General features: G+C 65.1%; 57 protein-coding genes (2 of these 57 cut by a window edge). 33 read left to right on the top strand and 24 right to left on the bottom strand.

Annotated features, from left to right (window positions below):
* From GW587_RS21485 to GW587_RS21460, 6 genes are all read right to left on the bottom strand, one after another.
* Positions 1-427, bottom strand: the start of a protein-coding gene (locus GW587_RS21485) for a S9 family peptidase (protein WP_166106648.1). The gene continues 1,571 nt to the left of window position 1, outside the view; 427 of the gene's 1,998 nt are visible here — the first part of the coding sequence; the start codon lies at positions 425-427; its stop codon lies off the left edge, out of view.
* Positions 424-2,433 carry an alpha/beta hydrolase family protein gene (locus GW587_RS21480; RefSeq protein ID WP_166106647.1) on the bottom strand — a complete coding sequence of 670 codons (2,010 nt, stop codon included), beginning with the start codon at positions 2,431-2,433 and terminating at the stop codon, positions 424-426. The genes GW587_RS21485 and GW587_RS21480 overlap by 4 nt, the downstream gene beginning before the upstream one ends.
* Before the next feature lie 73 nt (positions 2,434-2,506).
* A complete protein-coding gene (locus GW587_RS21475) occupies positions 2,507-4,564 on the bottom strand; it encodes a sodium:solute symporter family protein (RefSeq protein WP_166106646.1) in 2,058 nt (685 codons plus the stop codon).
* A complete protein-coding gene (locus tag GW587_RS21470) occupies positions 4,561-4,824 on the bottom strand; it encodes a DUF4212 domain-containing protein (protein ID WP_166106645.1) in 264 nt (87 codons plus the stop codon). The genes GW587_RS21475 and GW587_RS21470 overlap by 4 nt, the downstream gene beginning before the upstream one ends.
* Positions 4,817-6,370, bottom strand: a complete 1,554-nt coding sequence (locus tag GW587_RS21465) for a sensor histidine kinase (RefSeq protein ID WP_166106644.1) — start codon at positions 6,368-6,370, stop codon at positions 4,817-4,819. Before GW587_RS21465 ends, GW587_RS21470 begins: the two co-directional genes overlap by 8 nt.
* Positions 6,367-7,107 (bottom strand): response regulator, encoded by a 741-nt coding sequence (locus GW587_RS21460; RefSeq protein WP_166106643.1) that lies wholly within the window; start codon positions 7,105-7,107, stop codon positions 6,367-6,369. Before GW587_RS21460 ends, GW587_RS21465 begins: the two co-directional genes overlap by 4 nt.
* Positions 7,108-7,279: 172 nt before the next feature.
* Between GW587_RS21460 and recA the strand changes: the two genes are divergently transcribed.
* The 7 genes from recA (at position 7,280) to GW587_RS21425 (ending at position 13,133) form a co-directional block, all read left to right on the top strand.
* Complete coding sequence (gene recA, locus GW587_RS21455; RefSeq protein ID WP_166106642.1) at positions 7,280-8,389, top strand: recombinase RecA; 1,110 nt, start codon at positions 7,280-7,282, stop codon at positions 8,387-8,389.
* A 76-nt stretch (positions 8,390-8,465) separates the two neighbouring features.
* Entirely contained in the window at positions 8,466-8,918 is a 453-nt protein-coding gene (gene recX, locus GW587_RS21450) for a recombination regulator RecX (protein WP_166106641.1), read from the top strand.
* 195 nt (positions 8,919-9,113) lie between these two features.
* A complete protein-coding gene (locus GW587_RS21445) occupies positions 9,114-9,698 on the top strand; it encodes a DUF2889 domain-containing protein (protein ID WP_166106640.1) in 585 nt (194 codons plus the stop codon).
* Positions 9,699-9,788: 90 nt separating this feature from the next.
* On the top strand, positions 9,789-10,958 hold the full coding sequence (gene sucC, locus GW587_RS21440; protein ID WP_166106639.1) for an ADP-forming succinate--CoA ligase subunit beta: 1,170 nt from the start codon (positions 9,789-9,791) through the stop codon (positions 10,956-10,958).
* Positions 10,959-10,971: 13 nt separating this feature from the next.
* On the top strand, positions 10,972-11,853 hold the full coding sequence (sucD, locus tag GW587_RS21435; RefSeq protein ID WP_166106638.1) for a succinate--CoA ligase subunit alpha: 882 nt from the start codon (positions 10,972-10,974) through the stop codon (positions 11,851-11,853).
* 68 nt (positions 11,854-11,921) lie between these two features.
* On the top strand, positions 11,922-12,497 hold the full coding sequence (locus tag GW587_RS21430) for an FHA domain-containing protein (protein WP_166106637.1): 576 nt from the start codon (positions 11,922-11,924) through the stop codon (positions 12,495-12,497).
* A 168-nt stretch (positions 12,498-12,665) separates the two neighbouring features.
* Entirely contained in the window at positions 12,666-13,133 is a 468-nt protein-coding gene (locus GW587_RS21425) for a pilin (protein WP_166106636.1), read from the top strand.
* A gap of 60 nt (positions 13,134-13,193) precedes the next feature.
* Here the strand turns inward: GW587_RS21425 and GW587_RS21420 are convergent, their stop codons facing one another.
* The 4 genes from GW587_RS21420 to moaC form a co-directional block, all read right to left on the bottom strand.
* Positions 13,194-13,901 carry a flagellar brake protein gene (locus GW587_RS21420; protein ID WP_166106635.1) on the bottom strand — a complete coding sequence of 236 codons (708 nt, stop codon included), beginning with the start codon at positions 13,899-13,901 and terminating at the stop codon, positions 13,194-13,196.
* A 115-nt stretch (positions 13,902-14,016) separates the two neighbouring features.
* Entirely contained in the window at positions 14,017-14,472 is a 456-nt protein-coding gene (locus tag GW587_RS21415; RefSeq protein WP_166106634.1) for a PIN domain-containing protein, read from the bottom strand.
* A complete protein-coding gene (locus tag GW587_RS21410) occupies positions 14,463-14,660 on the bottom strand; it encodes a CopG family transcriptional regulator (RefSeq protein ID WP_166106633.1) in 198 nt (65 codons plus the stop codon). The genes GW587_RS21415 and GW587_RS21410 overlap by 10 nt, the downstream gene beginning before the upstream one ends.
* Before the next feature lie 79 nt (positions 14,661-14,739).
* Entirely contained in the window at positions 14,740-15,246 is a 507-nt protein-coding gene (gene moaC / locus GW587_RS21405) for a cyclic pyranopterin monophosphate synthase MoaC (RefSeq protein WP_166106632.1), read from the bottom strand.
* A gap of 130 nt (positions 15,247-15,376) precedes the next feature.
* Between moaC and GW587_RS21400 the strand changes: the two genes are divergently transcribed.
* Positions 15,377-17,068 carry a M48 family metalloprotease gene (locus tag GW587_RS21400; RefSeq protein ID WP_166106631.1) on the top strand — a complete coding sequence of 564 codons (1,692 nt, stop codon included), beginning with the start codon at positions 15,377-15,379 and terminating at the stop codon, positions 17,066-17,068.
* Here GW587_RS21400 and GW587_RS21395 read toward each other — a convergent pair.
* From GW587_RS21395 to GW587_RS21380, 4 genes are all read right to left on the bottom strand, one after another.
* Complete coding sequence (locus tag GW587_RS21395; RefSeq protein ID WP_166106630.1) at positions 17,037-17,645, bottom strand: DUF2946 family protein; 609 nt, start codon at positions 17,643-17,645, stop codon at positions 17,037-17,039. The genes GW587_RS21400 and GW587_RS21395 overlap by 32 nt on opposite strands.
* Positions 17,638-18,603 carry a YheT family hydrolase gene (locus GW587_RS21390; RefSeq protein ID WP_166106629.1) on the bottom strand — a complete coding sequence of 322 codons (966 nt, stop codon included), beginning with the start codon at positions 18,601-18,603 and terminating at the stop codon, positions 17,638-17,640. The genes GW587_RS21395 and GW587_RS21390 overlap by 8 nt, the downstream gene beginning before the upstream one ends.
* Before the next feature lie 103 nt (positions 18,604-18,706).
* Positions 18,707-19,135: a YybH family protein gene (locus GW587_RS21385; protein ID WP_166106628.1), complete on the bottom strand. Its 429-nt coding sequence runs from the start codon at positions 19,133-19,135 to the stop codon at positions 18,707-18,709.
* A gap of 13 nt (positions 19,136-19,148) precedes the next feature.
* Positions 19,149-19,355, bottom strand: a complete 207-nt coding sequence (locus tag GW587_RS21380; RefSeq protein ID WP_166106627.1) for a zinc-finger domain-containing protein — start codon at positions 19,353-19,355, stop codon at positions 19,149-19,151.
* 149 nt (positions 19,356-19,504) lie between these two features.
* On the opposite strand from GW587_RS21380, the gene GW587_RS21375 reads away from it, so the two are divergent.
* The 12 genes from GW587_RS21375 (at position 19,505) to GW587_RS21320 (ending at position 32,367) form a co-directional block, all read left to right on the top strand.
* Positions 19,505-20,260: an AzlC family ABC transporter permease gene (locus tag GW587_RS21375; RefSeq protein WP_166106626.1), complete on the top strand. Its 756-nt coding sequence runs from the start codon at positions 19,505-19,507 to the stop codon at positions 20,258-20,260.
* Positions 20,253-20,588, top strand: coding sequence for an AzlD domain-containing protein (locus GW587_RS21370; protein ID WP_166106625.1), 336 nt, complete (start codon positions 20,253-20,255; stop codon positions 20,586-20,588). The genes GW587_RS21375 and GW587_RS21370 overlap by 8 nt, the downstream gene beginning before the upstream one ends.
* Before the next feature lie 64 nt (positions 20,589-20,652).
* The gene (locus tag GW587_RS21365; protein WP_308495397.1) at positions 20,653-21,867 is read left to right on the top strand and encodes a phosphoglycerate kinase; all 1,215 of its coding nucleotides are present in this window, start codon (positions 20,653-20,655) and stop codon (positions 21,865-21,867) included.
* Between the two features lie 187 nt (positions 21,868-22,054).
* Complete coding sequence (pyk, locus tag GW587_RS21360; protein ID WP_166106624.1) at positions 22,055-23,506, top strand: pyruvate kinase; 1,452 nt, start codon at positions 22,055-22,057, stop codon at positions 23,504-23,506.
* Between the two features lie 75 nt (positions 23,507-23,581).
* Positions 23,582-24,646, top strand: a complete 1,065-nt coding sequence (fba, locus tag GW587_RS21355; RefSeq protein ID WP_166106623.1) for a class II fructose-bisphosphate aldolase — start codon at positions 23,582-23,584, stop codon at positions 24,644-24,646.
* 108 nt (positions 24,647-24,754) lie between these two features.
* Complete coding sequence (locus GW587_RS21350; protein ID WP_166106622.1) at positions 24,755-25,648, top strand: phosphoribosylaminoimidazolesuccinocarboxamide synthase; 894 nt, start codon at positions 24,755-24,757, stop codon at positions 25,646-25,648.
* 1 nt (position 25,649) lies between these two features.
* Positions 25,650-26,162, top strand: coding sequence for a 5-(carboxyamino)imidazole ribonucleotide mutase (purE, locus tag GW587_RS21345; RefSeq protein WP_371875634.1), 513 nt, complete (start codon positions 25,650-25,652; stop codon positions 26,160-26,162).
* The gene (locus GW587_RS21340) at positions 26,163-27,356 is read left to right on the top strand and encodes a 5-(carboxyamino)imidazole ribonucleotide synthase (RefSeq protein WP_166106621.1); all 1,194 of its coding nucleotides are present in this window, start codon (positions 26,163-26,165) and stop codon (positions 27,354-27,356) included.
* Complete coding sequence (locus GW587_RS21335) at positions 27,353-28,417, top strand: L-threonylcarbamoyladenylate synthase (protein ID WP_166106620.1); 1,065 nt, start codon at positions 27,353-27,355, stop codon at positions 28,415-28,417. The genes GW587_RS21340 and GW587_RS21335 overlap by 4 nt, the downstream gene beginning before the upstream one ends.
* A 74-nt stretch (positions 28,418-28,491) precedes the next feature.
* Positions 28,492-30,036, top strand: coding sequence for an alpha/beta hydrolase family protein (locus GW587_RS21330; protein ID WP_166106619.1), 1,545 nt, complete (start codon positions 28,492-28,494; stop codon positions 30,034-30,036).
* Positions 30,037-30,210: 174 nt separating this feature from the next.
* Entirely contained in the window at positions 30,211-31,611 is a 1,401-nt protein-coding gene (locus GW587_RS21325) for an SGNH/GDSL hydrolase family protein (RefSeq protein WP_166106618.1), read from the top strand.
* Between the two features lie 75 nt (positions 31,612-31,686).
* Positions 31,687-32,367 (top strand): OmpW/AlkL family protein, encoded by a 681-nt coding sequence (locus GW587_RS21320; protein WP_166106617.1) that lies wholly within the window; start codon positions 31,687-31,689, stop codon positions 32,365-32,367.
* 41 nt (positions 32,368-32,408) lie between these two features.
* Here GW587_RS21320 and GW587_RS21315 read toward each other — a convergent pair whose 3' ends face one another.
* Both GW587_RS21315 and GW587_RS21310 read right to left on the bottom strand, forming a co-directional pair.
* Positions 32,409-33,593: an acyl-CoA dehydrogenase gene (locus tag GW587_RS21315; protein WP_166106616.1), complete on the bottom strand. Its 1,185-nt coding sequence runs from the start codon at positions 33,591-33,593 to the stop codon at positions 32,409-32,411.
* An 88-nt stretch (positions 33,594-33,681) separates the two neighbouring features.
* A complete protein-coding gene (locus tag GW587_RS21310; RefSeq protein WP_166106615.1) occupies positions 33,682-34,185 on the bottom strand; it encodes a flavin reductase family protein in 504 nt (167 codons plus the stop codon).
* 109 nt (positions 34,186-34,294) lie between these two features.
* Between GW587_RS21310 and msrA the strand changes: the two genes are divergently transcribed.
* Positions 34,295-34,822 carry a peptide-methionine (S)-S-oxide reductase MsrA gene (msrA, locus tag GW587_RS21305; RefSeq protein ID WP_166106614.1) on the top strand — a complete coding sequence of 176 codons (528 nt, stop codon included), beginning with the start codon at positions 34,295-34,297 and terminating at the stop codon, positions 34,820-34,822.
* On the opposite strand, the gene GW587_RS21300 is transcribed toward msrA, so the two are convergent.
* Positions 34,791-36,023, bottom strand: a complete 1,233-nt coding sequence (locus GW587_RS21300; protein ID WP_166106613.1) for a class I SAM-dependent methyltransferase — start codon at positions 36,021-36,023, stop codon at positions 34,791-34,793. The genes msrA and GW587_RS21300 overlap by 32 nt on opposite strands.
* 71 nt (positions 36,024-36,094) lie before the next feature.
* On the bottom strand, positions 36,095-37,330 hold the full coding sequence (gene pdxH, locus GW587_RS21295; protein ID WP_166106612.1) for a pyridoxamine 5'-phosphate oxidase: 1,236 nt from the start codon (positions 37,328-37,330) through the stop codon (positions 36,095-36,097).
* Between the two features lie 31 nt (positions 37,331-37,361).
* On the opposite strand from pdxH, the gene tcdA reads away from it, so the two are divergent.
* The 3 genes from tcdA to cysK all read left to right on the top strand — a co-directional run bounded on the left by tcdA (position 37,362) and on the right by cysK (position 39,770).
* A complete protein-coding gene (gene tcdA, locus GW587_RS21290; RefSeq protein WP_166106611.1) occupies positions 37,362-38,207 on the top strand; it encodes a tRNA cyclic N6-threonylcarbamoyladenosine(37) synthase TcdA in 846 nt (281 codons plus the stop codon).
* A 118-nt stretch (positions 38,208-38,325) separates the two neighbouring features.
* Positions 38,326-38,799, top strand: coding sequence for an FKBP-type peptidyl-prolyl cis-trans isomerase (locus GW587_RS21285; RefSeq protein ID WP_166106825.1), 474 nt, complete (start codon positions 38,326-38,328; stop codon positions 38,797-38,799).
* A 38-nt stretch (positions 38,800-38,837) separates the two neighbouring features.
* Positions 38,838-39,770, top strand: a complete 933-nt coding sequence (cysK, locus tag GW587_RS21280; protein WP_166106610.1) for a cysteine synthase A — start codon at positions 38,838-38,840, stop codon at positions 39,768-39,770.
* On the opposite strand, the gene GW587_RS21275 is transcribed toward cysK, so the two are convergent.
* From GW587_RS21275 to GW587_RS21255, 5 genes are all read right to left on the bottom strand, one after another.
* Complete coding sequence (locus tag GW587_RS21275) at positions 39,767-40,783, bottom strand: cation diffusion facilitator family transporter (protein WP_166106609.1); 1,017 nt, start codon at positions 40,781-40,783, stop codon at positions 39,767-39,769. The genes cysK and GW587_RS21275 overlap by 4 nt on opposite strands.
* Positions 40,780-41,106, bottom strand: a complete 327-nt coding sequence (locus GW587_RS21270) for an ArsR/SmtB family transcription factor (protein ID WP_166106608.1) — start codon at positions 41,104-41,106, stop codon at positions 40,780-40,782. Before GW587_RS21270 ends, GW587_RS21275 begins: the two co-directional genes overlap by 4 nt.
* 131 nt (positions 41,107-41,237) lie before the next feature.
* Positions 41,238-41,765 carry a hypothetical protein gene (locus GW587_RS21265; protein WP_166106607.1) on the bottom strand — a complete coding sequence of 176 codons (528 nt, stop codon included), beginning with the start codon at positions 41,763-41,765 and terminating at the stop codon, positions 41,238-41,240.
* A 6-nt stretch (positions 41,766-41,771) separates the two neighbouring features.
* A complete protein-coding gene (locus tag GW587_RS21260) occupies positions 41,772-42,512 on the bottom strand; it encodes a P-loop NTPase family protein (protein ID WP_166106606.1) in 741 nt (246 codons plus the stop codon).
* A gap of 63 nt (positions 42,513-42,575) precedes the next feature.
* Positions 42,576-43,070, bottom strand: coding sequence for a CinA family protein (locus GW587_RS21255; RefSeq protein ID WP_166106605.1), 495 nt, complete (start codon positions 43,068-43,070; stop codon positions 42,576-42,578).
* A 234-nt stretch (positions 43,071-43,304) separates the two neighbouring features.
* On the opposite strand from GW587_RS21255, the gene GW587_RS21250 reads away from it, so the two are divergent.
* Entirely contained in the window at positions 43,305-45,923 is a 2,619-nt protein-coding gene (locus tag GW587_RS21250; protein WP_166106604.1) for an EAL domain-containing protein, read from the top strand.
* Here the strand turns inward: GW587_RS21250 and thiL are convergent.
* Positions 45,908-46,882 carry a thiamine-phosphate kinase gene (gene thiL / locus GW587_RS21245; RefSeq protein WP_166106603.1) on the bottom strand — a complete coding sequence of 325 codons (975 nt, stop codon included), beginning with the start codon at positions 46,880-46,882 and terminating at the stop codon, positions 45,908-45,910. The genes GW587_RS21250 and thiL overlap by 16 nt on opposite strands.
* Positions 46,883-47,170: 288 nt before the next feature.
* Between thiL and GW587_RS21240 the strand changes: the two genes are divergently transcribed.
* The 8 genes from GW587_RS21240 to GW587_RS21205 form a co-directional block, all read left to right on the top strand.
* Positions 47,171-49,489 (top strand): NADP-dependent malic enzyme, encoded by a 2,319-nt coding sequence (locus GW587_RS21240; protein WP_166106602.1) that lies wholly within the window; start codon positions 47,171-47,173, stop codon positions 49,487-49,489.
* Positions 49,490-49,693: 204 nt separating this feature from the next.
* The gene (gmd, locus tag GW587_RS21235; protein ID WP_166106601.1) at positions 49,694-50,728 is read left to right on the top strand and encodes a GDP-mannose 4,6-dehydratase; all 1,035 of its coding nucleotides are present in this window, start codon (positions 49,694-49,696) and stop codon (positions 50,726-50,728) included.
* A gap of 9 nt (positions 50,729-50,737) precedes the next feature.
* Positions 50,738-51,652, top strand: a complete 915-nt coding sequence (locus GW587_RS21230; protein ID WP_166106600.1) for a GDP-mannose 4,6-dehydratase — start codon at positions 50,738-50,740, stop codon at positions 51,650-51,652.
* On the top strand, positions 51,649-52,815 hold the full coding sequence (locus tag GW587_RS21225) for a glycosyltransferase family 4 protein (protein ID WP_166106599.1): 1,167 nt from the start codon (positions 51,649-51,651) through the stop codon (positions 52,813-52,815). The genes GW587_RS21230 and GW587_RS21225 overlap by 4 nt, the downstream gene beginning before the upstream one ends.
* Positions 52,816-52,824: 9 nt before the next feature.
* Positions 52,825-53,979, top strand: coding sequence for a glycosyltransferase family 4 protein (locus tag GW587_RS21220; RefSeq protein ID WP_166106598.1), 1,155 nt, complete (start codon positions 52,825-52,827; stop codon positions 53,977-53,979).
* Between the two features lie 182 nt (positions 53,980-54,161).
* Positions 54,162-54,881: a winged helix-turn-helix domain-containing protein gene (locus tag GW587_RS21215; RefSeq protein WP_207393601.1), complete on the top strand. Its 720-nt coding sequence runs from the start codon at positions 54,162-54,164 to the stop codon at positions 54,879-54,881.
* Complete coding sequence (locus GW587_RS21210; RefSeq protein WP_229259583.1) at positions 54,874-56,253, top strand: sensor histidine kinase; 1,380 nt, start codon at positions 54,874-54,876, stop codon at positions 56,251-56,253. The genes GW587_RS21215 and GW587_RS21210 overlap by 8 nt, the downstream gene beginning before the upstream one ends.
* A gap of 93 nt (positions 56,254-56,346) precedes the next feature.
* Positions 56,347-56,761: the 5' end (the start) of an aminotransferase class I/II-fold pyridoxal phosphate-dependent enzyme gene (locus tag GW587_RS21205; protein ID WP_166106597.1), read on the top strand. The gene runs 761 nt beyond the window's last position; 415 of the gene's 1,176 nt are visible here — the first part of the coding sequence; it begins with the start codon at positions 56,347-56,349; its stop codon lies beyond the right edge, outside the window.

Below are 56,761 nucleotides of genomic sequence, written 5' to 3'. Positions count from 1 at the left end.
TGCCGCCGGTGCCGACCGTGATGAAGGGCTGGCCGCTGCGGCTGACCAGCTGGCGGAATTTGCCGCCGTCGCGGTTGATCGCGTACAGGCCGGGCGCGTAGCGCGCGTCGCCCTGGCCGACGCTGCGGTCGGTGGCGGTGAACACCAGCCGCTCGTCGTTAACCCACTCGAACTGGCCGATGTCGGCGTCGCTGAAATTGCCGACCACCTGCACCTTGCCGTCGTCCAGCGTGACCACGGCCAGACGGTCCCGCTTGTCCCGCGCGCCGACCCGCACCGCCAGGTATTTGCCGCTGGGCGACAGCTCGGCGCCGCTGAACTCCGGGTTGCCGAAGAAGTCGGCGATCGGCGGCGCGGCGGCGGCCGCCAACGCGGGCGGGCTGAACAGGAAGGCGCACGCGAGCACGGCGATGGTTCTGACCATCATGGCGCGGTGCCGATATTTTTACCCAGGAATTTTTCGACCCGCCCCCAGAAGTCGATGCGATTTTTCGGCAGATACCAGCCGTGGCCTTCCTCTTCGTACTCGATCCACTCGACGTTCGGGTTGCCCTCCTTGACCGCCTTGTAGAACTTGGTGCCGTGCGGCAGCGGCACGCGCCGGTCGGCGCCGCCGTAGGCCAGCAGCAGCGGTTGCTTGATCTCGGCCGCCCTCAGCAGCGGCGAGGTCTGCTTCAACTGTTCGGCATCCTTGACCTGGTCGCCGACCAGGGCCGGCATGCCGTACTGTTTCCATTCTTCCGGCAGGTCGGAGGTGAAGTTCCAATGGCCGTCGTACAGCAGGTTGATGTCGGTGACGCCGGCCCAGTCGATGCCGCATTTGTACAGGTCGGGGTCGTTGATCAGGCCCATCAGCGCGGCGTAGCCGCCATAGTCGCCGCCGGCGATGCAGACCCGCTTGGCGTCGGCCGTGCCTTCGGCGATCGCCCAGCGCGTGCCGTCGGCGATATCGTCCTGCATCTTCAAGCCCCATTGCTTCCAGCCGGCGCGGAACAGCTTGTAGCCGAAGCCGGTGCTGCCGCGAAACTCCGGCTCCAGCACGGCGTAGCCGCGCGAGGCGAGAAACTGCGACTCGGCGTTCCAGCCCCAGCTTTTGCCACGGATGTAGGGGCCGCCGTGCACCAGCACCACCATCGGCAGGTTCTTGCCGGCGCCGCGCGGCAGCGTCAGCCAGGCCGGGATCGTCAGGCCGTCGCGCGCCTTGTAATGCACCAGCGTCTGCGTCGCCATCTGGGTCGCATCGATTTTCGGACGCGTCGCGCCGAGCAGGGTCAGCACCTTGGTCTCGCTGTTGTACAGCATGGCGCGCGAAGGGAACAGGTCGGAATACGCCGTCACCAGCACCCATGGCGCTTCGGGCCGGGTCGGCAGCGTCAGCAGATTGACGGTGTTGGGCAGCATTTCGTCGATCTTGGCCTGCATGGCTTTCATGCCGTCGTCGAGCCAGGTCGTGCCCTGCGAATCGGTCAGGTGGCGCACGCCGAGCAGTTTTTGATTGCTCATGATCAGGCGGCCGTTGAAGTCGTAGCCTTCCAGCTCGATCAGCGGCTTTTCCGACACCGTGTTGGTGGCGAAATCGAAGGTGTGCACCGTCGACTTGTCCTTGCCGGAGCGGTTGATCACGTACAGCGTGCCGTCCGGCCCGAACGCCAGCGGCCAGAACCCGCCCTTGCTGCCGGTATAGGTGTTGAAGTCGACCAGCTTGCGCCACTTCTGGGTCGCCGGGTCGAGGTACTGGATGGTGCTGACGCCTTTTTCCACCGTGGTGGTCAGGCGCGGCGCGCCGGTGTTGTCCAGCATCCAGCGGCGGCTGTCGCCCGGGCGTTCGACCGACGTGACGTGGCCGGTCAGCGTGTTCAGGCGCTGCAGGTCGACATAGTCGACCTGTCCGGGCGCCGGCCGGCGGGGATTGGTGACGTACACGTAATCCGAATCCTGGGCGTTCTTCTGGCCCAGCAGATAGGTATTCCAGGGCAGCAGATCGGCGCTGCGGATGCCGGTGCTGTTGTAGGTGATGAAGGGCCGGCCGCTGCGGCTGACCAGCTGGCGGAACTTGCCGCCGTCGCGGTTGACGGCGTACAGGCCGGGCGCGTAGCGCGCGTCGCCCAGGCCGACGCTGCGGTCGGTGGCGGTGAACACCACGCGCTCGTCGTTGACCCATTCGAAGGAGCCGATGTCGGCGTCGCTGAAATTGCCGATCACCTTGACCTGGCTGTCGGCCAGCGTGATCACCGCCAGCCGGTCGCGCTGGTCCTTGGCGCCGACCCGCACCGCCACGTATTTTCCGCTCGGCGACAGCAGGGCGCCGCTGAAATCCGGGTTCTCGAAGAAGTCCGCGATCGGCGGCGCGGCGGTGGGGGCGGCGGACGCGGCAAGCGCGGAAAGGCCGAAAAGCGCGGCAAGGGCGAGTCGGGCGGCGGTCTGGAAGCGCATGGCGGAATTGTGAAATGAATAATCCAATCACAATAGCATCAAGTTATCAAATCCGCCACAAGCTAGATGTATCCTATTGTTCCGGCGCGCGGATGTAGTCGACCAGCGCCAGCGTCTGCCGGTCCGGCGGCCGCGTCAGCAAACTGACGCCGACGAGCGCCAGCAGCCCGGCCGGCACGCCGAAGATCCCGGCCGAGATCGGCGCGATGTGGAACCACTGCCCGGCCGCCGACCCGCCGAGCACCGGATTGGTGTGCAGCATGTAATAGACGCACACCACGAAGCCGACCACCATGCCGGCGATCGCGCCCTGGTGGTTGGCGCGCTTCCAGAACACGCCCAGCACCAGCGCCGGGAACAGCGTCGAGCCGGCCAGCGAGAAGGCGGCGCCGACCAGCGACAGGATGTCGCCCGGCTTGGTCGAGGCGGCGTAGGCGGCGATGAAGGCCACCGCCAGCAGCAGCAGCTTGGAGATGGTCACCCGCTTCTGCGTCGAGGCGCCGCGGTCGACCAGCTTGTAGTAGACGTCGTGCGACAGCGCGTTGGAGATCGCCAGCAGCAGGCCGTCGGCGGTCGACAGCGCGGCGGCCAGCCCGCCGGCCGCCACCAGCCCGGAGATCACGTACGGCAGGCCGGCGATTTCCGGCGTCGCCAGCACCAGCACGTCGGCGTCGATGGTGATCTCGGCCAGCTGCACGATGCCGTCGCGGTTGACGTCGCTGATGCTGAACAGCGGATTCAGCTTGTCGACGTTGGTCCAGTACGACACCCAGTTGGGCAGGTGCGCGTAGTCGATGCCGACCAGCGCGTTGTAGATGTCGTATTTGACCAGCACCGCCAGCGCCGGAATGGTCAGATAGATCAGCAGGATGAAGAACAGCGTCCAGAACACCGACACCCGGGTCTCGTGCACCGACGGCGTGGTGTAGGAACGCATCAGGATGTGCGGCAGCGCGGCCGTGCCCAGCATCAGGCAGAACACCAGCGCCAGGAAGTTGTTGCGCTTGATGTCGGAGGTGGCCGGGTCGCCGGGGTAGGGCGTGGCGTGCGGCGTGATCGGCTCGGCGCGCGCCAGGTTCTGGTCGCGCGCGTCGGACCACAGGTGCAGCGCCTCGTCGGCCGACTTCGGATAAGCGATCAGCGCCCGCTCGACGCTGCGGATCTCCAGCAGCGAGGCGTTGCGCAGCTTGACGCTGTCGAGCTTGCGCTGGGCGTCGATGCGGCCCGCCTCCCACGACGCCGGCAGCGTGTTGATGCGCTGCTGGTAGTCGGCGGCGCGCTGGCGGAAGATGGCGCGCACTTCGGCTTCCTTGGGATCGTTCTGCAGCACGTTCTCGCGCGCGCTCAGCTTGGGCAGCAGCTTGCCGTAGGCCACCTGCGGGATCGGGTTGTCGCTGTGCTTGGCCGACAGCCACACCGCCGGAATCAGGAACGCGACCAGGATGATGATGTACTGCGCCACCTGGGTCCAGGTGATGGCGCGCATGCCGCCGAGGAAGGAGCACACCAGGATGCTGGCCAGGCCGAGGAAGATGCCGACCGAGAAATCGACGCCGGTGAAGCGCGAGGCGATCAGCCCGACCGCGTAGATCTGCGCCACCACATAGGTGAAGGAAACGATGATGGTGGCGATCACCGCCAGCACCCGCACCGCGCGGCCGCCGTGGCCGTCCGGGTTGGCGGCGCCGCCGTAGCGTTCGGCCAGGAAGTCGGGGATGGTGTACTGGCTGAACTTGCGCAGATACGGCGCGATCAGCAGCGCCACCAGGCAGTAGCCGCCGGTCCAGCCCATGATGTAGGCCAGGCCGTCGAAGCCGTGCAGGTACAGCCCGCCGGCCAGGCTGATGAAGCTGGCGGCCGAGATCCAGTCGGCGGCGGTGGCCATGCCGTTGAACATGGCCGGCACGCGCCGCCCCGCCACGTAATATTCCAGCACGTTGGAGGTGCGGCTCAGCACGCCGATCGAGGCGTACAGCACGATGGTGGCGAACATGAACAGGTAGCCGATCCACACGCGCGGCATGCCTTCCTGCTCCAGCGCGGCCAGCGAGATCAGGAAGCAGGCGAAGCCGCCGGTGAACAGCAGGTAGTAGCTGCGCAGGCGCTGGAAAAAGGTGCGGGTGGTTTTCAAGCGCGCGGCTCCCTGGCGGCGGCCTGGTCGAGCCGGCGCATGCGCCAGGCGTAGACCGCGAGGATGGCCAGGCAGACCAGCGACGCGCCCTGCGCCGCCAGGTAGAACGACAGCGGCCAGCCAAACACGCTGAGCCCGGTCAGCTCGCGGGCGAAGAAGGCGGCGCAGAAGGTGGTCAGCAGCCACAGCACCAGCAGCAGCGCGGTCATGCGGCGGGTCTGGTGCCAGTGTTGCAGGCGGCTGAGGGGCGGCTTAGCCATAGTGCGGCGGCTCGTGGTCGTCTTCCTGCGGCGCCGGCGGCAGCGGGAAGGTCAGGCGGAACAGCGCGCCCGGCAGCTTGGGCTGGGTCGCGCGCGGATTGTTGAAGAGATCGACCTCGGCGCCGTGCTGCTGGGCGATCTCGCGCACGATCGCCAGGCCGAGGCCGCTGCCCTCGGCGCTGTTGCCGAGGATGCGGTAGAAGCGTTCGAACACCCGCTCGCGTTCCGGCGGCGCGATGCCGGGGCCGGTGTCCTCGACCTCCAGGCAGCCGCGCTCGCCGCCGCGCACGCGCACCGTGACGCTGCCGCCGGCCGGCGTGTAGCGCAGCGCGTTGTCGATCAGGTTGGACAGCAGCTCGCGCAGCATGGTCGGGTTGCCGACGATCTGCACCGGTTCCGGCGGCGCTTCGAAGCCGAGGTCGATGCGGTGCGCGAACGAGGCCTGCACCCAGTCCTGCACCACGCTGCGCGCCAGCTCGGACAGTTCCAGCGGCAGCAGCGCGGCGCCGGACTGCGGCTGGTTCTCGGCGCGCGCCAGGGCCAGCAGCTGGTTCACCAGCCGCGTCGCCGCCTCGGAACTCTTGGCCAGCTGTTCCAGCGAACGGTGGATTTCGCCGCTGTCGGTCTGGCGCAGCGCCAGCTCGGACTGCATGCGCATGCCGGCCAGCGGGGTGCGCATCTGGTGCGCGGCGTCGGCGATGAAGCGTTTCTGCATCTCGATCGACAGCGACAGCCGCGACAGCATCTCGTTGAGCGAGCGCACCAGCGGCGAGATTTCCTCCGGCACCTGGTTGGAGCCGATCGGACTGAGGTCGTCCGAGCCGCGGGCGCGGATGCGTTCCTGCAATTGCGCCAGCGGCGACAGCCCGCGCGCCAGCGCGAACCAGACCAGGGCCAGCACGATCGGCAGGATGATGAACTGCGGCAGGATCACGCCCTTGATGATGGCGTTGGCCAGCTGGGCGCGCTTCTCCAGCGTCTCGGCCACCTGCACCAGCGCCAGCTGCGGCTCGTCGCCGGGATTGCGCTCCAGCCGCACGTGGGAATAGGCGATGCGCACCGGCGTGCCGTGCATATTGTCGTTGCGGAAGCGTACGCTGCCGGCGCGCGACTTGTCGTCCTCGTCCGGCAGCGGCAGCGGCATGTCGCGGTCGCCGTCGATGTGTTCGCCGCGCGGGCCCTGGATCTGGAAGTAGACGTTGTCGATGTCGTCGGCGCGCAGGATGTCGCGCGCCGAGCCGGACAGGCTCTTGATGACCTTGCCGTCGACCGAGCGCACCTGCTGCGCCAGCACGGTGACGCTGTCCTCCAGCGCGTGGTCGAACGGCTGGTTGGCGATGGCCTTGGCGACCAGGTAGGTGATGGCGATGCTCATCGGCCACAGCAGCAGCAGCGGCGCCAGCATCCAGTCGAGGATCTCGCCGAACAGCGAGTGCTGCACGCCTTCGTCGGCCTCGGCCGCCGGCGGCTGGTATTCCAGCGGAGGCTCGAGCGCGGTCTCGGCTGGAGACCCGGTCTCGGTGGCGGCCGCCGGCTGCGGACTCACTTGCTGGCGTCCCCGGCCTCGGCGCCGGTGCCGGCGCCGGTGTTGGCGCCGACACTGGCGCGCGCGGCTTCCGAATATTTCTCCAGGCAGTAGCCGAGGCCGCGCACGGTGGCGATGCGGATGCCGCCGATCTCGATCTTCTTGCGCAGACGGTGCACATAGACTTCGATGGCGTTGTTGCTGACTTCCTCGCCCCATTCGCACAGGTGGTCGACCAGCTGCTCCTTGGAGACCAGGCGGCCGGTGCGCGCCAGCAGGATTTCCAGCAGGCCCAGCTCGCGCGCCGACAGGTCCAGCATCTGGTCGGCGATGTAGGCGCTGCGGCCGACCTGGTCGTAGGAGAGCGGACCGTGCTTGATGACGGTGGCGCCGCCGCCGGCGCCGCGCCGGGTCAGGGCGCGCACCCGCGCCTCCAGCTCGGACAGCGCGAACGGCTTGGCCATGTAATCGTCGGCGCCCAGGTCGAGGCCGTTGACGCGCTGTTCGATCGAATCGGCGGCGGTCAGGATCAGCACCGGCAGCAGCGACGAACGGGCGCGCAGCCGGCGCAGCACTTCCAGCCCGGACAGCTTGGGCAGGCCCAGGTCCAGGATCAGCAGGTCGAATTCCTGCGTCGATAGAGCGGTGTCGGCCTCCTGGCCGTTGCGCACGCAATCGATGGCGTAGCCCGATTGGCGCAGCGAGCGGGTCAGGCCGTCGGCCAGGACGCTGTCGTCCTCGGCAAGTAAGATACGCATTATTTAGACACTCCAACACTCCGTCTGCACAAGTTTGTATTGTGTTTCATTTTCCGCAAGGTGGCGAGTTTTTGTGAGATTTCAAAATCGTGCTTGCATTAATCACTGTTTTTTTATACAGTGCTACCTGTACGAAGAAATTCGCAACCCACCACCTGGTTGAAAGAACATTATGGACGATAAAAAAGCGGTTGTACCTGCATCTGAAAAAGCCAAGGCGCTGGCCGCCGCGCTGGCGCAGATCGAAAAACAATTCGGCAAAGGCTCCGTAATGCGCATGGACGCCAACGCCCCGATCGAAGACGTCCAGGTCGTCTCGACCGGTTCGCTCGGTCTGGATATCGCGCTGGGCGTCGGCGGCTTGCCGCGCGGCCGCGTGGTGGAGATCTACGGTCCTGAATCGTCCGGTAAAACCACGCTGACGCTGCAAACCATCGCCGAAATGCAAAAGCTGGGCGGCACCTGCGCCTTCATCGACGCCGAGCACGCGCTGGACGTCGGCTACGCGCAGAAACTGGGCGTCAATCTGCACGAACTGCTGATCTCGCAGCCGGACACCGGCGAACAAGCGCTGGAAATCTGCGACGCGCTGGTGCGTTCCGGCTCGGTCGACCTGGTCGTGATCGACTCGGTCGCCGCGCTGACGCCGCGCGCCGAGATCGAAGGCGACATGGGCGACTCGCTGCCGGGCCTGCAAGCGCGCCTGATGTCGCAAGCGCTGCGCAAGCTGACCGGTTCGATCAACCGCACCAACACCCTGGTCATCTTCATCAACCAGATCCGCATGAAGATCGGCGTCATGTTCGGTTCGCCGGAAACCACCACCGGCGGCAATGCGCTGAAGTTCTACGCCTCGGTGCGCCTGGACATCCGCCGCACCGGCTCGATCAAGTCGGGCGACGAGGTGATCGGCAACGAAACCAAGGTCAAAGTGGTCAAGAACAAGATCGCGCCGCCGTTCAAGGAAGCCCACTTCGACATCCTGTACGGCGCCGGCACCTCGCGCGAAGGCGAGATCCTGGACCTGGGCGTGGAAGCGAAGATCGTCGAGAAATCCGGTTCATGGTACAGCTATAACGGCGAACGCGTCGGCCAGGGCAAGGACAACGCCCGCATCTTCCTGCAGGAGCGTCCGGCGCTGGCGTGGGAAATCGAAAACAAGGTACGCGAATCGCTGGGCGTGCGCGTGCTGCCGCCGCTGGCCGCCGACAAGGGCGAGACCGTGGTCAAGCTGAAGTCGGTCGACAAGGCCGACAAAGGCGACAAGGCCGACGCGGCGTAACACCGCGTCCGCCCGATCGCAGACCACCGCGCTGTTTCATGCAGCCGGTGGTTTTTTCATTGTGCAGGGGATTTTTATGGCAGCACCACAACTCAGCCTGAAGGGACGCGCGCTGCGCTACCTGTCGATGCGCGAGCACAGCCGGCTGGAACTGGGCCGCAAGCTGTCGCGCTACGCGGAAGAGGGCGACGACGTCGAAGCCCTGCTCGACCTGCTGGAAAAAAACAACTGGCTGTCGCAGGAACGCTTCTCCGAAGCGCTGATCCACCGCCGCTCGGCCCGCTTCGGCAACAGCCGCATCGTCGCCGAGCTGCAAAGCCACGGCGTCAACGGCGAAGCGCTGCAGGAACTCAAGTCCGGCCTGGCCGACAGCGAAACCGAGCGCTGCGTCGACGTCTGGACCCGCAAGTTCGGCACTGTGGCGGCCGATCCACAGGCGCGCAACAAACAAATGCGCTTCCTGCTGCAACGCGGCTTTTCGCAGCGCGCGGTGCAGGTCGCGCTCAAAGGCGCGCCCGAGGACGACTGATCCTGCGGCGCAGCAATTTGCCGGGTATTGGCATCAGGCACATCGCCACCCGGCCCCGGGTGTGCTAAACTTTGCGGGTTTTTGCAGCACCGCGGGTGCGGTGGTTGTCCGTAGAAGCTGCGGCAACGTGCATTTTTAATAAGAGAAATGCGCCAGGCTGCTAACTAACTAAACCGCGAAAGCGGTATCGGTCTTATGTCCCTGTCAACTCCAGTTACCCGACGTGCGCTGCGGCACACGCGAGCGATTGCCGTCCAAGCCTATGCGCGCGATGACGGCCTGTGGGATATTGACGCCCATATCACCGATATCAAACCGCACGACACCATGCTGGCGTCCGGTCCGCGCGCCGGCGGCGCGCCGCTGCACGACCTGTACCTGCGCCTGACCGTCGATCTGCAACTGACCATCGTCGATGCCGAAGCCGTATCCGATGCCGTTCCCTATCCCGGCCACTGCGACACCATCGCTCCCGATTACAAACAACAGCTCGTCGGCCTGAACCTGATGAAGGGGTTCCGCCACGAGCTCAAGCAACGCCTGGCCGGCACCGCCGGCTGCACCCACCTGACCGAACTGGCGCAGATTCTGCCGACGGCGGCGGTGCAGGCGTTCGCCAACGATGTCTGGTCGACCAACGATGCGGCTGCCGAGACCCAAGGCGTGCCGCGCCAAAAGCCGTTTCAACTCGACAAATGCCATGCCCTGCGCACCGACGGCGGGGCAGTGGCGCAGTTTTACCCGCGCTGGGTGGCCAAAGCAGCACCGGGTAGCGCGTAGCGACACCTGCTTACAGAGTACCAACCTCAGCTTCACACATTTCGCAGTATCAACCGATTTATACACATCAGCATCAGAAGGGAAGCCAGCATGAAAATCCATGAGTATCAAGCCAAAGAAATCCTCCGGCAATACGGAGTGACGGTTCCGCGCGGTATCCCGTGCATGTCCGTCGACGAGGCAGTCAAGGCAGCGGAAACCCTGGGCGGCCCGGTTTGGGTCGTGAAGGCGCAGATCCACGCAGGTGGCCGCGGCAAGGGCGGCGGCGTGAAAGTCGCAAAATCGATCGAACAGGTCAAGGAATACGCCAACCAGATCATGGGCATGCAGCTGATCACCCATCAGACCAGCGCCACCGGCCAAAAAGTCAACCGTCTGCTGGTTGAAGAAGGCGCCGACATCAAGCAAGAGCTGTACGTTTCGATGGTCACCGACCGCGTCACCCAGAAAGTGGTGCTGATGGCATCGTCCGAAGGCGGCATGGACATCGAAGAAGTGGCCGAGAGCCACCCTGAAAAGATTCACCACGTCACCATCGATCCAAGCGTCGGCCTGACCGACGCCGATGCCGACGCCATCGCCGCCAAAATCGGCGTGCCGGCCGGTTCGATCGCCGACGCCCGCGTGCAGCTGCAAGGCCTGTACAAAGCCTACTGGGAAACCGATTGCTCGCTGGCCGAGATCAACCCGCTGATCGTCACCGGCAGCGGCAAAGTCATCGCCCTGGACGCGAAGTTCAACTTCGACCCGAACGCGCTGTTCCGTCATCCAGAAATCGTCGCCCTGCGCGATCTGGACGAAGAAGATCCAGCTGAAATCGAAGCCTCGAAATTCGACCTGGCCTACATCTCGCTGGACGGCAACATCGGCTGCCTGGTGAACGGCGCCGGCCTGGCCATGGCCACCATGGACACCATCAAACTGTTCGGCGGCGAGCCTGCCAACTTCCTGGACGTCGGCGGCGGCGCCACGGCCGAGAAAGTCACCGAAGCCTTCAAGATCATGTTGAAAAACCCAGGCCTGAAAGCCATCCTGGTCAACATCTTCGGCGGCATCATGCGTTGCGACGTGATCGCCGAAGGCGTCATCGCCGCGGTCAAGGCCGTGTCGCTGAACGTGCCGCTGGTGGTCCGCATGAAGGGCACCAACGAAGACCTGGGCAAGAAGATGCTGGCCGATTCCGGTCTGCCTATCATCGCTGCCGACACCATGGAAGATGCAGCGAAGAGCGTCGTAGCCGCCGCTGCCGGTCAAGCTTAATTAAGGAATCAACATGTCCATTCTGATCAATAAAGATACCAAAGTCGTTACCCAAGGGATCACCGGCAAGACCGGCCAGTTCCACACCCGTGGTTGCCGTGACTACGCGAACGGCAAAGCCGCCTTCGTCGCAGGCGTGAACCCTAAGAAAGCCGGCGAAGATTTCGAAGGCATTCCAATTTTCGCTAGCGTTACCGAAGCCAAGAAAGAAACCGGCGCCAACGTTTCCGTGATCTACGTGCCGCCAGCTGGCGCCGCCGCCGCGATCTGGGAAGCCGTCGAAGCCGAAATGGATCTGGCGATTTGCATCACCGAAGGCATTCCAGTCCGCGACATGATGGCCCTGAAGGACCGCATGGCCAAGGCCGGCTCGAAGACCCTGCTGCTGGGCCCTAACTGCCCAGGCCTGATCACCCCTGACGAAATCAAGATCGGCATCATGCCGGGTCACATCCACAAGAAGGGCCGTATCGGCGTGGTCTCGCGTTCGGGCACCCTGACCTATGAAGCGGTCGGTCAACTGACCGCGCTGGGCCTGGGCCAGTCGTCGGCGGTTGGTATCGGCGGCGACCCGATCAACGGTCTGAAGCACATCGACGTCATGAAGATGTTCAACGACGATCCTGATACCGACGCGGTCATCATGATCGGCGAAATCGGCGGTCCGGACGAAGCCAACGCGGCTTACTGGATCAAAGACAACATGAAAAAACCGGTGGTCGGCTTCATCGCCGGTGTCACCGCTCCTCCGGGCAAGCGCATGGGCCACGCCGGCGCGCTGATCTCCGGCGGCGCGGACACCGCACAAGCCAAACTGGAAATCATGGAAGCTTGCGGCATCACCGTCACCAAAAACCCGTCCGAAATGGCGCGTCTGCTGAAAGCCATGCTGTAATAACAGCCGGCTTGAGTGTGGAATAATAATGGGGAGCTTCGGCTCCCCTTATTCATTGGAGAAGAGATTTGGCGAAGATCATCATCTCGCGGGATGGACAGATAGAGCAGCAGATACAACTGAGCAAGGAGCGCATGACCCTCGGGCGTCACCCGCGCAACGACATCGTGTTGTCGCATCCGGCGGTCAGCGGCGAGCACGCGGTGATCGTCACCATCCTCGACGACTCCTTTCTTGAAGACCTGCACAGCACCAACGGCACCTTTGTGAACGGGCACCGCATCGGCAAGCATTTCCTGCAGCACCAGGACGCGATCAAGATGGCCAAGTTCCAGGTGGAGTTCGTCGCCGACGGCGTACGGCCGTCGGCCGCCGCGCAACCGGTGCTGGCGGAAATCGAGGTCTTAAACGGCAACAACGCCGGCAAGCACGTCGCGCTGACCAAGCCGCAGACCACGCTCGGCCGCGCCGGCGTGCAGGTGGTGGTGATCCACCGTCAGCCGGAACTTTATACGATCACCCATGTCGAAGGCGCCCAACCGCCGCTGCTGAACGGCGTCGCCCTGTCGAAACAGCCGGCGCGGCTCAATCATGGCGACGTGATCGACCTCAGCGGGACGCGGATGGCGTTCCGAATCGCATGACAAAATTTGTCAGCCGGCGTTGTTCTGACAAATTGCGGCGGTCGGACTGACAAAAAATGGCAGTTTTAGCGATATTTTGCTGAATTTTTAAGCAAAAAAGGGCTGGCACGCGGATTGCTCTATGGTAATTGTCCCACCCAATTCGTGTTTAACCCAAGGAGTCGCAAAATGAAATCCATGAAAATGATGAAGAAACAAGCACAAGCCGGCTTCACCCTGATCGAACTGATGATCGTGGTTGCCATTATCGGTATTCTGGCCGCCGTCGCGATTCCAGCGTACAGCGACTACACCGCCAAGGCCAAGATCGCCAACGCGATGTCCTCGGTTGACTCGCTGAAAACCGCCGTCGCAGTCTGCGCCCAGGAAGCCGGTGGCAATCTGGCGACTTGCAACACGACCGATAAAGGCGTGGTCGCGACCTTCACCCCAACCAAAGAAGTTACCGCCGCAACGGTTACCGGCAGCGGCGTGATCGAAGCGACGCTGGCAACTGGTGTCGGTACCGGTATCGATGGCCTGAAAATCACTTTCACCCCAACCCTGGATGCTGGTGGTACCGCGATGACCTGGAAAAACACCACCACGGTGACTAATGCCGCCGCGCTGGCCGCCATCGAGAAGAACAACAAGTAATTCTCAGATGTAAGGTAAAAAACCGGCGCAAGCCGGTTTTTTTTCGTTCGTGTCGGCTGATCAGACTATCTTCTGGCGGTCGGCGATCAACGCCTCGTAGGTCAGGTTTTGCAGCATCGTGTAGTGAACCGGATCGAGATCGATGAACTGCACGCCGTAGGTGAACACCTCCGGCTTGTCGCCGGCCGCCGGCTTGACGATATTGATGTTGCGGATGGTCGCATTGGGATTGACGCGCACCTGGCGGTTGCCGGGCTGGGCGATCAGGTAGAACGACAGCCCGACCTGGGCATCATCCTCCGGCAGCTTCTTGGGCGACTCGATCAGCGCGCCGGAGACGCTCAGGTTGACCAGGAACACCGACGCCGCGCCGGTCGGGGTGGTGACCTGGGCCGGGATATCGACCTTGACCCGCATCGCCGCGCGCAGGCTGGTGCCCTGGATCGACACCGGGAACGACAGGTGGACATAAAACAGCGGACGCGGAAACACGCGCTGCACCACACACGAGAACGAGCAAACATTCACCCCGGAGAAGACGCGGATGGTGAGCTTATCGCCTTCGTTGACCGAAATCGGCGCGTTGTTCTCGAACGGCACCTTGACGATCATGTACTCGTCCTTGACCCAGCCGATCAGCGTCGAAAAATGTTGAATCGGCTTGATCGTGCGATGCGTGATGAATTGAATCCTGCCGCCCACCTGCAGGTTCATCTGCTCAAATTCATATTCCTGAGTCTTGGCTTCGCTCGGGGGAGTGCTGCTCATTCAGATTCTTTCTCGTATGCGTCTGGCAGTAAGACTAATCGTCGAAAAATTGTTTCCGCGACACTAATTATATACCCGCATGGGAAGAGTAACAATCAGACAATACGCCGAGCTGCTAATTGGTCGCCTGGTTCACCGGAGGCGCAGCGATATTGGCGATTTTGCCGTCGTGCAGATCATAGGGGAAGCGCAGATTGTTTCCCCGGAAGTCCTTTCTGTTGCGTGTCACCAGTAAGCGGCCTGTCACATTGGCTGTCGCCTGGATGATCGCATCCGGCAAGTGGATTTTTGGTGGATGGCGCATGCTGTCCGCGCGCACGGCTGCGGCCTCAAACATGATTGCATCGTTCGTGTGAATGACGCTGAAGGTAGCGATGAAGGTCCGCGCGGCGAGCATTTCGGCGGCAGTAATTCTGCCTGCCGCCTCTTCCGCTAAAGGTTTTGCGATCAGCTCCATCCACGTGATCGAGCTGATGGCAATATGCTTGAAGTAATGAAGTTCGATCATGGCCTGATCCACGCCTCTCAAGGCATCGATCAGTATGTTGCTATCGAACAGAGCTATTCCCATTCGGCGCGTACCTCAAGCTGGTATTCAAGACCATCCGGGAAAACGTTTTTTCCCTTGAAAATCCCGAAGGCCGCTTGCATGGCCTTATGTCGCAGTGCCAGTTGCTCTGCTGTCACCGTAGGCAGCGCTTCATCGGCGGAGATTGCCTTACTGGGAGGCTGTGTCCAGCCCGTCTTGTCCCGTTTCATGATATGCCCCGAGTTGCGATGTCGGACTCTCAAGTTTACTACCGACTCGTCCTGATTGCATGATCTCGCGCAAATGAGTTTAGCTCGTGGCGCTCCAATCCCCCGACTTGCCGCCGTGCTTTTCCATCACGCGGATATCGCCCATGACCATGCCCCGGTCGACGGCTTTGCACATGTCGTACACCGTCAACAAGCCGATCTGCACCGCAGTGAGCGCTTCCATTTCGACGCCGGTCTTGCCGTAGGTTTCGACCTGGGCCTTGCAGTGGACGCTGGCGTTGCCGACATCGGTCTCGAAATCCACCGTCACCCGCGTCAGCGCCAGCGGGTGACACAGCGGCACCAGGTCGCTGGTGCGTTTCGAGGCCATGATCGCGGCGATGCGCGCGATGCCCAGCACGTCGCCCTTCTTGGCCGTGCCGCTCATGATGATCGCCAGCGTCTCCGGCTTCATGCGGATGCTGCCGCTGGCCAGCGCGATGCGGTGCGTCTCGGCCTTGGCGCCGACGTCGACCATGTGCGCCTGTCCGCCGGCGTCGAAGTGGGTCAGATGGTCGGCGGGCGCTGCGGATTTTTCAGTGGTCATGGTAATGGGAGAGAGGGCGAAAAATAAGACATAATAGGGCGCTCTGCGACAGCGCCCGAGTTGTGGGTATCATATCACCGTGAATGCAAACCGTTTTCCTGTCAAAAGCCCAGCCCGCCGCTCGCTGCGCATGCGCGCGGTCGCGGCCGCGCTGTTGATCGCCATGCCGGTGGCGATGGCCCAAAACACGCTCGGCCCGGCCAAGATCCCCAACCTGCCGACCCTCGGCGACACCGAACGCCAGGACCTGTCGCCACTGATGGAGCGCAAGATCGGCGAGGAAATCATGCGCGACATCCGCCGCGACCGCGATTTCCTCGACGACGGCCCCATCCTCGAATACCTGAACACCTTCGGCAACGCGCTGGTGGCGGCCCGTCCCGGCGCGCGCGGCGAGGCCAATTTCGATTACTACTTCTTCGCGGTGCGCGATCCGCAGCTGAACGCGTTCGCGCTGCCGGGCGGTTTCATCGCGGTGCACTCGGCGCTGCTGCTGGCGGCGCAGACCGAGTCCGAACTGGCTTCGGTGCTGGGCCACGAGATCGGCCACGTGGCGCAGCGCCACATCGCCCGTTCCATCGGTCAGCAGAAACAGGATGCGCTGATTCCGCTGGCGGCCATGATCCTGGCGGCGCTGGCGTCGCGCGCCGGCGGCGACGCGGCGATCGGCGTGTTCATGGGCGGCCAGGGCCTGGCGATCCAGCGTCAGCTGAACTTCGGCCGCGACGCCGAACGCGAGGCCGACCGCATCGGTTTCCAGATCATGGGCGAGGCCGGATTCGATACCTCGGGCATGGTGGCGTTCTTCCAGCAGATGCAGGCTTCCACCCGCAACTATAGCGATCTGGTGCCGGCCTGGCTGCTGACCCACCCGTTGCCGAGCGAGCGTATCGCCGACATCCAGGCCCGCATCCGCGCCCAGCCGTACAAGCAGCGCCAGGACAGCCTGGACTTTTATCTGGTGCGTTCGCGCGCCCGCGTGCTGCAGGACCAGACCTCCACCGGCTACATCGAGGCGAAGACCTTCTTCCAGAACCAGATCACGCAGGACAGCTGGCAGCAAAAGGCCGCCGGCCAGTACGGCATGGCCTTCCTGACCATGAAGCAGGGCGACACCGCCAGCGCCCAGACCTGGCTCGACGCGGCGCGCGACACCGTCAACCGGCCGCCGCCGACCGGCGTGTTCGGCGCGGCGCCGCACACCAAGGCGGAGTCGATCTTTGCCGCGACCTCGATCGAGATCAAGCTGGCGCAGCCGGACAACAAGGCGATGCTGGCCAAGGCGGTGCAGGAGGCCGAGGCGGCGCATCAGAAGTTCCCGTTGTCGCGCGGCCTGGCGCATCAGTATGGCGAGGCGTTGATCGCCGACGGCAAGGTGGAGGAGGCGGCGGCGTATCTGCGCGACCAGGTTCAGCTCTATCGCGAAGATCCGAACGCCTACGATTTGCTGGCGCAGGCGTATTCCAAGCAGGGCAAGCTGGCCTTGCAGCATATCGCGCTGGCCGAGTCGTATGTGTTGCAGGGTGGCGTGCTGTCGGCGCTGGACCAGCTGAACTATGCGCGCAAGGCGCCCGATGCGTCGTTCTACGACCAGGCGGTGATCGATGCGCGCGAGCGCGAGTTGCAGGCGCGCCGCCGCGAGGAAATGGGCGACAAGGCCAAGAAGGATCTGGCCGATGCGCGTCCGGCGTTCAAGGCGGAGATGCGTTCCGGCGACGAGGCGAAGAAGAACAGCAATCCCTTCGACCAGAAGAGCGGCAATCCGTTCGACCGCCTGCGCAACGCCGACCCTACTCAGCCTTGGCCGGCGACGGTGCGCTGACGTAGCCGAAGCGCGCCGCTAACTGATCGGCGGTCACCCGCTCCACCGCGATCCGCCGGCCGCGATCGGTGAGCGTCAGCGCCGCCGGCGGCAGCGCGCCGCCTTCCAGCCATGCCAGCAGCGCCTCGTCGTCGACCGGCGCGTCATGCATATACAGCAGCGGCAGCGCCTGCGCGAAATCGCGGTCGTCCAGTTGCGCCACCACGTCGCCGCTGCGCAAGACCAGCGCGCCGGTTTCCGTCAGCACCGCCTCGTCGATCGCGCCCAGCGCGGCGCCGGTATGCAGCAGCCATCCGGCCGCCGGATCGGTGCGGACGATGTAGGGCGTCGCCTCCAGTTGCACGTACACCCGCTGCGGACCGTTCTGGAAATACCAGCAGCCGCGCTCGTCGGCCGCGTAGTTGCGCACGATGAAGGCGACCAGCGCCGCGTGGTTCAGCTTGTCGCCGGGCAGGTTCAGGTGCTGCGCGCGCTCGTCGCGCATGCGCCAGTTGCCGCGCGCGTCCAGGCCCAGCCAGCCGTAGCAGTAGGGGACGTTGGGCCATTTGGCCAGCGCTTGCTTGACGATGTCATCCATGTTGCTCCAGCCGCGCATTGGTGGTCATAAAGTGAATCAGGCGTTGCGGCAGCCAGTCGATCTTGCCCGGCGGTCCACCAACGGCGAAGCCGACATGGCCTCCTGTCGCAGGATAGTCCAATACCACCGGCGACGCCGCACGTTGCGGCAGATGCCGGCCCGGCAGGAAGGGATCGTTCTTCGCGTTCAGCACCAGCGTCGGCACGGTGATGTCGTTGAGGATGTGCTTGGCGCTGGCGCGGTCCCAGTAATCGTTGGTGTCGCGATAGCCGTGCAGCGGGGCGGTCACCACGTTGTCGAAGGCGTACAGGTCGCGCGCGGCGTGCAGCGCGTCGAGGTCGAACAGGCCGGGGAACTGCTTGAGCTTGGCCACGCACTTGGGCTTCAGCGTTTGCAGGAACATGCGGGTGTAGATCAGGTTCACGCCGCGCGACAGCGAGACGCCGCCCTGCGCCAGGTCGAGCGGCGCGGAGACCGAACAGGCGGCGTCGACGAAGTCGGCCTGGTGCTGCGATTCGCCCAGCCAGCGCAACAGCGCGTTGCCGCCGAGCGAGACGCCGGCCGCGTAGAACTTGCCCTGGTCTGTGCGCTGCGCGCGCAGGCGGCGGATGATCCAGTCGATCTCGGCGGCGTCGCCGGAGTGGTAGAAGCGCGGCGCGCGGTTGGCTTCGCCGGAGCAGCCGCGGAAGTGCGGCACCGCGCCGGACCAGCCGCGCGCGGCGATGGCGGCCATCAAGGCGCGCGCGTAGTGGCTGTCGGACGAGCCTTCCAGGCCGTGGAACAGCACCACGAACGGCTGGCCCGGCTGGCCGTCGACGAAATCGACGTCGACGAAATCGCCATCCGGCGCGTCCCAGCGCTCGCGGCGGAACCGCACCGCCGGCCGGGCGATCGCGGTGGCCGGATAGATCGTCTGCAGATGGCCGCCTGGAAGCCAGAAAGGCGCGGAATACTTCATGTCGAAATCGCCGTCGGTTGATTGAGCCGGGCGTTCACCCGGTAAGGCGGGGTCGGACCCCGTACGGGGTCCGACCCCTGTGTGCCGCCGTGCGGGGTACGGCCTAGTGCAGGATTTGCGCCCGCGTATCGACCGGGACCGGACCGGGCGCGACCGACACATGGTGCAGCACGATGCGCCAGCCGCGCGGGGTCTTGCTGTAGACGTTGGTGGCGATCAGGTGCGCCGGCTCGCCGCTGGCGGCCGTCGTGCCTTCGACCACCGTGTGCACCGAACTCATCAACGTATGCGTCTCATGCAGCTGCGACGGCATGATATGCAGGCCGCCGTGCTCCAGGATGCCGCTCCACGAGGCGCGGATCGCCGCATGGCCGATCAGGCGCTGCCCGCCCGGGTGCACGCAGACGATCTCGTCGTCGTCGGCCCACAAGGCCATCAGCGCATCCAGGTCGGCGCGGTTGAGCGCGTCGTAGAATGCCGCTTCGGTTTCGACCGCGCTGCCGTTCATCTGCTTGACTCGTTTTGTCGGCATGAACGTGGACCGATCAGTGATGGCCGACCACGGTGCCCGGCTTCAGGCGGTAGGCGGTGCCGCAGTACGGGCACTTGGCGACGCCGTCATGGTTGAATTCGAGGAAAACGCGCGGATGCGACGACCACAGCGGCATCGCCGGGTTCGGGCAGTGGGCCGGCAAATCCTTGCCCTCGAGTTCAACGGCGTTGGCGGCGGCGGACGTGTTGGCGTTGGTCATGTTGTTTGTGCTCCGAAAGGCGTGAGGAAAACCACGATTTTAACGGATTCGCGCATTGAGCAAAAATCATCGGTAAAATAGCGCCTCAACAATCCCGGTACGGTCAGCTATGTGGCGGGAATGCCACACGAATTCCAGCGACTTTCCCGATGACCGAACCGAGCAGTACGACCTCGTCGCCCTACGTGGCGGAACACCATGAACCCTCCTGGCGCGAAGGCGTCAAAACCGGCATACCGTCGCTGTTCGGCATCGGCGCCTGGGGCCTGGTGGTCGGCATCGCGATGATCAAGTCCGGTTTGACCATCCCGCAGGCGCTGGGCATGACGCTGGTGGTGTTCGCCGGCTCGGCCCAGCTGGCGGCCTTGCCGTTGATCGCCTCCGGCGCGCCGATCTGGGTGATTTTCCTCACCGCGCTGGTGGTCAACCTGCGTTTCGTCATCTTTTCCGCGCTGCTGGCGCCGCACTTCGCCCACCTGCCGTGGCGCAAACGGCTGTTGTTGGGCTACGTGGCCGGCGACATGACGGTGGCGCTGTTCCTGCAAAAATACCCGTCCGAAGCGCCGCAGGTCGGCAAATTGTCCTATTTGAAGGGCTTGCTGTACCCGAACTGGGGCTCGTGGCAGGTCGGCTCGATCGCCGGCATCTTCCTCGGCAGCACCGTGCCGCCCGAATGGGGCCTGGGTTTCGCCGGCACGCTGGCCATCATCTGCGTGATGATCCCGCTGATGATCGGCCGCCCGGCGCTGTGCGGCGTGCTGGTGGCGGGCGCGGTGTCGGTGCTGGCGGCCGGTTTGCCGTACAAGCTGGGGCTGCTGCTGGCGGTGCTGGTGGGCATGCTGACCGCGATGGCGATCGAAGAGGGGACCGAGAAATTGCGTAGTAAAGGAAAACAGCATGACTGATTGGGAAGTCTGGGTTGTCATCGGGGTGCTGGCGCTGGCCACCGCCGCCACCCGCAGCTCGTTCTGGCTGATCGGCCACCACATCACGATTCCGAAGCGGGTGCAGGAAATGCTGCGCTACGCGCCGGCCTGCGCGCTGGCCGCCATCGTGGCTCCGGACCTGATCCTGGCCGCCGACGGCCGCGCGGTGCTTGATTTGAGCAATCTCAAACTGGTGTCCGGAATTGTGGCGACGATCTATTATTTGCTGCGGCGCAATATGTTGGAAACCATCGTATTCGGCATGGCATTCTTTACTGCGCTACGCTTGATGTATGTAGTTCAATAACAGAAAAATCACGCCGGGCTTGCGGTAAAATAGCGCTCTTTCCTCAACTCGACTTTGGGTAGCCATGTCCGCTGTTTTGAACTTCATCCGTCTGCAAGACCTCATCGCCCAGAACGCACTGCAAGGCAAACGTGTATTCATTCGCGCCGATTTGAACGTGCCGCAGGATGATGCGGGCAATATCACCGAAGATACGCGCATTCGCGCTTCCGTTCCCGCCATCAAGGCGGCTGCTGCCGCAGGCGCGAAGGTGATGGTCACGTCCCACCTGGGCCGTCCGACCGAAGGCGAGTTCAAGCCGGAAGACAGCCTGGCGCCGGTCGCCAAGCGCCTGTCCGAGCTGCTGGGCCAGCCGGTCGAGCTGAAGCAGGACTGGGTCGACGGCGCCGGTCTGGAAGGCCTGCAGGCCGGCCAGGTGGTGTTGCTGGAAAACGTACGCGTCAACAAGGGCGAGAAGAAGAACAGCGACGAACTCGCGCAGAAAATGGCCGCTTTGTGCGACATTTACGTCAATGACGCCTTCGGCACCGCGCACCGCGCGGAAGCCTCGACGCACGGCATCGCCAAGTTCGCGCCGGTCGCGGCCGCCGGCCCGCTGTTGGCCGCCGAGCTGGACGCGCTGGGCAAGGCGCTGGGCGCCCCGGCCCGTCCGCTGCTGGCGATCGTCGCCGGTTCGAAAGTTTCCTCCAAATTGTCGATCCTGAAGGCGCTGGCCGACAAGGTCGACAACCTGATCGTCGGCGGCGGCATCGCCAACACCTTCATGAAGGCCGTCGGCCTGAACATCGGCAAGTCGCTGGTCGAGAACGAACTGGTGGAAGAAGCCAAGGCCATCATCGACATCATGGCCAAGCGCGGCGCGCAGGTGCCGATCCCGGTCGATGTGGTCTGCGCCAAGGAATTCTCGCCAAGCGCGGTCGCCACCGTCAAGGACGTGGCCGACGTGGCGGACGACGACATGATCCTGGATATCGGTCCGAAAACCGCCGCCATCCTGGCCGCGCAGATCGGCGCCGCCGGCACCATCGTCTGGAACGGCCCGGTCGGCGTGTTCGAATTCGACCAGTTCGGCGAAGGCACCAAGACGCTGGCACTGGCCATCGCCGGGTCCAAGGCGTTCTCGATCGCCGGCGGCGGCGATACGCTGGCGGCGATCGCCAAGTACAACATCACCGAGCAGATCGGCTACATTTCCACCGGCGGCGGCGCGTTCCTGGAGTTCCTGGAAGGCAAGACCCTGCCGGCGGTCGAAATTCTGACCCAGCGCGCGGCGAAGTAAACCATAGTAAATAGCACGGTCGTGCTTTGTAGCAAATTAACAGTAGAATCCAGGTAATGCCTGGGAAGGGCACGAAATTTGTAGCTTTGCTACAAATTTCCTGTCTTAACCACAACAAACAGCGCAGCTTTTCCTGGTCCCCGTTACTCGCGGGGACTGTTCGCATGACCCAACGCTAAGGAATTCTATGTCTCGTGGTACCAAAATTGTCGCAACGATCGGCCCAGCTTCTACCGACTTCAACGTCCTGGTCAAAATGATTCGCGCCGGCGTCGACGTCGTGCGCTTGAATTTCTCGCACGGCAAGGCGCAGGATCACATCGACCGCGCCAACCTGGTGCGCGAAGCCGCCGCCGAGTGCGGCCGCGAAGTGGCGATCATGGCGGACATGCAAGGCCCTAAAATCCGCGTCGGCAAGTTCGAAAATGGTAAGATCGACCTGGTCAACGGCGAAAAGTTCATTCTCGACGCCAAATGGGGCGAAAACGGCGAACTGGGCAACCAGGAACGCGTCGGCCTCGATTACAAGGCGCTGCCGCAGGATTTGCGTCCGGACGACAAGCTGTTGCTGAACGACGGCCTGATTGTGCTGATCGTCGACAAGATCGTCGGCAGCGAGATTTACACCACCGTGAAAATCGGCGGCGAGCTGTCGAACAACAAGGGCATCAATCGCCAGGGCGGCGGCTTGACCGCGCCGGCGCTGACCGCCAAGGACATGGAAGACATCAAGACGGCGATGAGTTTCCAGGCCGATTACCTGGCGATTTCGTTCCCGAAAAGCGCGACCGACATGGAAATGGCGCGCCAGCTGGCCAACATCGCCGGCGAGCCGTTCGGCCACAAGCCGCTGATGATCGCCAAGATCGAGCGCGCCGAAGCGATCCCTGCGCTGCAGGAGATCCTCGACGCCTCCGACGGCATCATGGTGGCGCGCGGCGACCTGGCGGTGGAAGTGGGCAACGCGGCGGTGCCGGCGTTGCAGAAGCGTATGATCAAGATGGCGCGCGAGTCGAACAAGCTGGCGATCACCGCGACCCAGATGATGGAGTCGATGATCTTCAACGCCGTGCCGACCCGCGCCGAAGTGTCGGACGTGGCCAACGCGGTGCTGGACGGCACCGACGCGGTGATGACCTCGGCGGAAACCGCCTCGGGCCGCTACCCGATCGAGACCGTGGAAATGATGGCCGCCATTTGCGTGGAAGCCGAGCAGTCCGAGTACAACAAGCTCGACGCCGACTTCCTGAATGCGACCTTCACCCGGATCGACCAGTCGATCGCCTACGGCGCGCTGTTCACCGCGCACCATCTGGCGGTGAAGGCGATCGTGGCGTTGACCGAGTCCGGTTCGACCGCGCTGTGGATGAGCCGTCATAACATCGACACGCCGATCTACGCGCTGACGCCGAGCATCACCACCGCGCGCAAGGTGGCGCTGTACCGCAACGTCAAGTCTTACAATCTGTCCCAGGCCGGCGATAGCGCGCAGGTGCTGAAGCAGGCCGAGGATCTGCTGGTGCAGAACGGCATCGTCAAGAAGGGCGACATGATCGTCGTGACGTGGGGCGCCCAGATGGGCCAGGCCGGCGGCACCAATGCGCTGCGTATCGTCAAGGTTGGAGAAGCATCTAAGTAAGTCCGATAGCGCCGCGCCCCGGAAGGGCGCGGCAACGCTCCGGCAACCAGGTTTTTTATTGTTTGGAGTACTACCATGTCCCTCGTATCCATGCGTCAACTGCTGGACCATGCCGCCGAAAACGGTTATGGCATCCCTGCCTTCAACGTCAACAATCTGGAGCAAGTGCAGGCCATCATGGCCGCCGCCGATGCGCTCAACAGCCCGGTGATCATGCAGGCCTCGGCCGGCGCGCGTAAATACGCGGGCGAAGCCTTCCTGCGCCATTTGATCGACGCCGCCGTCGAAGCCTACCCGCACATCCCGGTGGTCATGCACCAGGACCACGGCCAGTCGCCGGCGGTGTGCCAGGCCGCGATCCGCTCCGGCTTCACCTCGGTGATGATGGACGGTTCGCTGGAAGCGGACGGCAAGTCGGTCGCATCGTACGAGTACAACGTCGAAGTGTCGAAGGAAGTGGTGAAGTTCTCGCACGCCATCGGCGTCACGGTGGAAGCCGAACTGGGCGTGCTCGGTTCGCTGGAAACCATGAAGGGCGACAAGGAAGACGGCCACGGCGCCGAAGGCACCATGACCCGCGAACAACTGCTGACCGACGTGGCCCAGGCCGCCGACTTCGTGCAGCGCACCCAGTGCGACGCGCTGGCGATCGCCATCGGCACCTCGCACGGCGCCTACAAGTTTACCCGCAAGCCGACCGGCGACATCCTGGCCATCGACCGCATCAAGGAAATCCACGCCCGCATCCCGAACACCCACCTGGTGATGCACGGTTCGTCGTCGGTGCCGCAGGAACTGCTGGCCATCATCCGCGAATTCGGCGGCGACATGAAGGAAACCTACGGCGTGCCGGTCGAAGAGATCCAGGAAGGCATCCGTCACGGCGTGCGCAAGATCAACATCGACACCGACATCCGCCTGGCGATGACGGCCGCCGTGCGCCAGTACCTGTTCCAGAACCCGTCCAAGTTCGACCCGCGCGACTTCCTCAAGCCGGCCCGCGCCGCCGCCGAGCTGGTGGTGCGCGCCCGTTTCCAGGCCTTCGGCTGCGAAGGCCAGGCGTCGAAAATCAAGGTCATTCCGCTGGATAAAATGGCCGAGCGTTACAAGGCCGGCGAGCTGGCCCAGATTGTGAAGTAAAATTCTGTTTGGAACGGGCCGGGGGAGCACCTCCGGCCCGATTTTCTCGACCGGCGGGCGAGGTTTTCCACTCCCGCCGGTTTCGCTTTTATCAACACATCCCCCGCTATGAACAGCCTCTACCAAACCTCGATCCACTCCCTGCCACTGCTCGGCCACGGCAAGGTCCGCGACAACTACGCCGTCGGCGAAGACAAGATCCTGATCGTCACCACCGACCGCCTGTCGGCCTTCGACGTCGTCATGAACGAGCCTATCCCCGGCAAGGGCATGGTCCTGAACCAGATGAGCGATTTCTGGTTCGAGAAGCTCGGCCACATCGTGCCGAACCATCTGACCGGCGTCGCGCCGGAGTCGGTGGTGGCCGCCGAGGAAGTGGAACAGGTCAAGGGCCGCGCCGTGGTGGCCAAGCGCCTGAAGCCGATCATGGTCGAGGCGGTGGTGCGCGGTTACATCATCGGTTCGGGCTGGAAGGATTACCAGGAGACCGGCAGCATCTGCGGCATCGCGCTGCCGGCCGGCCTGCAACAGGCCGAGAAACTGCCGGAGCCGCTGTTCACCCCGGCCGCCAAGGCCGACCTGGGCGAGCACGACGAAAACATCAGCTACGCCGACATGGAAAGCCGCATCGGCGCCGAACTGGCCGCCAAGATGCGCGACGTCAGCATCCAGCTGTACAAGACCGCCGCCGAATACGCGGCCACGCGCGGCATCATCATCGCCGACACCAAGTTCGAATTCGGCCTGGACGACAACGGCGTCATGCACCTGATGGATGAAGTGCTGACCGCCGACTCGTCGCGCTTCTGGCCGGCCGACTCCTACCAGCCGGGCATGTCGCCGCCGTCGTTCGACAAGCAGTTCGTGCGCGACTACCTGGAAACCCTGACCTGGGGCAAGACCGCGCCGGCGCCGTCGCTGCCGGCCGACGTCATCGACAAAACCCAGGCCAAGTATTTCGAAGCGATCGAACGCCTGACCGGCGAAAAGCTGAAGGCATAAGATGACCGAGCTGACGCTGGTACAAAATTCGCCGCTGGTCGGCGTCATCATGGGCTCGTCTTCGGACTGGGACGTGATGAAAAACGCGGTCGACATCCTCAAGCAGTTCGGCGTGCCGTTCGAAGCGCAAGTGATATCGGCGCACCGCATGCCGGACGAGATGTATGCCTATGCCAAGAGCGCGCGCGCGCGCGGCCTGCGCGCCATCATCGCCGGCGCCGGCGGCGCGGCCCACCTGCCGGGCATGGTGGCCGCGATGACCATCGTGCCGGTGCTGGGCGTGCCGGTGCCGTCGAAATACCTGCGCGGCGAGGACTCGATGCTGTCGATCCTGCAAATGCCGAAGGGCGTGCCGGTGTCGACCTTCGCCATCGGCGAAGCCGGCGCCGCCAATGCCGCGCTGACGGCGGTGGCGATGCTCGCCGCCACCAACGACGCGCTGGCCGACAAGCTGGAAGCCTACCGCGTCACGCAAACCGAAGCCGCCAAGGCCATGACTTTACCGCTGGAATAAATGAGTAAACTGTTTTCACCATTACTGCCCGCCGCCAACCCGCCAGCCTGGCTGGGCGTGATGGGCGGCGGCCAGCTCGGCCGCATGTTCGCCCAGGCCGCGCAAAGCATGGGTTATCAAGTGGCGGTTCTTGAGCCGGCCGACAGCTGCCCGGCGGGACAGGTCGCGCAGCGGCTGGTCAACGCCGGCTACAGCGACGCCGCCGGCCTCGATGCGCTGGCCGCGCAATGCCTGGCCGTCACCACCGAATTCGAAAACGTCCCGGCCGACAGCCTGTCGCGGCTGGCGCAAAGCGTGTTCGTCGCGCCCGACGCGCACGGCGTGTCGGTGGCGCAGGACCGCATCGCCGAGAAGCGCTTCTTCGTCGATTGCGCGCCGAAGTCGGGCGTGATGCCGGCGCCGCACAAGGTGATCGCGACGCTGGACGACATCGACGCCATCGGCGACGATCTCTTGCCCGGCATCCTGAAGACCGTGCGCATGGGTTACGACGGCAAGGGCCAGGTCCGCGTCAAGTCGCGCGACGACGTGCGCGCCGCCTTCGACGCCATGGGCCAGGTCACCTGCCTGCTGGAGAAGATGCTGCCGCTGGCCTACGAAGTGTCGGTGCTGACCGCGCGCGGCGCCGACGGCGAAGCGGTGGTCTACCCGATCGCCGAGAACGTGCACCGCGACGGTATCCTGTTCACCACCACCGTGCCCGGCCCGAACGTCACCGCCGAGTGCGCCACGTTGGCGCAGCAGGCGGCGCAAGCCATCGTCGCCGAACTCGGCTACGTCGGCGTGCTGTGCATCGAATTCTTCGTGCTGGAGGATGGTTCGCTGGTGGTCAATGAAATGGCGCCGCGTCCGCACAACAGCGGCCACTACACGATGGACGCCTGCGTCACCAGCCAGTTCGCGCAGCAGGTGCGCGCCATGGCGCGTTTGCCGCTGGGCGACGTGCGCCAGCATTCGCCGGCGGTGATGCTCAACATCCTGGGCGACGTCTGGTTCGCCGACGCCAGCGATCACACGCGCGAGCCGGCCTGGAACGAAGTGCTGGCGCTGCCCGGCGCCTGCCTGCACCTGTACGGCAAGGACGACCCGCGCCGCGCCCGCAAGATGGGCCACCTGACCTTCATCGCGCCGACCTTGGCGCAAGCGCAGCGGCAGCTGGAGGCCGCCTGCGTCATCCTCGGTATCCCGTCGTGAAACCGCCGGTCGTAGCGGACCAGGCCGCCATCGCCACGGCGGCGGCGATCCTGGAGCAGGGCGGTCTGGTGGCGTTTCCCACCGAGACCGTCTACGGCCTCGGCGCCGACGCCGAAAACCCGGCGGCGGTGGCGCGCATCTATGAAGCCAAGGGCCGTCCCAACGACCATCCGGTGATCGTCCATGTCGCGCCCGGCGCCGAGCTCGACTACTGGACCACCGACATCCCGGCCGAAGCGCGCCAGCTGGCGCAAGCCTTCTGGCCCGGCCCGCTGACGCTGATCCTGAAGCGCGCCGCCCACATTCCCGACGCCGTCTCCGGCGGCCAGGACACGGTCGGCATCCGCTGCCCGTCGCATCCGGTCGCGATCGCCCTGCTGAGCGCCTTCAAGGGCGGCAAGGGCGGCGTGGCCGCGCCGTCGGCCAACAAGTTCGGCAACGTCAGCCCGACCACCGCGCAGCACGTGCGCGACGAGTTCGGCCTGGACGACGACGACGGCGCCACCGACCATGCCGAATCCTGCAGCGCCGGTCTGCTGACCACCGTGCTCGAAGGCGGCCCGAGCCAGGTCGGCATCGAATCCACCATCGTCGACCTGTCGCGGTTGTCCACGCACGGCCCGGTGCTGTTGCGTCCGGGCCACATCAGTGCGCAACAAATCGCCGACGTCATCGGCGCCTTGCCGGCAGCGCCCGACCAGGCCGCGCCGCGCGCCTCCGGCACGCTGGAATCGCATTACGCGCCGCGCACGCCGGTGGCCATGCTGGCGCACGACGCGCTAGTGGCGGCGCTGGACGCGTTGCAGCGCAACAGCGTCAAGGTCGCCGTCATCAGCCACGCCATCGCCCCGTTGCCGACGCCGCAGCAAGCGTTGCCCGCCGATCCGGCCGGCTACGCCTACGGCATCTACGCCGCCTTGCGCGACATGGACCAGACCGGCTCAGACCTGATCCTGGTGGAAACGCCGCCGCAGGACGCCGCCTGGCACGGCGTCAACGACCGTTTGCGGCGCTCGGTGTTCGGCTCGGCCGGGGTGATCGATACACTGTTGAAACAGTAATTCGCCGACCGATCTGCTAGCATTGTCGGGTTACCGGCCGAAAAACTCGCCCGGACATCTGGCAAGGATGCGATATGCGCGACGCTCGACTGGTTCTGATTGCAACGGCATTGGTATTGACCGCATGCGGCGGCGGCTCCGGCAACAACGGCGCCAACAACGGCGGCACGGTGGTCTCGCCGCCGACCCCGCCCGCGCAAGTGCGCGGCGTCGCCATCGGCGGCGCGACCCTGGTCCCGGCCACGATCGCCGGCAGCGTCAAGGTCAACACGCTCGACCCGTCCGCGCTGAAAATCCTGCTCGACACATCGGTGCTGTTCGGTAGCAATTTCACCGGCAACCCGGTGTGCGCCATCACCACCTACACGCTGAAATACCACACTATCGACTCGGCCGGCGCCGACACCGACGCCAGCACCGCCATCATGGTGCCGTCCGGCGGCGACGCCGCCTGCCAGGGCGGCCGTCCGGTCGTGTTGTACGCGCACGGCACCTCGGTGCAGAAAAGCTACGACATGGCCGACCTGTCGTCGACCGAACCGCGCCTGGTCGCCGCCATGTTCGCCGCGCGCGGCTACATCGTGGTCGCGCCGAATTACGCCGGCTATGCCGGCTCCTCGCTGGGCTACCATCCCTACCTGGACGCCACGCAACAAGCCGGCGACATGATTGATGCGCTGCGCGCCGCGCGCAGCGTGTTCGCCGGCATCAACGCCGGCGCCTCCAGCCGATTGATGGTGACCGGCTATTCGCAGGGCGGCTTCGTGGCGATGGCGACCCAGCGCGCGATGCAAACCCAGTACCCGAGCGAATTCAATGTGACGGCGTCGGCGCCGCTGTCCGGACCGTATGCGCTGCTGCAGTTCGGCGACACCATCTTCAACGGCGCGCCGAGCGTCGGATCGAGCGGCTTCCTGCCGCTGGTGATCAACGCCGGCCAGCGCGCCGGCGCCGCCATCTACGCCAGCACCGCCGACGTGTACGAAGCCAAGTACGCCACCGGCATCGACACGCTGCTGCCCGGCACCCAGGGCCTGGGCGCCCTGGTCAGCGCCGGCAAGCTGCCGAACGACGTGCTGTTCGCCCAGGATTCGCTGCCGCAGGTGTCCGGCTACGGCGCTTTCTTCGGCGCCGATCACCTGATCAAGACCAGCTACCGCAATGCCTATCTGGCCGACCTCAAGGCCGCGCCGTGCAACGCCAGCGCGGCCAATCCACTCAATTGCACGCCGGCGCAGCCGCTGCGCAAATGGCTGCTGAAGAACGACCTGCGCACCTACACGCCGTCGCTGCCGACCTTGCTGTGCGGCGGCAACGCCGATCCGCTGGTGCCGTTCGCCAACACCAGCGCCGCCAGCGCCTACTTCCGCGCCCAGGGCATGAGTACGTCGCAACTATCGGTACTGGATGTGGATGACAGCGCGCTGACCGGGCCGTTCCAGGCGACGCGCGCGGAGTTCGTGGCGGCCAAGGCTTTGTTGCGGCGCATCACGATCGAGCAGGGCGGCACCGCCGCCGAGGCCGACCAGGCCGTCAAAGACAGCTATCATGCCGGTCTGGTGGCGCCGTTTTGCCTGCGCGAAACACGGATATTTTTCGATTCTGCACCAAGCCGGTGAGTTGCTGTTTGATATACATTAAACAGCACCGAGCAAGCGTTCTTTTTTGCTCACAAACCCGGCTTTTTCAATGCGTTCCCCTATACAAGATTTGCTAACGCTGGCATATTAGCTGGGTTGCGAATAGCACGGCCGTTCGTATCACATCACAAAATAATATTTCTAGGAGACAATATGCGCCACACCAAATTTGCACTCGCGGCAATGACCTTGGCCGTCCTCGCGGGTTGCGGCGGTACCGACCCAGCCCCGGGCAACCAAGCCGTCAAGAACAAATTCAGCGCCCAGGTATCGTTCGGCGACAGCCTGTCCGACGTCGGTTCGTACAACGTCGGCACGGTTGCCGCGCTGAAGGGCGGCAAGTTCACCATCAACGGCGACAACACCGCCATCAATGCCACGCTGACCGGCCGCAACTGGACCGAGCTGCTGGCCGCCCAGATCGGCGTGGCCGCACCGTGCGCCGCCGTGACCGGCCTGGATGGCGACGCCACCAAAGGCTTCTCGGTGCCGCAAGTGGCGCACGCCGGCTGCTACGGCTATGCCCAGGGCGGTTCCCGCGTGACCAATCCCGTCGGCCCGAACAACAAGCTGACCGGCAGCGCGCTGGGCGCGTTGACCATTCCCGTCGTCACCCAGATCGCCAACCATCTGAAAGCGGTCGGCGGCAAGTTCAAGGGCGACGAGCTGGTGCTGGTCATGGCCGGCGGTAACGATGCGCTGTTCCAGCTGGGCGCGCTGAGCGCGGCCGCCACCGCCGCCGGCACCAAGGCCGGCACCGAAGCGGGCGCCAAAGCCTATGTGCCTGCCCTGGTGCCGCTGCTGGCCGCCGGCGCGACCAATCCGGCCACCGCCGCGCAAGCCATCGGCGCCGCCGCCGCGACCGCCGCCGCCGCACCGGGCGCGACCCAGACCACCATCACCCAGGCCGCCGTCTTCGCCGCCGCCAGCCAGCCGGGCAACTCGGCGGTCGGTTCGCCGGCCGTCTACGGTCCGCTGGTGGCCAAAGCCACCGCCGACGCCACCGCCATCGGCAACGCCGCCGGCGCCAAGGCCGGCGCCGACTACGCCGCCGCCAACGGCCCGGCGCTGGTCACCGCGATGGCGACCGCCGGCACCGAACTGGCGACCCTGGTGAAAGCCCAGATCATCGCCAACGGCGCCAACTTCGTCACCGTCAACAACCTGCCGGACGTGGCCACCACGCCGTCGGGCCGCGGCCAGCCGGCATCGACCCAGGCCCTGATCAACGCCATGGTCAGCGCCTTCAACAGCGCGCTGTCCACCGGCCTGGCCAGTGAAAGCAAAGTGGTGCTGGTCGACGTGTTCGCCGTCAGCCACGACCAGGCCACCAACCCGGGCCCTTACGACCTGAGCAATGTGACCGAAACCGCTTGCGACCTGAGCACCGCCAAGAATCCGCTGGGCAGCTCGCTGGTGTGCAACGGCAGCAATCTGAAATCGGGCGACGTCAGCCATTATTCCTTCGCCGACGACGTCCACCCGACGCCGTTCAACAACCTGCTGCTGGCGCGCTACGTATCCAAGGCGCTGGTGACCAAGGGCTGGCTGTAATTCAGTCGTCGCAGGCCGCCGCGCCGCCTTGGGGCGGGCGGCGGCCGGACCAACACACATACATCAGGAGACGATATGAAGAACACGGTAAAACTGCTGGCGCTGGCCGCCGCAATGACGTTGGCCTCGGCCGCATCGGCGCAACAAACCGCCGGCACCTGGCTGGGTACGCTGGGCATCAACAAGATCACGCCGAAAGTGGAATCGGGCGACGTCTCGGCGCCGGCGCTGCCGGGCACCAAGACCGACGTCGGTTCGGACACCAAGCCACGCTTCGCGATCGGCTACATGATCACCGATAACGTGTCGGCCGAGCTCGACCTGGGCCTGCCGTACAAGCACGACCTGTACGGCGCCGGTTCGATCGAAGGCACCGGCAAGCTGGCCACCTCGGAAGTGCTGCCGCCGACGGCGTTCATCCAGTACCGCTTCCTGCCGGCGAACTCGATGTTCCGTCCGTATGTCGGTTTGGGCGCGACCTATGCGCTGTTCCAGAAGGAACGCGGTTCGGGCCAGCTGACGGCGGTGCTGAACACCGGCGGTCCAGGCTCGACCTTCAAGCTGGACAACAAGTGGGCGGCCAGCTACCAGATCGGCGGCACGCTGAAGATCAACGAGAAGTGGTTCCTGGACGCGTCGGTCATCAAGACCAAGCTGAAAACCAAGGCGCATTACTCGACCGGCCAGACCCAGGACGTACGCCTGGATCCGCTGGCGGTCAACTTCAGCATCGGCTACGCCTACAAAGGCTGGTAAGCCATAAAAAAACGCTGCCTCGGCAGCGTTTTTTTTGGGGCTTATTGGAAGGCTTGGATGCCGGTCTGGGCCCGTCCGAGGATCAGCGCATGGATATCGTGCGTGCCCTCATAGGTATTCACGACTTCCAGATTGACCATGTGGCGGATGATGCCGAACTCGTCCGAAATCCCGTTCCCGCCCAGCATGTCGCGCGCGACGCGCGCCACATCCAGCGACTTGCCGCACGAGTTACGCTTCATCATCGAGGTGATTTCCACCGCCGCCGTGCCGGCATCCTTCATGCGGCCCAGTTGCAGGCAGCCTTGCAGGCCCAAGGTGATCTCGGTCTGCATGTCGGCCAGTTTCTTCTGCACCAGCTGGTTGGCGGCCAGCGGACGGCCGAACTGGGTGCGGTCGATGACGTACTGGCGCGCCGTGTGCCAGCATGCTTCGGCCGCGCCCAGCGCGCCCCAGGCGATGCCGTAGCGTGCCGAATTCAGGCAAGTGAACGGACCCTTCAGGCCGCGCACGTCCGGGAACGCGTTCTCTTCCGGGCAGAACACGTTGTCCATGACGATCTCGCCGGTGACCGAGGCGCGCAGGCCGAACTTGCCGTGGATCGCCGGCGCGCTCAGGCCCGCCATGCCTTTCTCCAGCACGAAGCCGCGGATGGCGCCCTCGTCGTCCTTGGCCCAGACCACGAACACGTCGGCGACCGGCGAATTGGTGATCCACATCTTGGCGCCGCTCAGCGAATAGCCGCCGGCGACCTTTTTGGCGCGGGTGATCATCGAACCCGGATCGGAACCGTGGTTGGGTTCGGTCAGGCCGAAGCAGCCGATCCACTCGCCGGTGGCCAGCTTCGGCAGGTATTTCTGTTTCTGCGCCTCGGTGCCGAACTCGTAGATCGGCACCATCACCAGCGACGACTGCACGCTCATCATCGAACGGTAGCCGGAATCGACGCGCTCGACCTCGCGCGCGATCAGGCCGTAGGCCACATAGCTCAGGCCCGGACCGCCGTACTGTTCCGGAATGGTCGGTCCCAGCAAGCCCAGCTCGCCCATTTCGCGGAAGATCGAAGTGTCCATCTGCTCGTGGCGGAAGGCTTCCAGGATGCGCGGTTGCAGCTTGTCCTGGCAATACGCGGCGGCGGCGTCGCGCACCATGCGCTCGTCGTCGGTCAGTTGCTGGTCCAGCAGCAGGGGATCATCCCAGTGGAATTGGGCGCGGGCTTGGGTCATGGCGGTCTCTCATTATGGTGAATGCTGCCAGCATTCTAAGCCGCCACAAAAGTGTCGGCTTTTCAAATGGCGACACCAATTTCCGTTTTTACCCCAGGGCGCCGAACTGGCCGCCGTGGAAGATCAGCGGCGGGCAGGGCGAAAATTCGCACAGTTCCACTTCGCCGACGAAAATCACATGGTCGCCCTCGGGATAGCGGCTGCGGTTGTGGCATTCGAACCAGGCCGAGGCGCCCTTGAGGATGGGCTGGCCGGTGCGCGACAGCTCGTATTCGACCGAATCCCACGGATTGACGCCGCGCGTGGCGAACAACTTGGCCAGGTGCGCCTGGCGCGCGTTGAGCACGTTGATCACATAATGCGAGTTGCCGCTGAAGATGGGCATGCTGTTGGCGCCGTTGGCCAGGCTCCACAGCACCAGCGGCGGATCCAGCGACACCGAGTTGAACGAACTGGCCGTCAGGCCACGGAAGGTGCCGTCGGCCAGCCGGGTGGTGATGACGGTGACGCCGGTCGCGAACTGTCCCAGCGCCTGGCGGAAATGAGCGGTGTCGAAAGCGCGGTCTTCGGCGCGGGGGGAAGTAGTGTGCATGATCGGCCTGTGTCTTTTAGCCATTATGCCAAAGATTGCCGCACCATAGCGGATTGGCGCCGTTTGCGTTACAGTAAGCAATGGGTATTCTTCGAGGCAGGGGGGAGTCATGACGAGCGAAACAGCGGTTCTGGGCGGCGGCTGCTTCTGGTGCACCGAGGCCGTGTACCTGGAGGTCAAGGGGGTTACATCGGTCGAGTCCGGTTACACCGGTGGGCACGTGCCCGACCCCAGCTACGAGCAGGTGTGCGCCGGCGAAACCGGCCATGCCGAGGTGGTGAAACTGGCATTCGATCCCGCCGTCATCTCCTTCCACGACTTGCTGGAGATCTTTTTCACCATCCATGACCCGACCACGCTGAACCGCCAGGGCAACGACGTCGGCACCCAGTACCGCTCGGTGATCTACTACCAGTCGCCGCAGCAGGAAGCCACGGCGCGCCAGGTGGTGGCGGAAATGGCCAACGTCTGGGACGCGCCCATCGTCACCGAGCTGGCGCCGGCCCAGTCCTATTACCGGGCCGAGGACTACCACCAGGACTACTTCCGCCAGCATCCGCTGCAGGGCTATTGCGCCTTCGTGGTCGCGCCCAAGGTGGCCAAATTCAAGAAGACGTATTCGAATCGCCTGCGCTAGCTGGATACATGTGCTGGCGCGACCACGGCAAGGCGGCCGAGCGCTGGCCCGCCTTGCGGCCGACGATCTGGTACAGGCTGATCCAATCCTGCTCGAAGGCGTAGCTGCACCCGGCCAGGTAGACGTGCCAGATGCGGAAGCGCTTGTCGCCGGCCAGTGCCCGCGCGCGGTCGGCGTGCGCCTCGAAGTTGTCGGTCCAGATGGCGCAGGTGCGGGCGTAGTGGCGGCGCAGGTTTTCGACGTCGAACACCTCCAGCGCGCCTTGCTGCATCGCCTTCAGCACGTGGCCAATATGCGCCAGCTCGCCGTGCGGAAACACGTATTTCTCGATGAACTCGCCGCCGCCGTACGGCGTCTCGCCGTTGTCCGGATCGGTGGAGGTGATGCCGTGGTTCATCACCACCCCCTGCGGCGCCAGCAGGCGGTGGATGGTGGCGAAATACTCCGGCAGGTGGCGCACGCCGACGTGCTCGAACATGCCGACGCTGGTGATGCGGTCGAACTGGCCCTGCACGTCGCGGTAATCCTGCAGGCGGATTTCGACCAGGTGCTCCAGCCCGGCCTGCCGCACCCGTTCCTTGGCCAGCGCGAACTGGTTCTCCGACAGCGTGATGCCGACGCAGCGCGCCTGGTAGCGCTGCGCGGCGCGGATCACCAGCGCGCCCCAGCCGCAGCCGATGTCGAGCAGCGTCTGGTTCGGTTGCAGCTCGATCTTGCGCAGGATGTGGTCGATCTTCTTCAGTTGCGCCGCCTCCAGGCTCTCGTCGCCGTGCTCGAAGTAGGCGCAGGAATACACCAGGTTGGGATCGAGGAACTCGGCGTAGAACTCGTTGGAGACGTCGTAGTGGTAGCGGATCGCCTCGGCGTCCTTCTGCTTGTTGTGGCCGAAGCTGCGCACCACCCGCGCGAACTTGCCCTCGGCCTTGAGCGTGGTGCGCGCCAGCGCGTTGACCACGTTGATCATGTCGCGGGCGTGGCCCTTGACCTCGATCGCCCCCTCGACATAGGCGGCGCCCAGGTTGGACAGCGACGGGGTCAGCAGGTAGCGCGCGGCCGACACGTTGGGCAGCTTGATGGTCACGCGCGGCGTCTCGTTGGAGAAGTCGATCTGCTGGCCGTTCCACAGTTCTATGCGCAGCGGCAGCGAGACTTGTTGATGGATGCCCGCGATCCAGGCGCTGAGTCGATTTTGCACGAACAAGATAACCTCCGGTTCAGAAATAAAAAAGACCACCGCAAGCGGTGGTCCGGGATCTGAAGCGGGGCGCTTGCCTACGGCTGCAAACGCTCCTTCACCCAGCTGCCATCCGCTTGTTTGACATACACGATCCGGTCGTGGAAACGCGAACGGCGTCCCTGCCAGAATTCGATGCGCACCGGATCGAGGCGATAGCCGCCCCAGTGTTCCGGCCGTACCGGATGCGCGCCGCCGACCGCCGCGGCCGCATCGTAATTGGCTTCCATCTGCTCCCGGTTGGCGATGCGCGCGCTCTGCTGCGAAGCGATCGCAGCGATCTGGCTCTTCACCGGCCGGCTGTAAAAGTAGGTGTCGCTCTCGTCGGCGGAAGTCTTGACCACCGTACCTTCGATGCGCACCTGGCGTTCCAGTTCGCTCCAAAAAAACAGCAGCGCCGCGTGCGGATTGGCGCCCAGTTGCCGGCCTTTCTGGCTCTCGTAGTTGGTGTACCAGGTGAAGCCGCGCACGTCGTATTGCTTGATCAGCACGATGCGCGAACTCGGCTTGCCGTCCGCGTCGACCGTCGCCACGTTCATCGCGTTCGGCTCGTTGACCTTGGCGTGCAGCGCTTCCTCGAACCACTTGCCGAACTGGGCGATCGGATCGTCCAGCACGTCGTTTTCCGTCAAGCTGGCGCGGCCGTAATCGAGACGCAGATCCGCCAGCACCACCCCGTCGGCCACCGTGTTGGCGACCGCCGGCTGTTGTTGTTCCGGCACCTGACTTTGCGGCAGGTCGGGCGTGATGCCGCGCCGCACCTGCATGGCGCTGCCGAGTTGCGCCATCTGTTCCGGGCTGAACAGGCGTTTCGCCATCGGCGCGATGTTCGCCTCCTCGACCGCCATGTGGGCCGCGTAGGTGTCGCAGAAACCTTGCACATCCCGCGCCGACAAGGCTGAGCTTTGCCCCGTAGCAATTTGATCAAGTTGTGATTTGATTATATGCCAGTCTCTATCCATTTGCTCGTGACCCGCCAGGATCGCGGGCACCAGTTCCGCCAGCAACACCGCGTCGGCGTCGCGCGCGGTAGCCTGCAGCATCGGCACCAGGTTTTGTTCCTCGTCCTCGTGGTGCAGGTGGGCCGCGTTGTTGAAATATTTGAGGACGGCCTGGGCGGCTTTCTGCGCGTCGGCGTCGGCGCCGTGCTTGGGCAGGTGGGCCAGCAGGTTCTGCATGGTCAGCAACTGCTTGCGGATGCGGTCGTGGCAATGTTTCAGGACCGCTATCGGCTGGTTGAAGTCGGGGGCGGTGTCGATCAGGGAGTTGCTCATGGGCGGGCGCTCTGCGGGTTAAAATAACGGAATGAACAGCATATCACCTCCCAATTTCGACGACGTCGACTTCGATCGCCGTTTCGGCGGCATCGCCCGGCTGTACGGCGCGCGCGCCTTGGAACGCTTTCGCGGCGCCCACGTGTGTGTGGTCGGCGTCGGCGGCGTCGGCTCGTGGATCGTCGAAGCGCTGGCGCGCAGCGCCATCGGCCGGCTGACCCTGATCGACCTCGACAACGTGGCCGAATCCAACATCAACCGCCAGATCCAGGCCCTCGGCAGCACCGTCGGCATGGCCAAGATCACCGCGCTGGCCGAGCGCATCGCCGAGATCAACCCGTTTTGCGTGGTCAACCAGATCGAGGACTTCGTCACCCCGGACAACCTGGAACAGATGCTCGGCGCCGGCGACTACGACTACGTGGTCGACGCCATCGACAGCGTCAAGGCCAAGGCGGCGATGATCGCCTGGTGCCGCGACCACGCGCTGCCGCTGGTGATCATCGGCAGCGCCGGCGGCCAGACCGATCCGACCCAGATCGCGGTGCGCGACCTGGCCCGCACCGAGCAGGAGCCGCTGCTGAAGAAGGTGCGCAAGGTGTTGCGCAGCCAGTACGGCTTCCCGCGCGGCGAGAAGACCAAATTCCACGTCGACGCCGTGTTCTCGATGGAACCGCTGAAGTTCCCGGAAACCGGCGAAGTGTGCGCGGTGGACGGCGACGACCGCGCCGGCGGCGTGACCGGCCTGAATTGCGCCGGCTTCGGTTCGGCGATGGTGGTCACGGCAGGCTTCGGCATGGTGGCGGCCAGCCATGTGCTGCGCAAGCTGGCCGAGGCGGCGCAGGTGGCGCCGGCTGCGGCGGCGGAAGCGGTCTAGTTTTTATGCAGTTCGCGATGCAGGTTTGCTATCATGGTGCGCGCTGGCACGGAGGGCGTGCCGTCACAGACCTCATCGAAAGAATAAAACCATGACGCGTAGTTCCGTTTTAGTAGCAATGCTGTGCGCGCTGGCCGCCTCCGTGGCCCAGGCGCAAGCACCCACCGAACCCGCCGCAGCGACGGCGCCGGCCGCCACCGAGGCGCCGATGGTGGTCGGTTCGGCCACGCCCGGCCCCGCCGCCGAACAGCTGATCGTCACCGACACCAAGGTCGGCACCGGCAAGGAAGCCATCAAAGGCGCCACCGTGTACATGCACTACTCGGGCTGGCTGTACCGTCCGCTGGCGAAAAACATGCACGGCAAGCTGTTCGACTCCTCGATCCCGCGCGGCGAACCGCTCGACTTCGTGCTCGGCACCGGCCGCGTCATCAAGGGCTGGGACCAGGGCGTGCAGGGCATGAAGGTGGGCGGCAAGCGCACCCTGATCATCCCGTCGGAACTGGCCTACGGCGCGCGTCCGAGCCCGGGCAGCGGCATCCCGCCGAATTCCGCGCTGATCTTCGACGTCGAGTTGATGGACGTGAAGTAAAAGGCGTAGACTGGCGATTCCATTCATGGAGGGCTCGGATGAAGATCGCCAACGACGTCACTGAACTGATCGGCCATACCCCGCTGGTACGGCTGAACCGGCTGGCCAAGGGCAGCGCCGCCCAGGTGCTGCTCAAGCTGGAATACTGCAACCCGGCGCACAGCGTCAAGGACCGCATCGGCCTGGCGATGATCGAAGCGGCCGAAGCGGCCGGGCAGATCCGCCCCGATACCATCATCCTCGAACCGACCAGCGGCAACACCGGCATCGCGCTGGCGATGGTGTGCGCCGCGCGCGGCTACCGCTGCACCCTGGTGATGCCGGAGACCATGAGCCGCGAACGGCGCCTGCTGCTGCGCGCCTACGGCGCCGAGCTGATCCTGACGCCGGGCGCCGAAGGCATGCTGGGCGCGATCCGCCGCGCCGACGCGCTGGCCGCGTCCGACCCGCGCTATCTGATGCCGCAGCAATTCAACAACCCCGCCAATCCGGACGTGCACCGCCGCACCACGGCCGAGGAAATCTGGAACGACACCGACGGCGGCGTCGACATCCTGGTGGCCGGGGTCGGCACCGGCGGCACCATCACCGGCGTCGGCGAAGTGCTGAAGGCGCGCAAGCCCGGCTTCCGCTGCGTCGCGGTGGAGCCGGAGGCGTCGCCGGTGCTGGCGGGCGGGGTCAAGGGGCCGCACCCGATCCAGGGCATCGGCGCCGGCTTCGTGCCGGCCGTGCTGAACACCGGCATCTACGACGAGATCATCGGGGTGGGCAACGCCGACGCGTTCGAGACCGCGCGCCTGGCGGCCAGCCAGGAGGGCTTGCTGGTGGGGATCTCGTCCGGCGCCGCGCTGTGGGCGGCGTTGCAGGTGGCGCGGCGGCCGGAGAACGCCGGCAAGATGATCGTCACGATCATCCCATCGTTCGGCGAGCGTTACTTGAGCACGCCGCTGTACGCCAACCTGGCCGACTAGTTTGCGGGCTGCACCAGGCAGCACTCGTGGGCGGTGGCGCCGAGGCGGATTTGCAGCGTGCTGTGCTGGACCGCATGGTGTTCGCGCAGTTCCTCGCTGATCTCATCCATCGCGTGGTCGCCGGGATGGCCGGCCGGCGTCACCAGTTGCGCGGTCAGGGCGGTCTCGGTGGTGCTGACGGCCCAGATGTGCAGATCGTGCACCTCGGTCACGCCGGGGCGGCTGCGCAGGAACTGTTCGATTTCAGCGCGGTCCACATTGTCCGGCACGGCGGCCAGCATCATGCGCATCGACTGCGCCAGCAGCGACCAGGTGCTGTAGACGATGAAGGCGACGATCAGCACGCTGACCGCCGGATCGACCCAGTTCCAGCCCGAATAGCGCACGATGACGCCGGCCACCAGCACGCCCAGCGAGATGGCCGCGTCGGCCGCCATGTGCAGGTAAGCGCCGCGGATATTGATATCGTCCTTGCTGCCGGCCATGAACAGCCAGGCCGAGAAACCGTTGACCAGGATGCCGACGCCGGCCACGACGGACACGGTCAGGCCGGCCACCGGATCGGGATGGATCAATTGCTGCACGGCCTCCCAGGCGATGCCGCCGCAGGCCACCATCAGCAGCATCGCGTTGAACATCGCCGCCAGCATCGAGCTGCTGCGCAGGCCGTAGGTATAGCGGCCGTTGGGCGCGCGCTTGGCCAGGATGGCCGCGCCCCAGGCCAGCATCAGGCCCAGCACGTCGGACAGGTTGTGGCCGGCGTCGGCCATCAGCGCGGTCGAGTTGGCGAGGAAACCGTAGAAGAATTCGATGGCGACGAAAGCGGTGTTGAGCACGATCGCGATGGCGAAGGCGCGGCCCATGGTGTTGGGATCGCCGTGGTGGTGGTGGTGGCCGTGGCCGTGATCGTGGCCATGATGGTCGTGGCTGTGCGGCTTGGCCTTGGCCGGCGCGTGGCCGTGACCGTGGTCATGGTCGTGATCGTGGTGATCGTGGTCGTGGTGCTTGCTCATGCTTCGTTCCCGTTGGAAGGTTCGGCGATATGTTCCAGCATATCGTTGAGTACGCCGGTGATATGGGCATCGGCGGCGGAGTAGAAGACCTGTTTGCCCTGGCGTTCGGACTTGACGATGCGCGCCGCGCGCAGCAGGCGCAGGTGGTGGCTGACCAGCGAGCCGCTGAGTTCAAGCGACGTGGCGATATCGCTGACGGCGATCGGCGCCGACAGGCAAGCGAGCACGATGCGCAGCCGGGTCGGATCGCCGAGCAGATGGAACAAATCGGCGAGTTGGGCGATGGCGGGATCGCAGCCGGAATAGTCGTGTTGACAGCTCATGATGCTAACAAATGAATAGGTGTTCATATGTTAGCAGAAAAATCCGGGGTCAGAGCTAAAAACTGGACACGAGTTCAACCGTAGCGCGCTACGGTTGAACTCGTGTCCAGTTTTTAGCTCTGACCCCGGAGTTATTTTTGTAGTTCGGCTTGCAGTTGGGCGCGGACTTTGGGGTCGAGCTTTTGGATCGCTTTGCTCAGCTTGTCGGCGTTTTGCAGCGCGAGCGCTTCTTCCGCCGTCAGCGACTTCGCTTGTTGGATCACCGGCGCCGGCGGCGCTTTGCTGAACGCGGCCTGGCCACCCAGCACGATCAGCGCGCTCAATATGGCGATGCCGGCGGCGGCGCCCAGCAGCCGCAGCTCGCGCGGCGTGATCGCCGGCGCTTGCGTGGCGATCGCGCCCACCGGCGCGGCCGGGGCCGGGGCGTAGCCGGCCGGGGCGGGCTTGCGCGCGCCGGCGTCGTGCGGCGCCAGCCCGCCCGCCAGCCGCGCTTGCTGCGCCAGCTCCTGCGAGGCGGCGTCGATCAGCGCGACGTGCCGCTCCACCGCTTCCTCCAGCACCGCTTCATTCAGCGCCACCAGCGCGAACACCGGGTCGTCGATGTCGATCTTGACCCCGGTTTTCTCAAAGACCAGACTGCGCAGCTTCTGCTGATCCATGGCCGCTTACCACTGCACTTTGTCGAGTTGTTCGAACAGGTCGCGGAACACGACCTTGATGCGCTGCTTTTCCATCACGTTGAACTTGTCGCTTTCCTTGACCTCGTTGGCGGTCAGCCGCGCCGTGTTCATCTTCTTGATGTCGGCGCCGAAGGTGTCGGCGTTGCGCGCCGACAGCACCACCCGGCCGCGCACCCGCGCCGCGTTGTCGGCGTAGGTCTGCGATTCGGTGAATTGCTTGCCGGACGCCGATTGCAGCAGTCCGAAATGCTCGTTTTCCCACAGCACCAGCGGCACCGTGGTGGCCTTGGCGGTCGAGACGAAACCCATCGCGGTGTCGTGCAGCGTGTCGCCGCCGCCGACGATGGTGTGGATGTAGACCTTGCGCCCGGATTCCTGCAACAGCGCGAAGCAGTCGTTCTCGATCAGGTAACCCATCAGCGGCGAGAAGGTGTTGGCGCCGTTGTCGATCACGCAGTTGCCGTCCTGCTCCAGGATGTCGATCATCAGCGCGTCGAAGCGCTTGGGGTCGATGTTGCGGCTGTCCGTCATCACCGGCACGTGCTTGACCTCCATCGCCTTGTAGCGCGAGAAGGTGGCGTTCTCCTGGTCGGTGTCGTAGCAGCGCAGCGGCTGCTGGCCTTCGGCCACGTCCTTGGACGCGATCCATTGCGCCAGGATGGTCGACACCAGCGTCTTGCCGATGCCGCCTTTGCCTTGGAGAATAAAATGTACCGTGTTTTGCATCAACCACTCCCGAATCGCGTGAATGCGAAGAGAGTAATTGTTTTGTGGTCTTAAGGCAACCGCCTAGTTAATGAATCGCAGCAGTCCCTGCAATGCGTGGATCACCGTCTGCTCGCGCACCGCGCGGCGGTCGCCGCTGAACACCAGCCGCTCGGTGTGCACGCTGTCGGCGTTGGCCCAGCCGAAGCAGACCGTGCCCACCGGCTTGCCCGGCACCGCGCCGGTCGGCCCGGCGATGCCGGTGGTCGACACCGCCAGATGGGCGTTGCTGGCGCCCAGCGCGCCGCTCGCCATCGCCGCCGCGACTTCTTCCGAAACGCTGCCCATCTGCGCGATCAGCGCCGCCGATACGTCCAGCATCTCGGTCTTGGAGGCGTTGGAATAGGCGATGAAGCCGCAGTCGAACCATGCCGTCGAGCCGGCGATTTCGGTGATGGCCTGCGCCACGCCGCCGCCGGTGCACGATTCGGCGGTCGCCAGGATCAGGCCCTTGTCGTGCAGGGCTTTGCCGACCTGCGCGGCGAGGTCGAGGATGGTGTCGCTGTTGTTGGAACTCATGGGATTCTCCTTCTGAAGCGGCGGATGGCTTGCTGCAACTGTAACATGCGGTGCACAAAAAAACATTAGACCGCCGATTTGTTCTTGCGTACACTCGGCTAAGATTGCCCGGAGTTAAGCTGCCCAGATACCGCAGCCGTGCGCCGCCGATCGGGCAGGCTCAGTTATGCTGCTCTTCATAAGCGGTCAGGACCGGCCATGACGCCGTTCCCGATGAGAACCCACGGAGCCGCCATGATCAGCCAGTCCGACCTGTACCACGCCCGCATCCTGATCGTCGACGATCAGCCGGTGAATGTCGAGCTGCTGGAATTCCTGCTCAACTCCACCGGCTACAAGGCCGTCAGCGCCACCACCGATCCGCGCGTGGTGGCCGGCTGGCATGCGCAACACCGCTACGACCTGATCATCCTCGACCTGCACATGCCCGGCATGAACGGCTTCGACGTGATGGAGGCGCTCAAACCGCTGGAGACCGACGCCTGGCTGCCGGTGCTGGTGGTCACCGCCCAGCCCGACCACAAGCTGCGCGCCTTCGAGGCCGGCGCGCGCGATTTCATCAGCAAGCCCTTCGATCCGGTCGAGGTGCTGACGCGCATCCGCAACATCCTGGAAATGCGCCTGCTGCACCGCCGCGAGCGCGAGTACAACGCCCGCCTGGAGCAGACCGTGCGCGAGCGCACCGCCGAATTGCAACGCTTCCGCAGCGCGATGGACGCCACCGCCGACGCCATCTTCCTGCTCGATGCGGTCAGCGCCGAGCTGGTCGACGTCAACGACGGCGCCTGCCGCATGCTGGCCTATCCGCGCGCGGAAATGCTGGGCCAGACCGCCAGCCGGCTGGGCCTGGGCGCGCCGGCAGCGCTGTGCGCGCAGGCGGCGCGGCTGGAGGATTACGCCGCCGCCATCGGTCCGGCGCGCGCGCCGGAGTTGATCGAGCTGGAGCTGATGCGGCGCGACCTGATCGCGGTGCCGGTCGAGATTTATTGGCAGCTGTTGCAGCGCGCCGGCCAGCCCGCGATCCTGCTCGGCGTGGCGCGCGACATCAGCGAGCGGCGCCAGGCCGAGGAGCTGTTGCAGCACATGGCCCACTACGACAGCCTGACCGGCCTGCCCAACCGCACGCTGTTCTACCAGACCCTGGCCGACGCCATCGCGCTGGCGCAGGACAAGGCGTGGCGCATCGTGGTGCTGTTCATCGCGCTGGACCGCTTCAAGAACATCAACGATTCGCTCGGCCACGCGCTGGGCGACGAGCTGCTGCGCCAGTTCAGCACCCGGCTGGTGCAGTGCGTGCGCATCCGCGACACCGTCGGCCGCTTGGGCGGCGACGAGTTCGCGCTGATCCTGACCATGCCGCGCGACCAGCAGGACGCGGTCCACACCGCCAACGAGGTACGCGAGGCGCTGCGCCTGCCGTTCGACCTGGACGGCCATCCGGCCGTGCTCAGCGCCAGCATCGGCATCGCCATGTACCCGGACGACGCCACCGATCCGGAAACCCTGATCAAGTACGCCGACACCGCGATGGAGCGCGCCAAGCAGGCCGGGCGCGACGGCTACCGCTTCTTCACCGCCGGCATGAACGTGCAGGTGCTGGCGCGGCTCGACATGGAGCTGGCGCTGCGCCGCGCGCTCGACGGCGACGAGCTGCTGCTGCACTACCAGCCCAAGGTCAACCTGCACACCGGCGCCTTCGCCGGGGTCGAAGCGCTGCTGCGCTGGCAGCGGCCCGGCTTCGGCATGGTGTATCCGGCCGAGTTCGTGCCGGTGCTGGAGGATACCGGCCTGATCGTGCGGGTCGGCGCTTGGATCATCGACGCCGCCTGCCGCCAGATCGGGGAGTGGCTGCGCGGCGGCGTGGGCCCGGTGCGGGTGGCGGTCAACGTCGCCAGCCGCCAGTTCGTCGAGGGCGACCTGGAGCAGGAGGTGCGCTCGGCGCTGGCGCGGCACCAGGTCCCGGCCGAGCTGCTGGAGCTGGAGCTGACCGAGACCGCGCTGATGTCCAACGCCGAGCGCACCATCACCGTGCTGACCAACCTGAAGCAGATCGGCATCAAGGTGGCGATCGACGATTTCGGCACCGGCTATTCGTCGCTGGCCTATCTGCAGCGCTTCCCGATCGACAAGCTGAAGATCGACATCGCCTTCGTGCGCGACATCACCACCAACCCCAACGACGCGGCGATCGCGCAGGCCATCATCAGCATGGCGCACAGCCTGAAGCTGCGGGTGATCGCCGAGGGCGTCGAGACGCGGCCGCAGCTGGAGTACCTGCGGCGCAGCCGCTGCGACGAGATCCAGGGCTATTTCTTCAGCCGCCCGCTGCCGCCGGACGAGTTGGGCGCGCTGGTGACCTCGGGCCGTTCGCTGCCGCCGGCGCCGGGCAACAACGGCCATCCGGCGCAGACGCTGTTGATCGTCGACGACGACGTCAACGTGCTGGCCTCGCTGCACCGGCTGTTCCGCCGCGACGGCTACCAGATCCTGACGGCGGCCTCGCCGGTCGAGGCGTTCGAGCTGTTGGCGCTGCATTCGGTGCAGGTGATCGTGTGCGACCAGCGCATGCCGGTGATGAGCGGCACCGAGTTCCTCAGCAAGGTCAAGGAGATGTATCCGGAGACGATACGCATCATCCTGTCCGGCTATACCGGGCTGGAGGCGGTGCTGGATTCGATCAACCGCGGCGCCATCTACCGGTTCTACACCAAGCCGTGGGACGACACGCAGCTGCGCGACAACATCCGGCTGGCCTTCCACCATTACTGGCTGATGCACGGCAGTGGCCGCCGCGCCGGGCAGCCGGATGAGGATGCGACCGCGCTGCAGCCGGCGATTCAGGACGTGAAGTGATCGAAGCTGTCGAGTTTGAGTTGCAGCGGCAGGCCCTGCGCATCGACCAGCCGCAGGCCTGATGCCGCGTCGATGGCGCCGACCCGCGTCACCGGCGTGGCGACGCTGTCGGCGGCGGCCAGCACCGCCGCGCGCGCCGACGCCGGCGCGGTGAAGCACAGCTCGTAATCGTCGCCGCCGGCGGCGCAGTAGGCGCGGCGCAGCGCGATGTCTTGCGCGGCCAGCACCGGGCCGGCCGGCAGCGCGTCGAGATCCAGCGTGGCGCCGAGCGCCGACGCGTGCAGAATATGTCCGAGGTCGCCGACCAGCCCGTCCGAGATGTCGATCGCGGCGTGGGCGATGCCCTGTTGCGCCAGCAGCAGTCCCAGCGCCACGCGTGGCGACGGCGTGTGCATGCGCGCGGCGGCCGCCTGCAGGCTGGCGGCGTCCAGCGGCTGCGGCAATTCCAGCCGGTAGCCGGCCAGCGCCAGGCGGGCGTCGCCCAGCGTGCCGGAGATCCAGATATCGTCGCCGGCCTGGGCCGCGCCACGCCGCAGCGCCTGGCCCGGCCGCACTTCGCCGAACACGGTGATGCAGATGTTGAGCGGGCCCTTGGTGGTGTCGCCGCCGATCAGTTCGATGTCGAAGGCGTCGGCCAGCGCGAACAAGCCTTGCGAAAAGCCGGCCAGCCAGTCGCGGTTGGCGGCCGGCAGCGCCAGCGCCAGCGTGAAGCCGACCGGCCGCGCGCCCATCGCCGCCAGGTCCGACAGATTCACCGCCAGCGCCTTGTGGCCCAGCCGCGCCGGATCCTCGCCGGCAAAGAAATGCCGGCCCTCGACCAGCATGTCGGACGAGATCGCCGTCTGCATGCCGGGCGTGGGCGTCAGCAGCGCGCAATCGTCGCCGATGCCCAGCGTGGCGCGGCCGGCGCGCCCGGGGCGCTGGAAATAGTGCTTGATCAGGTCGAATTCGGAGAGCATATGGCATTGTAGCGACGAATTCCGCGCTCGGGTCGATGAAAATTAGCAATTGCAATTACAGGCACTTTTGTAATAGCGCACGACTATCAATTCGTAAAATGAGTTATATGATGTCTACCGATGCGCTAAATGTCGCTAAAACCGGCGTTTGTCGCTTTATTTCTGCGGTGCGTCATAACAAAGCTTGATATCGCTCATACGGGTTGGTGAAAATACCTACGTATTCGCAAGAATTGGTCTGATAAAATCGTAAGCTTTCCGATTGCACAAACAGGAAGGCCGCACAGCATGGATTCGTCATCTGATAAAAAAGAAGAACTTCGTCAACAATTGCGCCTCGCCGCGCTGGAATACCACGAGTGCCCGACGCCAGGCAAAATCAGCGTCACGCCGACCAAACAATTGACCAACCAGCGCGATCTGGCGCTGGCGTACTCCCCGGGCGTGGCCGCGCCATGCGAAGAGATCGTTCTCGATCCGGCCAACGCCTATAAATATACCGCGCGCGGCAATCTGGTCGCCGTGATCACCAACGGCACCGCCGTGCTGGGCCTGGGCAACATCGGTCCGCTGGCCGCCAAGCCGGTGATGGAAGGCAAGGGCGTACTGTTCAAGAAGTTCGCCGGCATCGACGTGTTCGACATCGAGATCAACGAGCAGGATCCGGACAAGCTGGTCGACATCATCGCCGCGCTGGAACCGACCTTCGGCGGCGTCAACCTGGAAGACATCAAGGCGCCGGAGTGCTTCTATATCGAACGCCAGCTGCGCGACCGCATGAAGATCCCGGTGTTCCACGACGACCAGCACGGCACCGCGATCATCGTCGGCGCCGCCATCCTGAACGGCATCCAGCTGGTCGGCAAGGACATCGCCAACTGCAAGCTGGTGGTGTCGGGCGCCGGCGCGGCCGCGCTGGCCTGCCTGGACCTGATCGTCGACCTCGGCTTCCCGCTGGAAAACATCTACGTCACCGACCTGGCCGGCGTGGTCTACAAGGGCCGCGCCGAGCTGATGGATCCGGACAAGGAACGCTTCGCCCGCGTCACCGACGCCCGCACCCTGGCTGAAGTGATCCCGGGCGCCGACATCTTCCTCGGCGTTTCCGCCGGCGGCGTGCTGAAGCAGGACATGGTCAAGGCGATGGCGCCGAACCCGCTGATCCTGGCGCTGGCCAATCCGAATCCGGAAATCCTGCCGGAGGAAGTCAAGGCGGTGCGCGACGACGCCATCATCTGCACCGGCCGTTCGGACTTCCCGAACCAGGTCAACAACGTGCTGTGCTTCCCGTACATCTTCCGTGGCGCGCTGGATTGCGGCGCCACCACCATCACCCGAGAAATGGAAATCGCGGTGGTGCACGCGATCGCCGAGCTGGCCCACGCCGAGCAGTCGGACATCGTCGCCACCACCTACGGCTTCACCAACCTGTCGTTCGGTCCGGAATACCTGATCCCGATGCCGTTCGATCCGCGCCTGCTGATCAAGATCGCGCCGGCGGTGGCCAAGGCGGCCGAGGATTCGGGCGTCGCCACACGTCCGATCAAGGATCTGCAAGCCTACGCCGACAGCCTGCAACAGTTCGTCTACCGCAGCGGCACCTTCATGAAGCCGCTGTTCCAGATGGCCAAGAAGACCCACGCCGACCTGAAGCGCATCGTCTACGCCGAAGGCGAAGAAGAGCGCGTGCTGCGCGCGGTGCAGGTCATCGTCGACGAGAAGCTGGCGCGTCCGATCCTGGTCGGCCGTCCGGCCGTGCTGGAGACGCGCATCACCAAGTTCGGCCTGCGCCTCAAGCACGGCGTCGACTTCGACGTGATCAACCCGGACCATGACGAGCGCTACCGCGACTACTGGCAGTCGTACTACGAGCTGACCGCGCGCAAGGGCGTCACGCAGGAGTACGCCAAGCTGGAAATGCGCCGCCGCCACACGCTGATCGGCGCCATGATGATCAAGAAGGGCGACGCCGACGGCATGATCTGCGGCACCTTCGGCACCACCCAGCTGCACCTGCACTACATCGACCAGGTGCTGGGCAAGCGCGAAGGCGCCTGCGTCTACGCCGCGATGAACGTGCTGATCCTGCCGGAACGCCAGCTGGTGATGGTCGACACCCACGTCAACGAGAATCCAAACGCCAACGAGCTGGCGGCGATCACCGTGATGGCGGCCGAAGAGATGCGCCGCTTCGGCCTGTCGCCGCGCGCCGCGCTGCTGTCGCACTCCAACTTCGGCTCGTCCAACAGCGAATCGGCGCAAAAAATGCGCGCCGTGCTGAAACTGGTCAACCAGCTCGATCCGACGCTGGAAATCGACGGCGAGATGCACGGCGACACCGCGCTGGACTCCAAGCTGCGCCACGCCATGATGCCGGACTCGACCTTGACCGGCGACGCCAACCTGCTGGTGGCGCCGAACATCGACGCCGCCAACATCGCCTACAACCTGGTCAAGACGGCGGCCGGCAACGGCATCGCGGTCGGCCCGATCCTGCTCGGTTGCTCGCAGGCGGTGCACATCCTGACGCCGTCGGCCACGGTGCGCCGCATCGTCAACATGACCGCGCTGTGCGTGGTCGACGCGGTGGCCCAGCGCAAGGTGTAAACCGGCGTTTGCCCGCCAACAAGGTCGGACCGGTTCTCATCTGGGAGGCGGGCCGGCCTTTTTTATCGCCAAAAAAATACTCCTGTAACAAGATGTAAGTGATGTAATCGAGAGATTTGGTGAGAAGTGCGCAAGTTTCGCTCTGTTACAATAGCGGGCTACTAATATTACCCATGACTTGGATTGTTATTCACCATGCAGAAAATGAAGAAAGCCCTGGTAACGGGCATCACCGGCCAAGATGGCGCCTACCTCGCTGAACTGTTGCTGGAAAAAGGCTATGAAGTCACCGGCACCTATCGCCGTACCAGCTCGGTTAATTTCTGGCGTATTGAAGAACTGGGCATCCAGTCGCACCCGAACCTGAAACTGGTCGAATACGACCTGACCGACCTCGGTTCCAGCATCCGCCTGCTGCAAAACGCGCAGCCGGACGAAGTGTATAACCTGGCGGCGCAAAGCTTCGTCGGCGTGTCGTTCGAGCAGCCGGTCACCACCGCCGAGATCACCGGCGTCGGCCCGGTCAACCTGCTGGAAGCGATCCGCATCGTCAATCCGAAGATCCGCTTCTACCAGGCGTCGACCTCGGAAATGTTCGGCAAGGTGCAAGCCGTGCCGCAAAAGGAAGACACCCCGTTCTACCCGCGCAGCCCGTACGGCGTGGCCAAGCTGTATGCCCACTGGATGACCGTGAACTACCGCGAATCCTATGGCATCTTCGGCTGCTCCGGCATCCTGTTCAACCACGAGTCGCCGCTGCGCGGCCGTGAATTCGTCACCCGCAAGATCACCGACTCGGTGGCCAAGATCCATCTGGGCCAGCTGGACGTGCTGGAGCTGGGCAATATGGACGCCAAGCGCGACTGGGGTTTCGCCAAGGAATACGTCGAAGGCATGTGGCGCATCCTGCAGGCCGACCAGCCCGACACCTATGTGCTGGCCACCAACCGCACCGAGACCGTGCGCGATTTCGTCAGCATGGCCTTCAAGGCGATCGACGTCAGCATCGCCTGGAGCGGCGAGGCCGACCATGAAATCGGCACCTGCAAGAAAACCGGCAAGGTGCTGGTGCGCGTCAATCCTAAGTTCTACCGTCCTGCGGAAGTGGAACTGCTGATCGGCGACCCGTCCAAGGCTGAAAAGGAACTGGGCTGGAAGCCGTCGACCACGCTGGAGCAGCTGTGCCAGATGATGGTCGAGGCCGACCTGCGCCGCAACAAAGCCGGTTTCTCTTTCTAAGGAATCCCCATGGCCGCTGAGGGTTCGGGCAAACGCGCCCTGATTACCGGCTTGTCCGGCTTCACCGGCCGCTATGTCGCGCAAGAACTGCGCGACGCCGGCTATGAAGTCTTCGGCACGGTCACGCCGGGTCACACGCCGGCCGAGGGCGAGTTCGCCGTCGACCTGAACGACCGCGCCGGCCTGGCCGCGATGGTGCGGCAGGTCAAGCCGGACGTGGTGGCCCATCTGGCCGCCATCGCCTTCGTCGGCCACGGCGACATCGAGCAAATCTACCGCGTCAACGTGGCCGGCACCCGCAACCTGCTGGAAGCGCTGGCCGGGCTGGAGAAAAAGCCGTCGGCGGTGCTGCTGGCGTCCAGCGCCAATATCTACGGCAACACCGACGTCGGCGTGATCGGCGAGGACGTGCCGCCGGCGCCGGCCAACGACTACGCCGTCAGCAAGCTGGCGATGGAGTACATGGCGCGGCTGTGGCAGGACAAGCTGCCGCTGATCGTCGTGCGTCCGTTCAACTACACCGGCATCGGCCAGCACGAGAATTTCCTGCTGCCGAAAATCGTCGCGCATTTCCGCCGCCAGGCGGCCGACATCGAGCTGGGCAACCTGCACGTGTGGCGCGACTTTTCCGACGTGCGCATGGTCGCGAAGAGCTATCGCAAGCTGCTGGCCGCCGCGCCGGCGGGCCAGGCGTTCAACATCTGCTCCGGCCACGGCTACTCGCTGGGCGAGGCGCTGGACATGATGGCCGACATCGCCGGCTATCGCATCAATGTGCAGGTCAACCCGGCCTTCGTGCGCGCCAATGAAGTGGTGCGGCTGGTCGGCGACAACCGCCGCCTGGTGGCCGCCACCGGCCCGCTGGCGGCGCTGCCGCTGGCCGACACGCTGCGCTGGATGTACTCGGCATCGCCTTCGGCATGACCTCCGCTCGACTCCTGCGCGTCGGCCTGTCGACCACGACGGCGGAACCGGCGCTGACGGGAGGCCGTCTCGACGGCTTGGGCGTCTACAGCCGCGCGCTGCTCGATCATTTGCCGGGCGCCGGGGTCGAGGTGCTGCCGTTTTCCTTCGCGCCGCCGGGCGACGCGCGCCGCCTGACGCTCGGCCGCGCGCTGCCGCTGTCGTTTCCGCTGGCGACCCTGGGCGACCTGATGCTGCCGGCGTCGGTGCACCTGAACGCCAGCCGGGTGCTGGGCAAAGGCGCCGCGCCGCTGGACCTGTTCCACGCCACCGACTACCGCATCGTGCGCATGGATTGCCCGGTGGTGGCGACGCTGCACGACGCGCTGCCGATCTCGCATCCGGAATGGGCCAGCCCGAAGCTGCGCGGCCTGAAGAACTGGCTGCAGATCAAGGCGGCGCGCAAGGCGCGCCACGTCATCACTGGTTCGCGCTTTTCGATCCGCGAGCTGGTCGAATGCTTCGGCGTCGACGAAGGCCGGATCAGCGTGGTGCACCACGGCGTCGGCGCGCACTGGCTCGACGCGCCGCCGGCCGGGCAGCGCGACGCCACGCTGGCGCAGCACGGCTTGCGGGCCGGCTACTTCTTGTTCGTCGGCACGCTGCAGCCGCGCAAGAACGTCGGGCGCCTGTTGCAGGCCTACCTGGCCTTGCCGCCGGTGTTGCGCTCCAAGCATCAGCTGGTGATCGTCGGCGCGCCGGGCTGGCGCAGCGAGGAGCTGGTGGCGCAAATCAAGACCGCGCAACAGAACGGCGAAAACGTGGTCTGGCTCGACCGGCTGACCGACGACGCCCAGTTGCGCCATCTGTACGCCGGCGCCGGCGCCTTCGTGTTCCCGTCGTTGCACGAGGGCTTCGGCCTGCCGCTGGTGGAAGCGTTCGCCAGCGGCGTGCCGGTGGCCTGCTCCGGCACCACCTCGCTGCCGGAAGTGGCGCAGGGGGCGGCGCTGGAATTCGATCCGCTGTCGGTGGCGGAAATGACCGCCGCCATGACCACGCTGGCGCGCGACGACACCATCCGCGCGCGCTGCATCGGCGCCGGCCGGCGCCGCGCGCTTGAATTGACATGGGACGAAGCGGCTCGCCGCACCGCCGCCGTGTATCATGAAGTACTGTCTCACTGAAGCCCAGCCATGCGCGTTCTCCATTTCTACAAGACCTATTATCCCGACACCTGGGGCGGTATCGAGCAAGTGATACGCCAGATGTGCGTCGGCACGGGCCGGCTCGGCGTCACCAACGAAGTGCTGACGCTGACCCCCGACAAGACGGGACCGAAGGAAATCCAGTTCGAAGGCCACACCGTGCACCGCGTGCCGCTGGACTTCGAGATCGCCTCGACCGGTTTTTCGTTCGCGGCGATCCGCAAGCTGGCGCGGCTGGCGCGCAAGGCCGACGTGATCCACTACCACTTTCCGTGGCCGTTCATGGACATGGCGCATTTCATGGCGCGCATCAACAAGCCGAGCGTGGTGACCTACCACTCGGACATCGTGCGCCAGAAAAACCTGTTGCGCCTCTACAGCCCGCTCAAGCGCCGCTTCCTGCACAGCGTCGACACGGTGGTGGCGACCTCGCCCAACTACCAGGCCTCGTCGCCGGTGCTCAAGCGTTTCGCGCACAAGACCCGCACCATCACCTACGGGCTGGACAAATCGATCTACGCGCAGCCGTCGCAGGCGGTCAAGGACAAGTGGCGCGCGCAATGCGGCGAACGCTTCTTCCTGTTCGTCGGCGTGCTGCGCTACTACAAGGGCCTGCACATCCTGCTCGACGCGATGACCGATCTCGACTATCCGGTGGTGATCGTCGGCGCCGGTCCGGTCGAGCAGGAGCTCAAGGAGCACGCGGCGCGGCTGGGGCTGACGCATGTGATGTTCCTCGGCGCGGTCGGGGAGGACGACAAGGCCGCGCTGCTGGAGCTGTGCTACGCCATGGCCTTCCCGTCGCACCTGCGCTCGGAGGCGTTCGGCATCTCGCTGCTGGAAGGGGCGATGTACGGCAAGCCGATGATCTCCAGCGAGATCGGCACCGGCACCACCTACATCAACATCGACAACGAGACCGGGCTGGTGGTGCCGCCCGACGATCCGCAAGCCTTCGCCGCCGCGATGCGCACGCTGTGGGAGCAGCCCGAGCGCGCCGCCGAGATGGGCCGCCGCGCCGAGGCGCGCTACTGGGAACTGTTCACGGCCGAGACGATGGCGCGCAACTACCTGTCGCTGTACCGCGAGCTGGCGCTGAAGCACGCCAACAAGCGCGCCGGTGTGCGCGAACGGACCGTTTAAGTCGGTTTTGATTTAGCTCAAAGTTATTTTTTGCCCCGGTGGCTATCATGGTCGTCGAACTCCGCGCCCTGTCGACGGTCAAACAAGACGGCTTCACCATGATGAGGTCACCCGCTGTGCGACGCAACGACGTCGTCCGGGCGGGAGTTCACCTTCAAGGTAGAATACGCCCATCACCCATGATGGAGAATCGCGTGCGCTGCCTGGTCATCGAAGATGAAGCCGAAACCTCGAACTACATCTGCAAGGGCCTGCGCGAAGCGGGCTACCTGGTCACCGCCGCCGCCACCGGTCCGGACGGCCTGGACTACGCCACCAGCGAGGACTGGGACATCATCATCCTCGACCGCATGCTGCCGGGCCGTATCGACGGCCTGTCCATCGTCGACAAGCTGCGCGCGCTGGGCAAGCAGACCCCGGTCATCATCGTCAGCGCGCTGACCACCATCGACGCCCGCGTCACCGGCCTGCGCGGCGGCGCCGACGACTACCTGTCCAAGCCGTTCGCGTTTTCCGAGTTGCTGGCGCGCGTCGAAGCGCTGCTGCGCCGCAGCGCGCCCGGCGCCGACAGCACCCAGTTGCAGGTGGCGGACCTGAAGCTGGACCTGCGCACCTTGCGCGTCACGCGCGGCAACAAGGTGATCACGCTGCAGCCGCGCGAATACCGGCTGCTGGAGTACCTGATGCGCAACGAGAACCAGGTGGTGACCCGCACCATGCTGCTGGAATCGGTGTGGGACTATCACTTCGACCCGCAGACCAACGTCATCGACGTGCAGATCAGCCGCCTGCGCGCCAAGGTCGACAAGGACTTCCCGGTGATGCTGATCCATACGCTGCGCGGCGTCGGCTACCGCATGGGCGCGACGCCGCCCGACGACCTGGAGTATCCGCTTGCCTAGGCTGCCGAAGCTGCCCAAGCTGTGGCGCGGTTCGATCGTCGCCAAGCTGGTGCTGGGCTACGGCCTGCTGGGCATCGCCTCGATCGCGGCGGTGTCGGCGGTGTTCTACAGCGGCACCATCGGCGTGCTGGATCAGAATATCGACGGCAAGATCATGGCGCAGTCGGAGCGCCTGCTCGACAGCGTCGGCGACGGCCAGCCGGGCGCGCTGGAGGCGGAGGTCAAACGCCAGCTGGGCGACGGCGTCGACAGCGACCGCGAGATCCTGCAGCTGGTCGGCGCCGACGGCGCGCGCGGCGCCGGCAATCTGGGCGTGCTGCCGGCCACCGGCGGCGACGAGGACATGCTGACCGAAACCGTGCAGCGCAACGGCCGCAGCGCGCCGGCGCGGCTGTACCTGCGGCCGCTGGAGGGCGGCGGCATGCTGATCGTCGGCCGCGACCTGAGCGAAGAGGAAGCGGTGCAGGACGTCATCTGGCGCGCGCTGCTGGCCGGCGCCGGCGTCTCGCTGCTGCTGACCATCGGCGGCGCGATGCTGTTCCGCCGCAGCATAGAAGGGCGGCTGGGCGACATCCGCCGCACCGCCGCGCAGATCGAGGCGGGCGACCTGAGTCCGCGCGTGCCGGTCAGCGGCAACGATGAATTCGCGCTGCTCAACCGCGACATCAACCGCATGCTGGACCGGATCGAGCTGCTGATGGACGGCATCCGTCACGTCTCCAACGCCATCGCCCACGATCTGCGCACGCCGCTGAGCCGCATCCGCGGCCGCCTCGACGACGCGCTGCGCCACGACATGACGGTGCCGCGCCTGTCCGGCGCGGCGCACGACGCCATCGACGACATCGACGACCTGATACGCCTGTTCGAGCGCCTGCTGCAGATCGCCGAGGCGGAATCGGGCATGCGCGCGCGCCTGTTCGAGCGGCTCGACCTGGGCCGGGTGGTGGCCGACATCGGCGAGATGTACGAAGCCATCGCCGAAGACGAAGGCATCGCGCTGACGGTCGACGCGCCCGATGCGCTGTTCGTCGACGGCGACCGCAACCTGCTGGCCAGCGCGGTCGCCAGCCTGCTGGACAACGCCATCAAGTACGCCGGGCCGGGCGCCGCGATCCGCGTGCGCGCCGGGCTGCACCAGGGCCAGGCCTCGATCGCGGTGCACGACAACGGCCCCGGCATCCCGGACGGGGAGCGCGACAAGGTGACGCAGCGTTTTTATCGCCTCGACAAGAGCCGCCACATGCCGGGCAACGGCCTGGGGCTGTCGATCGTCGGCGCCACCGCCACCTCGCACGGCGGCGCGCTGGTGCTGGAGGACGGCGCGCCGGGGCTGGTGGCGCGCATCGTGCTGCCGCTGGCGCCGTCGTGAGCGGCGCGGCTATCCGATCCGTAATCTGACCGCAAGCTTGTGGAAAGCCGGGGCGTCCTATGATGGACTGATATTCTCCGGCTTCCACACAACATGCATGACTTAAGCGATATCGCCCACTGGCTGCAGCAGCACCCCATCCACCGCGATCCGGCGGCGCATGGCGCGCGGGGCGATACCCTGGTTTCGTTCAGCAGCAACAACTACCTGGCGCTGGCCAGCCATCCGCGCCTGCTGGCGGCGGCCGGCGCGGGCCTGGCCCGCTACGGCGTCGGCGGCGGCGAATCGCGCCTGCTGGGCGGCGACCTGGAAATCTACCGCGAGCTGGAACGCCGCCTCGGCGCGCTGACCCACAAGAGCGACGCGGTGCTGTTCGTCACCGGCTACATGGCCAACATCGGCGTGCTGTCGTCGATGGTGAAGGCGGCCACGCTGGCGCGGCTGCACGGCTTCCGCGCCAGGAAGCGCCGCAAGTACGCCTACTATTCCGACGAACTGAATCATATCT

Origin of the sequence: Duganella aceris (assembly GCF_011090165.1) — a bacterium.
Lineage (GTDB): Bacteria > Pseudomonadota > Gammaproteobacteria > Burkholderiales > Burkholderiaceae_D > Rugamonas > Rugamonas aceris.
The sequence above is the reverse complement of the archived record's forward strand: the minus strand, read 5'-3'. Positions and strand labels throughout refer to the sequence as shown.

Coding starts and splice junctions, on each gene's coding strand:
- GW587_RS21480 (WP_166106647.1), bottom strand. CDS start 2,433: ATGCGCTTCCAGACCGCCGCCCGACTCGCCCTTGCCGCGCTTTTCGGC.
- GW587_RS21470 (WP_166106645.1), bottom strand. CDS start 4,824: ATGGCTAAGCCGCCCCTCAGCCGCCTGCAACACTGGCACCAGACCCGC.
- GW587_RS21460 (WP_166106643.1), bottom strand. CDS start 7,107: ATGCGTATCTTACTTGCCGAGGACGACAGCGTCCTGGCCGACGGCCTG.
- recA (WP_166106642.1), top strand. CDS start 7,280: ATGGACGATAAAAAAGCGGTTGTACCTGCATCTGAAAAAGCCAAGGCG.
- recX (WP_166106641.1), top strand. CDS start 8,466: ATGGCAGCACCACAACTCAGCCTGAAGGGACGCGCGCTGCGCTACCTG.
- GW587_RS21445 (WP_166106640.1), top strand. CDS start 9,114: ATGTCCCTGTCAACTCCAGTTACCCGACGTGCGCTGCGGCACACGCGA.
- sucC (WP_166106639.1), top strand. CDS start 9,789: ATGAAAATCCATGAGTATCAAGCCAAAGAAATCCTCCGGCAATACGGA.
- sucD (WP_166106638.1), top strand. CDS start 10,972: ATGTCCATTCTGATCAATAAAGATACCAAAGTCGTTACCCAAGGGATC.
- GW587_RS21425 (WP_166106636.1), top strand. CDS start 12,666: ATGAAATCCATGAAAATGATGAAGAAACAAGCACAAGCCGGCTTCACC.
- GW587_RS21420 (WP_166106635.1), bottom strand. CDS start 13,901: ATGAGCAGCACTCCCCCGAGCGAAGCCAAGACTCAGGAATATGAATTT.
- GW587_RS21415 (WP_166106634.1), bottom strand. CDS start 14,472: ATGGGAATAGCTCTGTTCGATAGCAACATACTGATCGATGCCTTGAGA.
- GW587_RS21410 (WP_166106633.1), bottom strand. CDS start 14,660: ATGAAACGGGACAAGACGGGCTGGACACAGCCTCCCAGTAAGGCAATC.
- moaC (WP_166106632.1), bottom strand. CDS start 15,246: ATGACCACTGAAAAATCCGCAGCGCCCGCCGACCATCTGACCCACTTC.
- GW587_RS21400 (WP_166106631.1), top strand. CDS start 15,377: ATGCGCGCGGTCGCGGCCGCGCTGTTGATCGCCATGCCGGTGGCGATG.
- GW587_RS21395 (WP_166106630.1), bottom strand. CDS start 17,645: ATGGATGACATCGTCAAGCAAGCGCTGGCCAAATGGCCCAACGTCCCC.
- GW587_RS21390 (WP_166106629.1), bottom strand. CDS start 18,603: ATGAAGTATTCCGCGCCTTTCTGGCTTCCAGGCGGCCATCTGCAGACG.
- GW587_RS21385 (WP_166106628.1), bottom strand. CDS start 19,135: ATGCCGACAAAACGAGTCAAGCAGATGAACGGCAGCGCGGTCGAAACC.
- GW587_RS21380 (WP_166106627.1), bottom strand. CDS start 19,355: ATGACCAACGCCAACACGTCCGCCGCCGCCAACGCCGTTGAACTCGAG.
- GW587_RS21375 (WP_166106626.1), top strand. CDS start 19,505: ATGACCGAACCGAGCAGTACGACCTCGTCGCCCTACGTGGCGGAACAC.
- GW587_RS21370 (WP_166106625.1), top strand. CDS start 20,253: ATGACTGATTGGGAAGTCTGGGTTGTCATCGGGGTGCTGGCGCTGGCC.
- GW587_RS21365 (WP_308495397.1), top strand. CDS start 20,653: ATGTCCGCTGTTTTGAACTTCATCCGTCTGCAAGACCTCATCGCCCAG.
- pyk (WP_166106624.1), top strand. CDS start 22,055: ATGTCTCGTGGTACCAAAATTGTCGCAACGATCGGCCCAGCTTCTACC.
- fba (WP_166106623.1), top strand. CDS start 23,582: ATGTCCCTCGTATCCATGCGTCAACTGCTGGACCATGCCGCCGAAAAC.
- GW587_RS21350 (WP_166106622.1), top strand. CDS start 24,755: ATGAACAGCCTCTACCAAACCTCGATCCACTCCCTGCCACTGCTCGGC.
- purE (WP_371875634.1), top strand. CDS start 25,650: ATGACCGAGCTGACGCTGGTACAAAATTCGCCGCTGGTCGGCGTCATC.
- GW587_RS21340 (WP_166106621.1), top strand. CDS start 26,163: ATGAGTAAACTGTTTTCACCATTACTGCCCGCCGCCAACCCGCCAGCC.
- GW587_RS21330 (WP_166106619.1), top strand. CDS start 28,492: ATGCGCGACGCTCGACTGGTTCTGATTGCAACGGCATTGGTATTGACC.
- GW587_RS21325 (WP_166106618.1), top strand. CDS start 30,211: ATGCGCCACACCAAATTTGCACTCGCGGCAATGACCTTGGCCGTCCTC.
- GW587_RS21320 (WP_166106617.1), top strand. CDS start 31,687: ATGAAGAACACGGTAAAACTGCTGGCGCTGGCCGCCGCAATGACGTTG.
- GW587_RS21315 (WP_166106616.1), bottom strand. CDS start 33,593: ATGACCCAAGCCCGCGCCCAATTCCACTGGGATGATCCCCTGCTGCTG.
- GW587_RS21310 (WP_166106615.1), bottom strand. CDS start 34,185: ATGCACACTACTTCCCCCCGCGCCGAAGACCGCGCTTTCGACACCGCT.
- msrA (WP_166106614.1), top strand. CDS start 34,295: ATGACGAGCGAAACAGCGGTTCTGGGCGGCGGCTGCTTCTGGTGCACC.
- pdxH (WP_166106612.1), bottom strand. CDS start 37,330: ATGAGCAACTCCCTGATCGACACCGCCCCCGACTTCAACCAGCCGATA.
- tcdA (WP_166106611.1), top strand. CDS start 37,362: ATGAACAGCATATCACCTCCCAATTTCGACGACGTCGACTTCGATCGC.
- GW587_RS21285 (WP_166106825.1), top strand. CDS start 38,326: ATGCTGTGCGCGCTGGCCGCCTCCGTGGCCCAGGCGCAAGCACCCACC.
- cysK (WP_166106610.1), top strand. CDS start 38,838: ATGAAGATCGCCAACGACGTCACTGAACTGATCGGCCATACCCCGCTG.
- GW587_RS21275 (WP_166106609.1), bottom strand. CDS start 40,783: ATGAGCAAGCACCACGACCACGATCACCACGATCACGACCATGACCAC.
- GW587_RS21270 (WP_166106608.1), bottom strand. CDS start 41,106: ATGAGCTGTCAACACGACTATTCCGGCTGCGATCCCGCCATCGCCCAA.
- GW587_RS21265 (WP_166106607.1), bottom strand. CDS start 41,765: ATGGATCAGCAGAAGCTGCGCAGTCTGGTCTTTGAGAAAACCGGGGTC.
- GW587_RS21260 (WP_166106606.1), bottom strand. CDS start 42,512: ATGCAAAACACGGTACATTTTATTCTCCAAGGCAAAGGCGGCATCGGC.
- GW587_RS21255 (WP_166106605.1), bottom strand. CDS start 43,070: ATGAGTTCCAACAACAGCGACACCATCCTCGACCTCGCCGCGCAGGTC.
- GW587_RS21250 (WP_166106604.1), top strand. CDS start 43,305: ATGATCAGCCAGTCCGACCTGTACCACGCCCGCATCCTGATCGTCGAC.
- thiL (WP_166106603.1), bottom strand. CDS start 46,882: ATGCTCTCCGAATTCGACCTGATCAAGCACTATTTCCAGCGCCCCGGG.
- GW587_RS21240 (WP_166106602.1), top strand. CDS start 47,171: ATGGATTCGTCATCTGATAAAAAAGAAGAACTTCGTCAACAATTGCGC.
- gmd (WP_166106601.1), top strand. CDS start 49,694: ATGAAGAAAGCCCTGGTAACGGGCATCACCGGCCAAGATGGCGCCTAC.
- GW587_RS21230 (WP_166106600.1), top strand. CDS start 50,738: ATGGCCGCTGAGGGTTCGGGCAAACGCGCCCTGATTACCGGCTTGTCC.
- GW587_RS21225 (WP_166106599.1), top strand. CDS start 51,649: ATGACCTCCGCTCGACTCCTGCGCGTCGGCCTGTCGACCACGACGGCG.
- GW587_RS21220 (WP_166106598.1), top strand. CDS start 52,825: ATGCGCGTTCTCCATTTCTACAAGACCTATTATCCCGACACCTGGGGC.
- GW587_RS21215 (WP_207393601.1), top strand. CDS start 54,162: ATGGAGAATCGCGTGCGCTGCCTGGTCATCGAAGATGAAGCCGAAACC.